This window comes from Sulfurovum sp. (assembly GCA_020525365.1).
Lineage (GTDB): Bacteria > Campylobacterota > Campylobacteria > Campylobacterales > Sulfurovaceae > Sulfurovum.
Genome location: JAIZOF010000001.1, coordinates 389,395 through 447,065 on the forward strand (window position 1 = coordinate 389,395; position 57,671 = coordinate 447,065).

The 57,671-nt window shown below is 35.8% G+C and carries 58 protein-coding genes (2 of these 58 only partly in view); 34 read left to right on the forward strand and 24 right to left on the reverse strand.

Translation table 11 applies throughout. The features are described 5' to 3' along the window. From rpsL to LGB01_02000, 4 genes are all read left to right on the forward strand, one after another. Positions 1-195, forward strand: the 3' portion of a protein-coding gene (gene rpsL, locus LGB01_01985) for a 30S ribosomal protein S12 (protein ID MCB4752983.1). 177 nt of this gene lie to the left of the window's left edge; 195 of the gene's 372 nt are visible here — the last part of the coding sequence; its start codon lies off the left edge, out of view; its stop codon occupies positions 193-195. Between the two features lie 154 nt (positions 196-349). Then, positions 350-817, forward strand: a complete 468-nt coding sequence (gene rpsG / locus LGB01_01990; protein MCB4752984.1) for a 30S ribosomal protein S7 — start codon at positions 350-352, stop codon at positions 815-817. Between the two features lie 11 nt (positions 818-828). Then, on the forward strand, positions 829-2,919 hold the full coding sequence (fusA, locus tag LGB01_01995) for an elongation factor G (protein MCB4752985.1): 2,091 nt from the start codon (positions 829-831) through the stop codon (positions 2,917-2,919). A 217-nt stretch (positions 2,920-3,136) separates the two neighbouring features. Continuing rightward, positions 3,137-4,696 (forward strand): DUF3373 domain-containing protein, encoded by a 1,560-nt coding sequence (locus tag LGB01_02000; protein MCB4752986.1) that lies wholly within the window; start codon positions 3,137-3,139, stop codon positions 4,694-4,696. A 195-nt stretch (positions 4,697-4,891) separates the two neighbouring features. Here LGB01_02000 and LGB01_02005 read toward each other — a convergent pair whose 3' ends face one another. After that, a complete protein-coding gene (locus LGB01_02005) occupies positions 4,892-5,335 on the reverse strand; it encodes an MOSC domain-containing protein (protein MCB4752987.1) in 444 nt (147 codons plus the stop codon). Between the two features lie 270 nt (positions 5,336-5,605). On the opposite strand from LGB01_02005, the gene soxC reads away from it, so the two are divergent. From soxC to soxZ, 4 genes are all read left to right on the forward strand, one after another. Then, a complete protein-coding gene (gene soxC, locus LGB01_02010) occupies positions 5,606-6,940 on the forward strand; it encodes a sulfite dehydrogenase (protein ID MCB4752988.1) in 1,335 nt (444 codons plus the stop codon). A 22-nt stretch (positions 6,941-6,962) separates the two neighbouring features. Beyond that, positions 6,963-8,069: a c-type cytochrome gene (locus LGB01_02015; GenBank protein ID MCB4752989.1), complete on the forward strand. Its 1,107-nt coding sequence runs from the start codon at positions 6,963-6,965 to the stop codon at positions 8,067-8,069. A gap of 91 nt (positions 8,070-8,160) precedes the next feature. After that, the gene (locus LGB01_02020; protein MCB4752990.1) at positions 8,161-8,634 is read left to right on the forward strand and encodes a thiosulfate oxidation carrier protein SoxY; all 474 of its coding nucleotides are present in this window, start codon (positions 8,161-8,163) and stop codon (positions 8,632-8,634) included. Positions 8,635-8,680: 46 nt separating this feature from the next. Continuing rightward, positions 8,681-8,983, forward strand: coding sequence for a thiosulfate oxidation carrier complex protein SoxZ (gene soxZ / locus LGB01_02025; protein MCB4752991.1), 303 nt, complete (start codon positions 8,681-8,683; stop codon positions 8,981-8,983). Positions 8,984-9,078: 95 nt separating this feature from the next. Here soxZ and LGB01_02030 read toward each other — a convergent pair whose 3' ends face one another. Genes LGB01_02030 through rpsT form a run of 3 tightly spaced genes read right to left on the reverse strand, consistent with a single transcriptional unit; the run spans position 9,079 to position 10,962 of the window. Beyond that, entirely contained in the window at positions 9,079-9,546 is a 468-nt protein-coding gene (locus LGB01_02030) for a hypothetical protein (protein MCB4752992.1), read from the reverse strand. Between the two features lie 19 nt (positions 9,547-9,565). Further along, positions 9,566-10,633: a peptide chain release factor 1 gene (gene prfA, locus LGB01_02035; GenBank protein ID MCB4752993.1), complete on the reverse strand. Its 1,068-nt coding sequence runs from the start codon at positions 10,631-10,633 to the stop codon at positions 9,566-9,568. A gap of 59 nt (positions 10,634-10,692) precedes the next feature. Beyond that, positions 10,693-10,962, reverse strand: coding sequence for a 30S ribosomal protein S20 (rpsT, locus tag LGB01_02040; protein MCB4752994.1), 270 nt, complete (start codon positions 10,960-10,962; stop codon positions 10,693-10,695). 172 nt (positions 10,963-11,134) lie between these two features. Between rpsT and glmM the strand changes: the two genes are divergently transcribed. The 3 genes from glmM (at position 11,135) to LGB01_02055 (ending at position 13,903) form a co-directional block, all read left to right on the forward strand. Continuing rightward, positions 11,135-12,472, forward strand: coding sequence for a phosphoglucosamine mutase (glmM, locus tag LGB01_02045; protein ID MCB4752995.1), 1,338 nt, complete (start codon positions 11,135-11,137; stop codon positions 12,470-12,472). Next, positions 12,472-12,921 carry a signal peptidase II gene (lspA, locus tag LGB01_02050; GenBank protein ID MCB4752996.1) on the forward strand — a complete coding sequence of 150 codons (450 nt, stop codon included), beginning with the start codon at positions 12,472-12,474 and terminating at the stop codon, positions 12,919-12,921. The genes glmM and lspA overlap by 1 nt, the downstream gene beginning before the upstream one ends. Before the next feature lie 160 nt (positions 12,922-13,081). Next, positions 13,082-13,903 (forward strand): paraquat-inducible protein A, encoded by an 822-nt coding sequence (locus tag LGB01_02055; protein MCB4752997.1) that lies wholly within the window; start codon positions 13,082-13,084, stop codon positions 13,901-13,903. Here LGB01_02055 and LGB01_02060 read toward each other — a convergent pair. Both LGB01_02060 and moaC read right to left on the reverse strand, forming a co-directional pair. Continuing rightward, positions 13,900-14,169: a DUF493 domain-containing protein gene (locus LGB01_02060; protein ID MCB4752998.1), complete on the reverse strand. Its 270-nt coding sequence runs from the start codon at positions 14,167-14,169 to the stop codon at positions 13,900-13,902. The two genes, LGB01_02055 and LGB01_02060, sit on opposite strands and share 4 nt — an antisense overlap. Before the next feature lie 121 nt (positions 14,170-14,290). Continuing rightward, positions 14,291-14,770 carry a cyclic pyranopterin monophosphate synthase MoaC gene (gene moaC, locus LGB01_02065; protein MCB4752999.1) on the reverse strand — a complete coding sequence of 160 codons (480 nt, stop codon included), beginning with the start codon at positions 14,768-14,770 and terminating at the stop codon, positions 14,291-14,293. 164 nt (positions 14,771-14,934) lie between these two features. Between moaC and LGB01_02070 the strand changes: the two genes are divergently transcribed. From LGB01_02070 to LGB01_02095, 6 genes are all read left to right on the forward strand, one after another. Then, positions 14,935-15,636 (forward strand): recombinase family protein, encoded by a 702-nt coding sequence (locus tag LGB01_02070; protein ID MCB4753000.1) that lies wholly within the window; start codon positions 14,935-14,937, stop codon positions 15,634-15,636. Next, positions 15,624-17,093, forward strand: coding sequence for a cytochrome c oxidase accessory protein CcoG (gene ccoG, locus LGB01_02075; protein ID MCB4753001.1), 1,470 nt, complete (start codon positions 15,624-15,626; stop codon positions 17,091-17,093). Before LGB01_02070 ends, ccoG begins: the two co-directional genes overlap by 13 nt. 170 nt (positions 17,094-17,263) lie before the next feature. Continuing rightward, the gene (tpx, locus tag LGB01_02080; GenBank protein ID MCB4753002.1) at positions 17,264-17,785 is read left to right on the forward strand and encodes a thiol peroxidase; all 522 of its coding nucleotides are present in this window, start codon (positions 17,264-17,266) and stop codon (positions 17,783-17,785) included. 194 nt (positions 17,786-17,979) lie between these two features. Next, positions 17,980-18,393 carry a hypothetical protein gene (locus tag LGB01_02085; protein ID MCB4753003.1) on the forward strand — a complete coding sequence of 138 codons (414 nt, stop codon included), beginning with the start codon at positions 17,980-17,982 and terminating at the stop codon, positions 18,391-18,393. Positions 18,394-18,422: 29 nt separating this feature from the next. After that, the gene (locus LGB01_02090; protein MCB4753004.1) at positions 18,423-19,142 is read left to right on the forward strand and encodes a L,D-transpeptidase family protein; all 720 of its coding nucleotides are present in this window, start codon (positions 18,423-18,425) and stop codon (positions 19,140-19,142) included. 84 nt (positions 19,143-19,226) lie between these two features. Next, positions 19,227-19,727, forward strand: a complete 501-nt coding sequence (locus tag LGB01_02095) for a DUF1566 domain-containing protein (protein MCB4753005.1) — start codon at positions 19,227-19,229, stop codon at positions 19,725-19,727. 6 nt (positions 19,728-19,733) lie between these two features. Here the strand turns inward: LGB01_02095 and LGB01_02100 are convergent, their stop codons facing one another. Together LGB01_02100 and LGB01_02105 are read right to left on the reverse strand one after the other, a co-directional pair. Next, on the reverse strand, positions 19,734-20,510 hold the full coding sequence (locus tag LGB01_02100) for a UDP-N-acetylmuramate dehydrogenase (protein ID MCB4753006.1): 777 nt from the start codon (positions 20,508-20,510) through the stop codon (positions 19,734-19,736). A 3-nt stretch (positions 20,511-20,513) separates the two neighbouring features. Further along, positions 20,514-21,380, reverse strand: a complete 867-nt coding sequence (locus LGB01_02105) for a succinate--CoA ligase (protein MCB4753007.1) — start codon at positions 21,378-21,380, stop codon at positions 20,514-20,516. Positions 21,381-21,609: 229 nt separating this feature from the next. Here LGB01_02105 and recA point away from each other — a divergent pair, with 229 nt between their 5' ends. The 4 genes from recA to LGB01_02125 all read left to right on the forward strand — a co-directional run bounded on the left by recA (position 21,610) and on the right by LGB01_02125 (position 24,772). Beyond that, positions 21,610-22,650 carry a recombinase RecA gene (gene recA / locus LGB01_02110; protein ID MCB4753008.1) on the forward strand — a complete coding sequence of 347 codons (1,041 nt, stop codon included), beginning with the start codon at positions 21,610-21,612 and terminating at the stop codon, positions 22,648-22,650. A gap of 184 nt (positions 22,651-22,834) precedes the next feature. Continuing rightward, positions 22,835-24,109, forward strand: a complete 1,275-nt coding sequence (gene eno, locus LGB01_02115) for a phosphopyruvate hydratase (GenBank protein ID MCB4753009.1) — start codon at positions 22,835-22,837, stop codon at positions 24,107-24,109. Between the two features lie 12 nt (positions 24,110-24,121). After that, on the forward strand, positions 24,122-24,373 hold the full coding sequence (locus tag LGB01_02120; GenBank protein ID MCB4753010.1) for a hypothetical protein: 252 nt from the start codon (positions 24,122-24,124) through the stop codon (positions 24,371-24,373). Between the two features lie 3 nt (positions 24,374-24,376). Beyond that, complete coding sequence (locus tag LGB01_02125; GenBank protein ID MCB4753011.1) at positions 24,377-24,772, forward strand: hypothetical protein; 396 nt, start codon at positions 24,377-24,379, stop codon at positions 24,770-24,772. Between the two features lie 5 nt (positions 24,773-24,777). Here the strand turns inward: LGB01_02125 and LGB01_02130 are convergent, their stop codons facing one another. From LGB01_02130 to LGB01_02150, 5 genes are all read right to left on the reverse strand, one after another. After that, entirely contained in the window at positions 24,778-25,935 is a 1,158-nt protein-coding gene (locus tag LGB01_02130; protein ID MCB4753012.1) for a cation:proton antiporter, read from the reverse strand. Continuing rightward, positions 25,922-26,770 (reverse strand): biotin synthase, encoded by an 849-nt coding sequence (locus tag LGB01_02135; protein ID MCB4753013.1) that lies wholly within the window; start codon positions 26,768-26,770, stop codon positions 25,922-25,924. Before LGB01_02135 ends, LGB01_02130 begins: the two co-directional genes overlap by 14 nt. Further along, positions 26,771-28,969, reverse strand: coding sequence for a type I DNA topoisomerase (gene topA, locus LGB01_02140; GenBank protein ID MCB4753014.1), 2,199 nt, complete (start codon positions 28,967-28,969; stop codon positions 26,771-26,773). It lies immediately after the preceding gene. A 139-nt stretch (positions 28,970-29,108) separates the two neighbouring features. Then, a complete protein-coding gene (gene dcd, locus LGB01_02145) occupies positions 29,109-29,675 on the reverse strand; it encodes a dCTP deaminase (GenBank protein ID MCB4753015.1) in 567 nt (188 codons plus the stop codon). Between the two features lie 9 nt (positions 29,676-29,684). Then, on the reverse strand, positions 29,685-30,503 hold the full coding sequence (locus LGB01_02150) for a peptidyl-prolyl cis-trans isomerase (protein MCB4753016.1): 819 nt from the start codon (positions 30,501-30,503) through the stop codon (positions 29,685-29,687). A 234-nt stretch (positions 30,504-30,737) separates the two neighbouring features. On the opposite strand from LGB01_02150, the gene LGB01_02155 reads away from it, so the two are divergent. The 8 genes from LGB01_02155 to LGB01_02190 all read left to right on the forward strand — a co-directional run bounded on the left by LGB01_02155 (position 30,738) and on the right by LGB01_02190 (position 41,152). Beyond that, entirely contained in the window at positions 30,738-32,999 is a 2,262-nt protein-coding gene (locus LGB01_02155; GenBank protein MCB4753017.1) for a cytochrome C, read from the forward strand. A 64-nt stretch (positions 33,000-33,063) separates the two neighbouring features. Then, positions 33,064-34,428: a bifunctional cytidylyltransferase/SDR family oxidoreductase gene (locus LGB01_02160; GenBank protein MCB4753018.1), complete on the forward strand. Its 1,365-nt coding sequence runs from the start codon at positions 33,064-33,066 to the stop codon at positions 34,426-34,428. Continuing rightward, positions 34,425-35,153 (forward strand): LicD family protein, encoded by a 729-nt coding sequence (locus tag LGB01_02165; protein MCB4753019.1) that lies wholly within the window; start codon positions 34,425-34,427, stop codon positions 35,151-35,153. Before LGB01_02160 ends, LGB01_02165 begins: the two co-directional genes overlap by 4 nt. Next, positions 35,150-36,514, forward strand: a complete 1,365-nt coding sequence (locus LGB01_02170; protein MCB4753020.1) for a hypothetical protein — start codon at positions 35,150-35,152, stop codon at positions 36,512-36,514. The genes LGB01_02165 and LGB01_02170 overlap by 4 nt, the downstream gene beginning before the upstream one ends. Next, positions 36,514-37,227 (forward strand): LicD family protein, encoded by a 714-nt coding sequence (locus LGB01_02175; protein MCB4753021.1) that lies wholly within the window; start codon positions 36,514-36,516, stop codon positions 37,225-37,227. The genes LGB01_02170 and LGB01_02175 overlap by 1 nt, the downstream gene beginning before the upstream one ends. Before the next feature lie 22 nt (positions 37,228-37,249). Next, positions 37,250-38,212, forward strand: coding sequence for a glycosyltransferase (locus LGB01_02180; protein ID MCB4753022.1), 963 nt, complete (start codon positions 37,250-37,252; stop codon positions 38,210-38,212). After that, positions 38,209-39,021 carry a glycosyltransferase gene (locus tag LGB01_02185; GenBank protein ID MCB4753023.1) on the forward strand — a complete coding sequence of 271 codons (813 nt, stop codon included), beginning with the start codon at positions 38,209-38,211 and terminating at the stop codon, positions 39,019-39,021. The genes LGB01_02180 and LGB01_02185 overlap by 4 nt, the downstream gene beginning before the upstream one ends. 16 nt (positions 39,022-39,037) lie before the next feature. After that, positions 39,038-41,152, forward strand: a complete 2,115-nt coding sequence (locus tag LGB01_02190) for a peptide-binding protein (GenBank protein ID MCB4753024.1) — start codon at positions 39,038-39,040, stop codon at positions 41,150-41,152. Positions 41,153-41,155: 3 nt separating this feature from the next. Here the strand turns inward: LGB01_02190 and LGB01_02195 are convergent, their stop codons facing one another. Continuing rightward, positions 41,156-42,154 carry an undecaprenyl/decaprenyl-phosphate alpha-N-acetylglucosaminyl 1-phosphate transferase gene (locus tag LGB01_02195; GenBank protein ID MCB4753025.1) on the reverse strand — a complete coding sequence of 333 codons (999 nt, stop codon included), beginning with the start codon at positions 42,152-42,154 and terminating at the stop codon, positions 41,156-41,158. Between the two features lie 170 nt (positions 42,155-42,324). Between LGB01_02195 and waaC the strand changes: the two genes are divergently transcribed. Both waaC and LGB01_02205 read left to right on the forward strand, forming a co-directional pair. Further along, positions 42,325-43,320, forward strand: coding sequence for a lipopolysaccharide heptosyltransferase I (gene waaC, locus LGB01_02200; GenBank protein ID MCB4753026.1), 996 nt, complete (start codon positions 42,325-42,327; stop codon positions 43,318-43,320). Continuing rightward, positions 43,317-44,210 (forward strand): lipid A biosynthesis acyltransferase, encoded by an 894-nt coding sequence (locus LGB01_02205; GenBank protein ID MCB4753027.1) that lies wholly within the window; start codon positions 43,317-43,319, stop codon positions 44,208-44,210. The genes waaC and LGB01_02205 overlap by 4 nt, the downstream gene beginning before the upstream one ends. A gap of 54 nt (positions 44,211-44,264) precedes the next feature. Here LGB01_02205 and gmhA read toward each other — a convergent pair whose 3' ends face one another. Next, the gene (gene gmhA / locus LGB01_02210) at positions 44,265-44,831 is read right to left on the reverse strand and encodes a D-sedoheptulose 7-phosphate isomerase (protein ID MCB4753028.1); all 567 of its coding nucleotides are present in this window, start codon (positions 44,829-44,831) and stop codon (positions 44,265-44,267) included. A 76-nt stretch (positions 44,832-44,907) separates the two neighbouring features. Between gmhA and LGB01_02215 the strand changes: the two genes are divergently transcribed. Further along, positions 44,908-46,617, forward strand: coding sequence for an ABC transporter ATP-binding protein/permease (locus LGB01_02215; GenBank protein ID MCB4753029.1), 1,710 nt, complete (start codon positions 44,908-44,910; stop codon positions 46,615-46,617). On the opposite strand, the gene rfaE1 is transcribed toward LGB01_02215, so the two are convergent. The 9 genes from rfaE1 to LGB01_02260 all read right to left on the reverse strand — a co-directional run bounded on the left by rfaE1 (position 46,614) and on the right by LGB01_02260 (position 56,581). After that, positions 46,614-48,035, reverse strand: coding sequence for a D-glycero-beta-D-manno-heptose-7-phosphate kinase (rfaE1, locus tag LGB01_02220; GenBank protein MCB4753030.1), 1,422 nt, complete (start codon positions 48,033-48,035; stop codon positions 46,614-46,616). The genes LGB01_02215 and rfaE1 overlap by 4 nt on opposite strands. Before the next feature lie 14 nt (positions 48,036-48,049). After that, entirely contained in the window at positions 48,050-48,628 is a 579-nt protein-coding gene (gene gmhB, locus LGB01_02225; protein ID MCB4753031.1) for a D-glycero-beta-D-manno-heptose 1,7-bisphosphate 7-phosphatase, read from the reverse strand. Positions 48,629-48,839: 211 nt separating this feature from the next. Then, entirely contained in the window at positions 48,840-49,118 is a 279-nt protein-coding gene (locus LGB01_02230) for a DUF655 domain-containing protein (protein ID MCB4753032.1), read from the reverse strand. A 198-nt stretch (positions 49,119-49,316) separates the two neighbouring features. Continuing rightward, entirely contained in the window at positions 49,317-50,156 is an 840-nt protein-coding gene (galU, locus tag LGB01_02235) for a UTP--glucose-1-phosphate uridylyltransferase GalU (protein ID MCB4753033.1), read from the reverse strand. A gap of 61 nt (positions 50,157-50,217) precedes the next feature. Further along, positions 50,218-51,435 carry a glucose-6-phosphate isomerase gene (locus LGB01_02240; protein MCB4753034.1) on the reverse strand — a complete coding sequence of 406 codons (1,218 nt, stop codon included), beginning with the start codon at positions 51,433-51,435 and terminating at the stop codon, positions 50,218-50,220. Between the two features lie 12 nt (positions 51,436-51,447). Further along, complete coding sequence (locus LGB01_02245) at positions 51,448-52,905, reverse strand: phosphomannomutase/phosphoglucomutase (GenBank protein MCB4753035.1); 1,458 nt, start codon at positions 52,903-52,905, stop codon at positions 51,448-51,450. A gap of 82 nt (positions 52,906-52,987) precedes the next feature. After that, positions 52,988-53,692, reverse strand: coding sequence for a hypothetical protein (locus LGB01_02250; GenBank protein MCB4753036.1), 705 nt, complete (start codon positions 53,690-53,692; stop codon positions 52,988-52,990). 114 nt (positions 53,693-53,806) lie between these two features. Further along, the gene (ccoS, locus tag LGB01_02255; protein MCB4753037.1) at positions 53,807-54,049 is read right to left on the reverse strand and encodes a cbb3-type cytochrome oxidase assembly protein CcoS; all 243 of its coding nucleotides are present in this window, start codon (positions 54,047-54,049) and stop codon (positions 53,807-53,809) included. A 114-nt stretch (positions 54,050-54,163) separates the two neighbouring features. Next, the gene (locus tag LGB01_02260; GenBank protein ID MCB4753038.1) at positions 54,164-56,581 is read right to left on the reverse strand and encodes a heavy metal translocating P-type ATPase; all 2,418 of its coding nucleotides are present in this window, start codon (positions 56,579-56,581) and stop codon (positions 54,164-54,166) included. Positions 56,582-56,670: 89 nt separating this feature from the next. On the opposite strand from LGB01_02260, the gene LGB01_02265 reads away from it, so the two are divergent. Together LGB01_02265 and rho are read left to right on the forward strand one after the other, a co-directional pair. Then, positions 56,671-57,060 carry a hypothetical protein gene (locus LGB01_02265; protein MCB4753039.1) on the forward strand — a complete coding sequence of 130 codons (390 nt, stop codon included), beginning with the start codon at positions 56,671-56,673 and terminating at the stop codon, positions 57,058-57,060. 212 nt (positions 57,061-57,272) lie between these two features. After that, a protein-coding gene (rho, locus tag LGB01_02270; protein MCB4753040.1) for a transcription termination factor Rho crosses the window boundary here: on the forward strand, positions 57,273-57,671 show its beginning. It continues 921 nt past the right edge of the window; only the first 399 of its 1,320 coding nucleotides appear in the window; it begins with the start codon at positions 57,273-57,275; its stop codon lies beyond the right edge, outside the window.

Here is a 57,671-nt window from a genome sequence, read left to right on the forward strand (position 1 = left end):
GGATATGAGGTAATTTCATATATTGGTGGTGAGGGTCACAACCTTCAGGAGCACTCTATTGTCCTTGTACGTGGTGGTAGGGTTAAAGACCTTCCAGGGGTAAAATATCACATTGTTCGTGGTGCACTTGATGCCTCAGGTGTTGCAAATAGAAAAGTTGCAAGATCCAAATACGGTACCAAAAGACCTAAGTAATCTGACTTTACAAGTTGGGTGAAGTGTCATTTGTGTGAAGTATAGATAGGTTGAGTTTAGCTTAGCAATGAGCTTTAGCAGGTAATCATCAATAAAACCTTTGGGGATGATACTTGAGTAAATCAATTTAGATTGAAGTTATAAAGGAAATAATATGAGAAGAAGAAAAGCTCCCGTCAGACCAGTATTGCCAGATCCAGTATATGGCTCCAAGGTATTGACAAAGTTTATTAATACCATTATGCTTGATGGTAAAAAAAGTGTTGCGCAAAAGGTTGTCTATTCTGCGCTTGAGAGAATTGAATCAAAAACAGGTGAAAAAGCAATTGATGTGTTTAATAAAGCAATGGACAATGTTAAGCCTGTTATGGAAGTTAAAAGTAGACGGGTTGGTGGTGCAACCTATCAAGTGCCTATTGAAGTTAGACCTGTCAGGCAACAATCTTTAGGAATTAGATGGATTGTTGATGCCGCAAGAAAGAGAAACGAGAGAACCATGATGGAGCGTCTTTCAAGTGAGCTCATGGATGCAGCAACAGAAAAAGGTGCAGCATTCAAGAAGAAAGAGGATACATATAAAATGGCAGAAGCAAATAAAGCATTTGCTCATTATAGATGGTAAGGAAGTAGAGTATGTCGAGAAGTCATAAACTTGAAGATGTAAGAAATATTGGTATTGCTGCACATATTGATGCAGGTAAGACAACAACAACAGAGAGAATCCTTTTCTATACAGGCGTTGAGCACAAAATTGGTGAAGTTCACGATGGTGCAGCAACAATGGATTGGATGGAGCAGGAGCAAGAACGTGGTATTACCATTACTTCTGCAGCAACTACATGTGAGTGGAGAAGTAAACAGATTAATATTATTGATACTCCAGGTCACGTTGACTTTACTATTGAAGTTGAGCGTTCCATGAGAGTTCTTGATGGTGCTGTTTCTGTATTTTGTGCAGTAGGTGGGGTTCAGCCACAGTCTGAAACAGTTTGGAGACAGAGAAACCGTTATGGTGTTCCCTCCATTGTCTTTGTTAATAAAATGGATAGAACTGGTGCAGATTTCTTTGAAGTAGAAAGACAAATTCGTGATAGGCTCAAAGGAAATCCAGTACCATTTCAACTTCCTATTGGTGCGGAAGAGAATTTTGAAGGTGTCATTGACCTCGTTAAAATGAAAGAGGTTGTATGGGATGCTGATGCCGAAATGGGTTCAGCGTATCATGAGCAGGATATTCGTGAAGCACTTCAAGAGATTTCTGAAGAGTATAGAGAGAAGATGATCGAAGAGATTTCTTCTGTCGATGGCAACGAAGAGCTAATGGAAAAGTATATGGAAGGCGAAGAGCTGACTTCAGAAGAGATTATGAAGGGCCTTAAAGATGCAACTATCAACATGCATATTGTTCCAATGACATGTGGTACAGCATTTAAGAATAAAGGTGTTCAAACACTGCTTGATGCAGTCGTTGATTATCTACCATCTCCTGTAGAGGCACCACCAATCAAAGGTACACTAATGGATGATCCTGATACAGAGGTAACTGTTGAGTCTGTTGATAATGGTGAGTTCGCATCGTTAGCATTTAAGATTATGACTGACCCATTTGTTGGACAACTGACATTTATTCGTGTCTATAGGGGATCTTTGAAGTCTGGCTCTTATGTACTTAACTCTACAAAAGAGAAGAAAGAGCGTGTTGGTCGTATTATGAAGATGCATGCGATCAAAAGAGAAGAGGTTTCTGAGATTTATGCGGGTGAAATTGGTGCGGTTGTTGGTCTAAAAAATACAACTACCGGTGATACACTTTGTTCAGAAAAAGATAAAGTAGTACTTGAGAGAATGGATTTTCCAGATCCGGTTATTTCTGTTGCAGTTGAGCCTAAAACGAAAGCAGATCAAGAAAAAATGGGTATTGCTTTAGGAAAATTAGCTGCAGAGGATCCTTCTTTCCGTGTTTCTACAGATGAAGAGTCTGGTCAGACAATTATCTCTGGTATGGGCGAACTTCATCTTGAAATTATTGTTGATCGTATGAAGCGTGAATTTAAAGTGGAAGCAGAAGTGGGTGCACCACAAGTTGCTTATCGTGAAACAATCCGCAAAGCAGTTAATAAAGAATATAAATACGCCAAGCAGTCTGGCGGTCGTGGACAATATGGTCATGTTTTCCTTAAAATTGAGCCACTTGAGCCCGGTAGTGGGTATGAATTTGTTGATGAGATTAAAGGTGGGGTTATTCCTAAAGAATTCATTAATCCAGTTGGAAAGGGTGTTCAAGAAGCAATGCAAAGAGGTATTCAAGCCGGTTACCCTGTAGAAGATGTCAAAGTAACACTTTACGATGGCTCTTATCACGATGTTGACTCTTCAGAGATGGCATTTAAGCTTGCAGGCTCTATGGGATTCCGTGAAGGTGCAAGAGAGGCCAATCCAGTTATCCTTGAACCTATGATGAAAGTTGAAGTTGAAGTACCTGAAGAGTTTATGGGTGATGTTATTGGTGATGTAGCAAAGCGTAGAGGGAATGTAACCGGTATGGATGAGAGAGCAGGAAATAAGATTGTTAATGCGTTTGTGCCTCTTTCTGAAATGTTTGGATACTCTACAGACCTACGTTCTATGACCCAAGGACGCGCAACATATGCAATGGAGTTTGACCATTATGAAGAGGTTCCGGCAAATGTTGCTAAAGAAATTATTGAAAAGAGAAATAGCTAATTTTTATAGCATTTTATTATATATCTTCAAGGGAGTGATTTGGTTATTTCCCAACCTCTTCACTCTCTTATCACAACCTTCAAATCTATGGTAGTTATATATTCTATAGATTAATCTTTTTTATTAATATTTGCACTACTTTAAGTTTAAAATCAGGTTAAGAACTCTAAAATTATTATTCATATTTTTTAATGAATTCAACTTTAAGGAGTAAAATATGAAGAAAATTATTGGGCTATCTCTTATTGCAGCAACAACAATAGCTTTTGCATCTACTGCGAATGATATTGCAAGTCTCAAAAAAGAGATTGTAAAACTTAAAAAGAAAGTGAGCAAGGTAAATGCTCAGACAGCAAATGATAATATTAAGTGGGGCGCTGACTTTAGAACCTCTATTGACAGTATTAACTACAAGATGGCAAATGGACAGGAGCGTAGTAAAAATGACCTTATGTCTTCAAGACTTTGGCTTAATATGGCGTATACCCCTGATAATCACAGTATTTTTAAGGGGCAGCTCTCTACAAACAAGGCATTTGGTGCAAATTTCTATAATAGCTCACCTACAAATCAGTTTGGTTTTAATGGAGGGATGTCTAGCTTTGATTGGATTGGCAATGAAGCACTTGGAGATACAGCTGTTAGAGTAAGACAAGCTTATTGGCTATATTTGGGAGATAAAGCTTTTGGTCTCAATATGCCGTGGACCTTTTCAGTGGGTAGAAGACCCTCCACAAATGGTTTCCTTGCAAATCTTAGAGATGATGATATGGCACAATCTCCACTTGGACACAATATCAATGTTGAATTTGATGGTTTGAGCTCAAAACTTGATCTTTCAAGTGTTACTGGTATTCCCGGTATGAGTATAAAGTTGTGTATGGGGCAGGGATCAACAAACATTACCCCAATGTTTAATAATACGGGTACTTGGAACAATAATGATAATCAAGGCCTAAAAGATATTAAACTGGGTGGGTTTATTTTTGAACCATACAATGATGGGCAAATTGTTACAAAAGCTACATGGTTTAGGGCTTATGATCTTCCAGAGGCTAATATTGGTTATATTTCACCTTTTCAACTTGAAACTAATATAGCAAAGCCATATGGTGCTACAAGTATGACACAAGTGGGCGATATGACGGGTGCAGCATTTTCTGTAATGGTTGATGGCTTGACTGAAGATGGTTACTTCTCGGATACAAAAGTATTTGCATCAGTTGCATGCTCTAAAACCCTTCCAAATGGAGCATCTGCTACACAACAGGGCGTTAGCACTAACACATATAACCAAGTACCTGGAATGCTAGGATCTACAGAATCAAAAACTGGTACTTCATGGTGGATTGGTACACAGTTACCTGTAATGGAAAGAGGGAAATTTGGATTTGAGTATAACCATGGCTCACAGTATTGGAGACCATTTACGTATGGTGAAGATACTATGATTGGTTCTAAGCTGGCGGCACGTGGTAACGCATGGGAGACATATTTTACATATCAAATCACAGATGCACTTTCTGCTCAAATGAGATATACAAAAATAGATTATGACTATACTGGCAGTAATGGATTCTTTGGTAGCAATACAGGAAATGCTATGAAAATTAGTGACCTAAAAGCATACGCAGCCAGATTTAAACAAGCGCTTAGAGCAGGATCATTAAGACCTGGTACTGCTCAATATGATCAAGCAATGGGGCTTATTGGTCTTGAACAGACAACTGTTTCATCTGCAAGTGACTTTAGATTTTATATTCGCTATAGATTTTAAAAAAGACTTACCTTTTACGATTACTTATCAGTGTATTGGTGGTCGAGAGAAATCTCGTCTACCAAATACCAAGACTAATATACTTCGTGGGTATGGATAAATTAGATTTTCTTCTTGCCCTAACTTCTATTAAAAAATAAGGTTATGATCATAAGGATTGTCCAAGAGAAGTGTCTAAAAGGACAGATTGATACTTCAACAATCTTTTAAGTAGACCTTGTCTCCTATTTTTATACTCCCTTCTTCTACTACTTTGGCAAAAATACCTCGGTCTTTTTTCAATAGTTTTGGAATACGCTTGTCTAATGCTGCCAGATGGTTGCATAGGGTACAATTTTTAGAAATCTCTAAAACAACTGTTCCAATATGAAGTTGTGTTCCAGAAAGAAGGTGATAAGGATTGTAATCTATAAGAATATTTTCTCCAAGGTAGCCATGAGTCATCTCTATGCCTGTTTTATTTTTTACTATCTTGTAACTCTCAAGTGAAGCAATAAGTACAGTACGTTCGGGTATACTACCATAGTGCTTGTCTTCGAGGATACCTTGTTTTTTAAGAAGTATATCTGCTTTTGTTATAGGCTTAGAAAGTCCTTCTTGTGAAACAAATAGTGCATATATAGTACCTACTTCTTGCATGGCTTATCCTCTAAGAGTGTATTAAGTGTATTTTATCATAAACAGAATAATGTACCCCCCTCTTTTTATTCAATATTTCTTATTTAATTAAAGTATTTTATTGATAATTGTATTAGTATTTCTAATCTTATGTATCTGATTAATGAATATTTAAAAATAGTGGAAAATATATTTTTTTGCTTGGCATTTTAATTTTATTTCTATTATAATAAAAGGTAATAGCGTCTCTGATCGAAATGAGATGGGAGTGCTACAAAAAAAGGAGGTAATATGACTAAAATAAGTAAAGCTTCTGAAGCTGAAATAGTAGAGTCAGGCAGAAGAGACTTTTTTAAAAAGTCAGCAGCATTTTCAGTTAGTGCAATGGCTGCAGCAAGTGTTATGGCACCTGTTAAGATTAATGCAGGAGGTCATATGGAGAAATTCAAGGGTGATCCCGCAATCCTCGAGGAAAAACCATGGGGAACAAAATTTGGCTACCCCGTTACACATAATCTATATGGTCAGCCGTCACCTTATGAGCATAATGTAACAAGAAGAAATACCAAGCTTCTCTCTTCAGGAAACTGGTATGCCTCTATTGCAATGTGCCCACTTCAGGATTTAGAAGGAATCATTACGCCTAATGGACTCTTTTTTAGCCGTTGTCATGGTGGTGTAGCAGAGATTGATCCAAATGAACACAGATTGATGATTCATGGACTTGTTGAAAAGACACTAGTATTGACTATGGACGAGCTAAAGCGTTATCCAAGCGTAAGTCGTATTCATTTTATTGAGTGTCCTGCTAATGGAGGACCAGAGTGGAGAGGACCACAATTCCCATCATTACAATTTGCTAAAGGGATGATGAGTTGTGCAGAGTGGACCGGTGTATACATTAAAGATATTCTTAAAGATCTTGGTCTTAAGCCAAATGCAAGATGGATGCTTGCTGAAGGCGCTGATAATGCACATATGGGAAGAACCGTACCTATTGATAAAGTCCTTGATGATGCAATGATTGTGTGGGCACAGAATGGTGAGGCACTTCGACCTGAACAGGGGTATCCAATTAGACTGCTTGTTCCAGGCTGGGAAGGAAACCTTTGTGTCAAATGGCTCTGTCGTCTTGAGTTTGCATCTGAGCCATACTATGCAAAAGAAGAGACAGCAAAATATACAGCACTTACATCAAGTGGTAAAGCAATTCACCACTTCTATGCAAATGAGGTTAACTCCATCATTACCTCTCCTTGTCCTGAAAAACCTTGGACAGACCTTAAAAAAGGTGATATTGTAGAGATAGAAGGTCTTGCATGGTCTGGTATGGGTACAGTTGAAGGTGTAGATATTACCTTTGATGGAGGTAAGAATTGGGTCGAAGCAAGCCTTAAAGGTTTGGTATTGCCAAAAGCATGGACGAGATTTAGCTTTGTGTATAAGTGGAATGGAAAACCTATCATTCTTGGAAGTCGTGCAAGAGATGATGCAGGACATATTCAGCCAACCGTTAAACATGAAAGAGAAGTTGTAGGGGTTGAATCAGTATATCATAGAAATGGTATTCATACATGGGAAGTAACAGGAAAAGGGGAGGTGAACAATGTTCAGGTTTTATCGTAATTTTATATTATTGGTAGCGATAATGGCTACATCGGTAACTTTATTTGCTAAAAGCAGTACAGCAACAATTTATACAGATTCTTCTCGAGTTTATTCAAATGGCAAAAAGGTTATTGATGGTGGTACGACGTATCCTATCCAAAATAAAAAGACTTCCGCATATTTTGTAAATGAGAAAGCACACAAAACCTCTTTTAAACTTGGAAGAGCAGCAACTGCTGATGAGATTGAAGCATGGGATATTGATGTAATGCCTGATGGTACTGGTCTTCCAGAAGGAAAAGGTACAGTTGAAGAGGGTGATGCACTCTACGAGACGAAGTGTGCGTCATGCCACTTTGACTTTGGTACAGGTGGTTCAGGTTATCCCGCACTTCAGAAAGGGAATGCCTATGAAGGGCATAAGTCTATGCTCTTTCAGCGTGTAGGTGGCAATGATGAAGGTCCTATTCGTGTCTTCGGTACATATTGGCCATATGCGAGTACACTTTGGTGGTATATCAAAACAGGTATGCCACATCCTGCACCACTTTCGCTGACAGATGATGAGGTTTATGCAATTTGTGCCTATATTCTTTCAGTTAACGAAATAAAAATTGATGATGAAGAACTTGATGACGAGTATGAACTTAATAGAGAGAAGTTCCTTAAGATAAAAATGCCAAATGTTGATGGATTTATTCCTGAGATACGTGGTAAAAATGGTTTAGAAAATACACGTAAATTCTATAATAATTTTGCAAACTATGGTAACGGTACCCGCTGTATGAAGAACTGTTTTAAAGGGAAACCTAAATTAGCAAGAATTTCAGGCTCAGGGATTAGTGATTATCAGCCCCCTCTTTCAAACAAGAAAGACCTCCCTAAGAAAAAAGCAGGGTCTGGTAGTGAGCATCCAGGCAAGAAGGCCTATGAGGCATCATGCTCTGTATGTCATGCAACAGATGCAATGGGTGCACCGATGGTAGGTGATAAGAAGGCATGGAAAACTGTTTTGAAAAAAGGAATAGATAAAGTGCAGCATAACGCTATTCAAGGTATTAATGGTATGCCTCCTAAAGGAGGAACATCTTTACCTGATGAGGAGATTAAGCAGATTATAGACTATATGATAAAAAAGTCGAAGTAATTTATAATTATTTCATAATAAAAAGTGTTATAATAATACAAAGGGTAAATGCCTTTTGTATGCAAAAATTAATTTAAGTAAAGGACAAAGTATGAACAGAAGAAACTTTATCGGTTTTGGTGTATTAGCAATGGCGACATTGCCTGTAGCAGCCAGTGCAGCTACCAGTATCGATTTTAGAAAAGTGAAGCCTGATACATGGACAGCAAAAACAGTTGAAGATGCAATTAAGGCACTTTATGGTGAGATTAAACCTAAAGAGAGTGGTGTCAAAGTAAAAGCACCAAAAGTTGCAAGTAATGGTGGAGCCGTGCCTATTACTATCAAAACAGATATTCCTGCAAAAACAGTGGCACTTTTCCAAAATATGGATCCTGAAAGTACAGTTGCTGTATGGAATATCCCTGAAAATGCAGTAATTAACTACAGTGTTAAGATCAAGCTCAAGGCAACTGATGAGAATGGTGGTAATGGTGTGGTTACAGTAATTGTAGAAGGCAAAGACGGTAAGTTTTACAAGGGTACGGTTGCACTCAAGGTTGCAAAAGGTGGGTGTGAAGGCTAATGCTTCATACTATGATCTATAGAGAAAAAGATAGAAAGGATGATAAATGGGTAATATGAAAATTAAAGCAAAGCTTAAAAATGACGTAATCAACGTTAAAGCGATTGCAAAGCATGATATGTTGACATATGATCAAGCAAAAAAGAAGGGGAAGGAGGCAAATTTTATCACACATATTACTGCAAAAGTTGGTGATACAATTGTTTATGATGTTTCTACAAGCCAATTCCTCGCCAAGAACCCACTGTTTAAGTTTAAGTTCAAGGGTGCCAAGAAGGGCGATAAACTTACTATTACTTGGGTTGACTTGTCAGGAAATACTATTTCTGGAACTAAAAAAATTAAGTAAAAAAATGTCACTCTGTTGACCTTTGACAGGGTGACAACAATTCATTTTATATGAGTACTTCTCTTAGTATTTCTATAAAATGATTTCTTTGCATTTTAGATAATATGGCTTACTTCAAACCAGTGAGGCTCTATACGAATTAGTGTCATCTCTTTTCTTTGCTGAAAATGTGATACTATATCAAAGCTTTCCTCTCCATACCCCTCTTTGTATTCATCAATAAAAGTTGCATAAATATCCTCTTTTATCGCACTGATTTCATAGATAACTTTATGATAAGTTTTCTTCTCTTTTTGCCATATTTCTCTCTTTTTTTCGTTGAGATTGATGCTACCGTAGCGCTCTTCTTTGGGTAGTGTTATATTCATTTCAAGATAAGTACGCATAGATGCTATCATGTGTTGTAATTGATGAAGAGGAGTATTTTCTAAGCCAGTATTGATAATTGTGGCAAGTGCTTGTGTGTATCCCCATCTTCCAGAGATAGGGAGATCTACATCAAAAGTAGCTTTGATAAGAGAGGATATAGGTTCTTTGGAAGAAAATTGTTTAAAGGTTGGCATATTAGGCTACTCCTTATTTTTAGAGTCCTGCCTCTTTAATTGCTTCTGTTTTGGCATGTGCAATAAGTGGATCAATCACAAGGTCAAGATTGCCATTATTGACAATATCATCAAGGGCATAGAGGGTTAGACTAATTCGGTGATCTGTCAAACGATTCTGTGGATAGTTGTAGGTACGAATCTTTTCTGATCGGTCTCCTGAGCCAACCTGAAGTTTGCGTTGTCCTGCAGTTTCGTTGAGTTGCTTTTGAAGCTCTGCTTCATAGACACGTGCTTTGAGTACTTTCATTGCCTTGTCTTTATTCTTATGTTGAGATTTTTCATCTTGAATTGCAACAACAATACCAGTAGGAATGTGTGTTAAACGAACGGCAGAGTCGGTAGTGTTAACTGACTGTCCTCCACAACCACTAGAGCGATAAACATCCATCTTAATCTCATTTGGCTTGATATCAATTTCTATATCATCAACTTCAGGAATAATGGCAACGGTAATAGCAGAAGTATGTACTCGTCCTTGTGTTTCAGTATCAGGCACACGTTGGACACGATGGGTACCTGCTTCGTACTTAAGCCTAGAATATACACCTTTACCCTTAATTTGAGCAATGAGTTCCTTGTATCCACCGGCTGTACCATCGCTAGTGCTAACAATTTCGACTTTCCAGTATTTTTGTTCTGCATAACGCGAGTACATACGGAATATATCAGCAACAAAAAGAGCACTTTCATCTCCACCAGCACCAGCACGAAGCTCAAGAAAGATATTTTTTTCATCATTCTTGTCTTTTGGGATCATAAGAATTTTAATTTCCTCTTCAAGTTTAGGCAGTAAAGGTTCAAGTTCACACAACTCTTCTTTTGCCAAATCTCCAAGATCAGGGTCTCCTTGTAGCTCTTTATTCTCTTCAATGGTTTTGGCAGTTTCAAGATAGTATTTTGCCTTTTCAACTAGTTCATTTAGTCCAGACTGTTCTTTGTTGAGTTCTGTCATTTTACCAATATCTGAACCAATATCTGGTGAACTAAGCAGTTTGCTAATCTCGTTATATCTGTCTATAAAAGGTTGAAGTTTTTCTTTAAACATAGGCTTTTGTATTAATTAAAGGTATATAAAAGTTAAAAAGAGGAGAGGTCAAAAACTGCTTATGCAGCCTCAAGTTTATTGACCATTTTGTGAAGACGACTTACTTTTCTTGCAGCAGTTTGCTTTTTAATAAATCCTTTGCTGACAAGTGCATGGATTTTCTTATTGGCAAGCTTAAATGCTTCTGTTGCTACTGATTTGTTGCCAACTTCTACTGCTTCATGAACAGCTTTGATAATATTTTTAAAACGTGTTCTATAGTATCTATTTCTTTCTGTTCTCTTTGCTGTTTGCAAAATACGTTTTTTTGCTGACTTATGGTGTGCCATTAGAATTCCTTTGGATAAATAATTGTGCCCACTCCAAACAATATAGAGTGAAAATAGTTCGCGAATGATATCGCAAACAAGATTAAAGATAAATTAAAATGGAGTGCTAAACGAAGTTAATGAAATTTAGATAGAATAAAACCAATGATTTAAAAACACAAGGAATTTTATAGTGGCACTTTTTGGAACAGATGGTGTACGAGGGAAAGCAGGAAAAAAAGTTAGTGCGATTAACACAATGCGCCTCGCAATGGCAACAGGGATATGTTTTAAACAATTTGTAAAAACAAAAAAGATACTGGTAGGAAAAGATACCCGCAGAAGTGGTTATATGATTGAGAATGCATTGGTTTCTGGTTTGACGGCAGTGGGATTTGATGTGATTCAAGTAGGCCCTATGCCTACACCAGCAATAGCCTTTCTCACAGAGAATATGCGCTGTGATGCAGGAATTATGATCTCGGCAAGTCATAACCCCTACTACGATAACGGTATCAAGTTTTTTGATACAAAGGGCAACAAGATTAGCCGTACCAAAGAGGAGATGATTGAGACAATCTTTAAAGATGATGTAGCCATAGAAGAGGCTCAAGTGACAGGCAAGAGTATTGGGAAATCTAAGCGTATTGATGATGTAATTGGGCGCTATATTGTTCATATTAAAAATTCCTTTCCTAAACCATTGACTCTTGCAGGTTTGCGTATCGTAATAGATTGTGCCAATGGTGCAGGGTATATTGTTGGACCAACAATTCTTCAGGAACTTGGCGCAGAAGTTATTGTTATTGGTAATAGCCCAAATGGATTTAATATCAATGAAGGGTGTGGTGCAATGCATCCTGAGAAACTTGCCAATACTGTTTTGGAAAATCGGGCAGATATTGGCATTGCTCTTGATGGTGATGCTGACAGAGTAGTACTTGTAGATGAAAAAGGTGAAGTTGTTGATGGAGATAAATTAATAGGGGTGTTGGCCGCCTATTTAAAAGAGCGTGGTATGCTACAAGGAGATGGCGTAGTGGCAACAGTTATGAGTAATCAGGGACTGGATGAATATCTATCTTCTTGTGATCTGCATCTTTATCGTTCTGCCGTAGGAGATAAGAATGTTGTAGAACTCATGCAACATAAAGGGATTAATTTTGGTGGAGAACAGAGTGGGCACATTATCTTTTCTGATTATGCAAAAACAGGAGATGGAATCTCTAGCGCACTTCAGGCACTGGCATATCTTGTCACTACCAGCAAAAAGGCAAGTGAAGCTTTTAATCCTTATGACTCTTATCCGCAGATGCTAGTAAGCCTTTTAGTGAAAGAAAAATACCCTTTTGAGGAGATAGAAGGTCTCAAGATACTTCAGCAGGAAGTTGAAGCAAAAGGAATACGCCATCTCTTCCGTTATTCTGGTACCGAGAATAAGATCAGACTGTTACTTGAGGGCAAAGAAGAAAAAATACTTGATGAGATGATGAAGAAATGTATTTCTTTTTTTAAGGGTGTATTGGTCTAATGCGCTATTTTACTATTTTTCTACTGGCTGCAGTTGGTACATTTGTGATTGATCAGGAGATTAAAGCACTATTTCTAGAAGGGTTTTATAAAGAGGGGGCATGTATTGATTTAGAATTACATTTTAATCAAGGCATTGCATTTTCAATGTTTACTTTTATTGGTCCATATTTAAAGTGGATACAAATATTTATTGTAGTGACAATTCTTTACTCTGTACTCAAAGAGAATTATCTGTATCGATATGCTTTTCCTGTTGGGTTGTTTATTGGTGGAGCATTGGGGAATATCTATGATCGTTTTGTACATAAAGGGGTAGTGGATTATGTGGCATGGCATTGTGGTTTTAACTTTGCTGTCTTTAATTTTGCCGATGTAGCAATTGATATAGCGGCAGTATGGGTACTTATTGCAACCTATTTTTTCTCTAAAGATAAAGTAGACAGATAAGAATATTACTATGAGACTAGCATGTATGGATATATTTCTTTTATTGGCAGAAGCAATAATCAAAGAAAAGGGGTTGTATGCTCTCGATCAGAAGTATTGAACTGTACCCTCCAATAATACAAAAGAAATTCTCTAAATTAATCTATTTTGAGGTGACAGAATGAAACAAATAATTATACATAGTATTGCAGGAGTGTTGTTGGTAAGTATACTTTTTTTTAGTTTTCATGCCTATAGAAGTGCAAAAAAATATGAAGAAAAAACTGCATTACTAGTAGCACAGATGAGTGCTAAATCATTGGTAACCTATCGGGCACAGGAGCTGGTAGAGGAGCTATCGTTTGGTTTCTATAAGAATAAAAAACATGAAATGCTTCAAGAGATAGAAGAGAAACAGCATTTTTATAAAACACAGAGTAGAAGCTATACTCTTTATGCGATTAGTGCATTATTAATACTGCTTTTGGGATATTTTGTTATTTCTTTACGTATGTTTACCTTTTTTGGTGCTATTACGGCAGGAGTGATGCTCTTTTTTGGTTTTGTTAGCCCTATGCTGATGATTACTATCCATAAAAAAGTGGAGTATCTTGGGGATGTAGTGTTGTCATTTGAATCAAAAAGTATTATTGGCTCCATTGCCAAACTCTTTGAAAATGGTGATATTGCTGTTGCCATAGTTATTTTATTCTTCTCTATACTTATTCCTATTGTTAAAGTATTGTCAATATTATTTATTTCCCTCTTTACAGAAAACCGTTTTGCACACAGTATTATAGAGTTCTTTAAGGTAATTGGAAAATGGTCCATGATTGATGTCTTTGTAGTGGCAACTTTTTTGGCTTATTTGACAGTTGATAAAGGCGATGTCAGTCGTGCTGAAATTGAAGTAGGATTCTACTTCTTTTTGGTATATGTAATTGTTTCAATGTTGGTGAGTTTGGGCGCGAATAGAATGCTACATCAAGTTAAAGATAGTTAGATTACCATCTTCACATCCTTATGGCTTTGAAAAGACTCAAAAAGTCTGTCTCTCTCTTCTTTACTTTCTACAATACATGATGTATTGTAGGTGGTGAACTTTCCTGTTTGTGATGTATTTCCTAAGCTATTACAATGCTCTCTTCCGCCCATCACTTCCTCAATACAAGCTTCGAGTTTTTTCTTATCTCTTCCAATGATTTTGAATCTCCAGTTGGTAGGGTATGTAATAACTGGTTTATCCTGAGTATCATTGTCAAATATCATAGCACACTCCTTTGAAATAGGTTTGATAATTTAAGTAAGCTCAATAGCCACAGTATAGCATAAAGAATTAGCCTTAATATACCTAATATGTAAAATACTATTTAAAGGTAATATATCTATCTTAAGTGTTAATTCTATGATAGTCCCCTGATTTCCCACCACTCTTATGTTCAAGCTGTATATTGCGAATAGTCATGCTTTTATCGATAGCTTTGAGCATATCATAAATTGTGAGAAGTCCAATACTAACGCCGGTAAGCGCTTCCATCTCTACCCCAGTTTTTCCTGTAAGTTTTGTTGTGATGGTGAGTTTGAATCCAGGAAGTTCTGGTATCTCTTTAATATTTGTTTTGATAGAGGAGAGCATGAGTGGGTGGCACATAGGAATAAGCGTACTAGTTTGTTTGGATCCCTGAATGGCTGCAATGACTGCAGTTTGCAAGACAGGACCCTTTTTTGTGGTATTGGCAATAACGGCATCAAAGGCCGCTTGTCCTACCTCTATGATGCCACTGGCTATGGCAATACGTGTAGTATTGTCTTTATCGGAGATATCAACCATTTTAGGTTTATTGTGTTCATCTAAATGAGTAAGGTTCACATGAAGTCCTAATTTGAGTATTTTTTTGAGTATTTTAACATAAAAATATGACGAAAATAAATTTTTATTGATGGTTAAAATAAATAGTTGACGTTTTTTATTAAAGAATTATGTATTTTTAACATCAAATATTGTACAATATTTTAAATTGGAAAAGGAGGGTTATGACGTACGCATATTTAAGACAGATGCCAGGTTGCAGTCACTTGTCACAGCAACAACGTTCTATTCTCTCTTTTGCATTGACACAAAGAATACAGATAGATAAAGAGGTAATTGAGTATAGTGCCAAGAGCCGTCCAATTGAAGAACGTGAGGAGTTTGAAAAATTCCTTCAGTCACTTCAGGAGAATGGTGACAGAATCATTATTGCTCATTTATCAATTTTGAGTCATGTGGTTGAAGAACTTGTGAAGGTGATTAACTGTATGCTAAGTCGCAAAATTATACTCTATATTGCCAATACCAAAACAGTGGTGACAGAAGAGACGCTACTGACCGAAGTTCTCCCTCTTCTTGGCGATACAAAGGAGATAAAGAGAGTCAAAACAGGACAGATTGGTCGCCCAAAAGGTAGCAAATCATCCTCTAAATTTGATATCTATCAGACACAAATCGTCTCACTTCTTAAAAAAGAGATGAGCGTTAGTGCCATTGCAAGAGAGTTGAGGGTGAGTCGTAGTTCCCTAAAAGACTATATTGAATCTAGAGGTATTAGAGAACTAGTAGAAGGATCGTGGATGGAGATAGCTACACCACAGAAAATATCGGAGGCAGATAACACTGTGTTGATTTGTCCTTTTGAGCAAGAAGAGAATGAATTTAAAATAAATAAAATAGAAAGGAAGCAGTCATGGAGCAAGTAGTAGGAGTAGAGAAAGTCGATCAAAGCAGTAAATCCAAGAAGAACAAAGCAAAAGAGTATCTAAAGGGGTGGATATCTTATCGTATCAAGAGGTATTGGGCTTATATGATAGCAACAGTAGTAGCACTTGGAATGCCATGGATTACGATCAATGAAAACCATTTATTTCTTTTGAGTTTTGATCATAAGAAACTACACCTTGCTGGAGTAGCATTTGATATGCAAGAGCTCTACTTGATGCCATTTCTACTGATGTTACTCTTTCTTGGTATTTTTGCTGTGACGGCAGTAGGCGGTCGGGCATGGTGTGGCTGGGCATGTCCTCAGACTATTTTCCGTGTCGTCTACAGAGATTTTATTGAGACAAAGTTGCTTGGATTGCGAAAGCGTATTAAAAATAAGCAACAAGAACCAGATATGAGTAAGTTAGAAAATAAAATTAAAAAAATAATTGCAATAGTGCTCTGGTCATCACTTTCTATTATTGCAGCAGCTGATTTTATGTGGTACTTTGTGCCACCTGAAGAGTTTTTTACATATTTACAGTATCCTGCCGACCACATGGTAATGATAGGGTTTGTATTGGGGGTTGCACTCTTTTTGGTTGTAGATATTGTGTTTATTAAAGAGGATTTTTGTATTTATATCTGCCCCTATAGCCGTGTACAGTCAGTACTATATGATGATGATACACTGATGGCAATCTATGACCCAATTCGTGGTGGTGGGATATATGAGGGACATGGAAACGATAGACATAAGGCTTTCAATAAACAAAAAGAGCTCAAAGCTATTCACTCTCAGGCAGAATGTACAACCTGCGAGAGCTGTGTAACGGTCTGTCCGACACACATAGATATTCGTAAAGGGCTTCAGCTTGAGTGTATCAACTGTCTTGAGTGTGTTGATGCTTGTACGCAGGTCATGGGAGCACTTGGAAAACCAAGCTTGGTACAGTGGTCAAGTGTGGTTGAAACAGAGAAGCATGAGCGAAAAACGAAAATATTTAGACCAAAGGTTATTGCCTACTTCACGATACTGACAATTGTTCTTGTAGCACTGTTTGCAATGGGAAGCAAAAAAGAGCATATGTTGCTTAATATTAATAAAACAACCAGACTTTATAAGATTCTTGATGGCGGTGTCGTTGAAAATGATTATATATTCCTCTTTGCCAATACAGATAGCAAGCGCCATACCTACTATTTTGAAATTGAAGAACCATTAAAAAAGAAAATCCATATTGTGAGACCTAAAAATTCATTTAGTATTGCTTCAGGTAAAAAGCGTAAGAAGGTCGTTGTACTTAGAACAAATATTGAACTAGCCGATAGTACACGTAAAGATGTGCCGATACCAATTACAATCAAAGCATATGCTATTGATGATAAAGAGAAGGTTGTAGTAACAAGACATACTGTTTTTGTTTATCCTCGTGCAGATCTTTTGAAAAAATAGGAGTTTGTATAAAATAGATATTTCTAAATTTTATTTGGCTTAGGATGTGAATTTATGTAACACCTTAATACTAAATTTTTAGAAAAAAATTATATAGACTTAATTAAGATAAAATTTATCCTAATTAAGTCATAATCCATTTATCTAAAACTAAATCAAAAGGATATTAAATGGCAACAGTAACATTTAAAAGTGACATTGTATGTAACCTAGCAGGTACAGAATTAAACATAGGCGACACAGCACCAGTGGTAACAGTAGTAAACTGTAACCCAATGCTTCAGGATGAGCAGATAGGTGGAGAAGGTAAAGTTCAACTTATAATTGCAGTACCATCATTAGACACAGGTGTATGTGATGCTGAAACTAGAAGATTTAATACAGAAGCAGCATCTTTAGATGGTGTAGAAGTTATGACAGTTTCTATGGATTTACCATTTGCTGCTGCTAGATGGTGTGGAGCTGCTGGAATCGAAAACATCAAAGTATGTTCAGATTTTAGAAACAAAGATTTTGCAAATGCTTACGGTGTTCTTTTGGCTGACGGTCCTTTAGCTGGTGTAACTGCAAGAGTTATCTTTGTAGTTGGTAAAGATGGAAAAGTTGCTTATAAGCAGGTTGTTCCTGAAATTACGGAGGAGCCTAACTATAACGAAGCAATTGAAGCAGCTAAATCTGCAGCAAATGCGTAATTATACTATAGCATGATAACACGACAAAGTCCTTTGGCTTTGTCTCTTCTTTTTCTTCATAGCCCCATAACTATTATTTTGTTACAATCACTCTATGTTACATTTAAGATATATTATAGTCACCACTATGCTTTTTCGAACATATGACTCTTTGCATCGTATCTTCTATTCTATATCAATAAAATATAGGGATAATGAGAAGACAAGGAGATGTTATTATTAGTCGTTACACACAGAAACAAATAGATAAATTCAATCGCCAAAAATATATTACTGAACTTGAAAAGGTTGGTAAAAATATTTTTCGTATGTTGCGTGATACAATGGTTACTTCTCAGGATTTTTCTGTAAAATTTAAAAAACTTAAAGTGAAACTAGATTGGAGAGAAACTATACATTTGGATTCGGAGTATCATCAAGAATTAAAACAATATATTGGTCATCTTTATGCAAAAACATGTGAAAATAAAGCCTTTGATAATGTACTATTTAATGATATGCGAGATACAGAGATGAGTAATTTAAATCGTTTACAGAAAATAAAGAATGCCAGCTCTTACAAAAAAGATAAACACAAAGCAAAACAGGAAAATGAAGACTGGGGCTAAGGTTTTAATAGGGTACCATAGGGAGAATTATGAAATTCAATACAGTATTGGTAATAGTAGTTATTGAAATAATTTTTTTTATCAGTGGGTGTAGCTATAAATATAAGATAAACAAAATACAACATGATACCAATGTAAGCAAAATACAACATGATACCAATGTAAGCAAAATACAACATGATACCAATGTAAGCAAAATACAACATGGTATTAAGGTGAGCAAAAAACGACATAGTATTAAAGTGAATAAAATACCATATAATATCAAAGTGTGTCGAAAAGAACTATCATATGGTTTAGAGATTAGGAAAGATCAGATTATTGATAGGCTGATTGCATATAAGTCGAAGCGGAAAATAGAGGGATATAGAGATGGTAAAAAAGTTTTTGAATCTCGTATATCTTTGGGTAAAAATGCAGATAAAGGGGATAAGATACAAGAAGGTGATTATCGTACACCTGAAGGCAATTATACGATTATTCGTAAAAAATGTCACCCAAGGCTCTACCGATCATTATTGATTTCTTACCCAGATGCACAAGATATTGTGGAGGCAAAATCTAAAGGAGTTAAACCTGGAGGATATATTACAATTCATGGACAGCCCAGATGGAATGCAGATGACAAGTATGATTTTTATACACTTTCGCACGACTGGACACAAGGATGTATAGCAATACCCAATAAAAAAATAGTACAGTTATGGGTTGGAATTAGAAATGGTGTACCAATTACAATTTACCCTTGAGTATATTTTAGCTATATTCGAGAAAAATTATATTATTATGTTAAATCTGGTATATTATTATGTTAAATCTAGAAGGAGAATAAAATGAAAAAGTATATCGTTTTTCTTTGGAGTTTTTTTGCTATAACATTTGGATTTTCGGGTGGAGATATGGGAAGAGAAGATATAATAGTCCCAAATTTAGGTGCTATAACACAGATTGAGAAGCCATACTATCCAAAGAAAATCTATATTGATGAAGAGACTAATTTAATGTGGCAGGATGCATCTTATACTGATGCAGAGGATGGTGCTTATGCCAATAATTACTCAGTAGGCAAAGTTGGTGTGTTTCAACATGCGGTGCGTTATTGTCACAACCTTGATTATGCAGGCTACCAAGATTGGCGACTTCCTACTGCAAATGAGCTCATGGCAGTTCATCATCAGATTGGACAGAACTTTGTTTATTTTAGAAGCAAGGACTTTTGGACATCAACACCAACAACAGCAGGAAAGCATTATGTAGTCTATCCTGCAGATGCTTATAGATACAAAAGAAGCAAGAAGCAATCAAACTATATCCGCTGTGTGCGCCATACTTAAGCCTCTTTAAAGGAGTTTAATTTCTTCTTGAAGTGTAATATTAAAGTCCTTTAAAACCCTTTCTTTTGCTAGCTCAAGTAGTAAAATAGCATCTTTATAGGTTCCTTTTCCAGTATTGATTAAAAAATTAGCATGGACACTGCTCCATGCCATGCCTCCTTGACGATACCCCTTTAGTCCTACTGCTTCAATAAGTCTGCCTGCATAATCTTGAGGAGGATTCTTAAAAACTGAACCTGCACTAGGGTCACGAGGCTGATTGTTTCTGAGTACGAGTAGCTTATTTAATAGTATCTTATTAAACTTCTGTTTTATTTCAAATCGTGCAGCTGTGGCTACACCTTTTAGTTTAGCAAAGCGGTAACCGTATTCAATCTTAGTTTTTTCTATCCACTTTCCATCTATTTTGATACTATGAAGTATATTGAAAACTTCGTAATCCTTTACCCCTGCATTCATTGCTAGCATGCCACCTAGTGTTCCTGGAAGTTTACTACAAAACTCAAATCCACCAATATCCTTATTTTTACAATAGGAGATAATGCGCCCCGTAGCCATAGCAGCACCAATTTCAAGAAGTCCGTTTGACTCTTTAATGTATGAAAAGTCTTTGCTTAGCATCATTAGTGGCGGAGGATTAGATGAGATGAGTAGGTTATTGGCACCACCGATGAGGTAATGATTAGAAGGGATAAGGTCATCTTTTTCAATCATAAGTACTTTGGTGGGCTGACCAATTTTAATACTGGAATATTGGGAGAAATCGATAATTTTGGTATACACCTTCTATCTCGCTCGAAGTTTGTTATACTCTTTAGGTATTAGGTAGTCTTCTGTTTTAATAGGGTACTCCCATATCCCATGCTCAGAACCAATGTTATATAGTTTATCTAATGCTTTTATTTGAAGTGTAGAAAGTTCAACTGATTCATTAGAGGCATACATATCAAGGTATTTTGTGAGCATCTTGTCTGAAATTCGCACTAGACTATCGGTTTCAAGTTTTGCACAAAGCTCATCTTTTCTTTCATTGGCAATTTTAACACCATCGATAAGAATATTTTCAATGTCAATGGCACGATTTAAAGGCAAACTTCTTCGTAATGCCATACCACCTAGTGGCAGAGGCAACCGTTCTCCCGCCAATTCTATCCAAATATCCCATATCTCTTTTTCGACTTCCAAACTTTTATCAAAGTTAAGAATTGATTCATGTATGAGTATGCCTGCATCAACGTCACCATCTATAACAGCTTGTTCAATTTCAAGAAAATTCATATAGACGGGATGTGCATCAGGATAGTAGATGCGAAAGAGCATAGCATTGGTGGTATAATGACCCGAGAGTGCCACCTTGAAGTGACGCTTGAGCTTTTTCCCTTTGTGTTTGATGAGTTTTGGACCATAGCCTTCGCCAAAGCTGACTGCTGTACGAAGGAGGGCATACTCCTCTTTAATAAGTGGATACATTCCAAAAGAGATGGCAGAGACATCATAAGTACCTTTGATTGCTTCTGTATTTAGTGTCTCGATATCAAGTCCAATATTCTCGAATATTAAACCTTTAGTATCGACCCATCCAAATTTAATAGCATAATACATGAATATATCGTCCGCATCAGGAGAGTGTGCAAGTTGAATGGTATTTGGCATGCATGAAACCTTTATGAATCAATGAAAGTATTTTAGCATAAGGAGGCACAAAAAGAAGAGGTATTAAGATTACCATGTATAGTTGTATTGCAGTAAAGTATTAAAAAATATGACAATATGACATATTTTTATCTTTTTTGTATCACTTAATTTACAATAGTACCATGACTAAATAGCTAATGTTTATTTAGATAAAATGACTTCAATAATAAAGGATAAGGATATGACAATGGCGATGGATGCACAAAAACAAAAAGCACTCGATATGGCGATTAGACAAATTGATAAAACGTTTGGAAAAGGAACCTTGATGCGACTGGGCGACAAGGAGTTTGAGCCGATTGAAGCAATTTCTACTGGCTCACTTGGATTAGATATGGCTTTAGGAATTGGTGGTATTCCTCAGGGACGTATTGTTGAGATTTATGGTCCAGAGTCTTCGGGAAAGACTACATTAGCGCTACAGACTATTGCGTCAGCACAAAAACAAGATATGATATGTGCTTTTATTGATGCAGAACATGCACTTGATGTAGTATATGCAAAGAATCTTGGGGTTGATACAGATAATCTACTAATTTCACAACCTGATTTTGGAGAACAAGCATTGGATGTGCTTGAAACCCTAGCACGTTCTGGAGCGGTTGATTTGATTGTAATTGACTCGGTTGCAGCATTAACACCCAAGAGTGAAATTGAAGGAGATATGGGTGATCAGCATGTGGGGTTACAGGCACGCTTGATGTCTCAGGCACTTAGAAAACTGACAGGATTACTACATAAGACAAATACAACTGTCATTTTTATTAATCAAATTCGTATGAAAATTGGTACAATGGGGTATGGTTCACCTGAAACAACAACAGGTGGTAATGCATTAAAATTCTACTGTTCTGTGCGTATTGATGTTAGGCGTATTGCTACATTAAAGCATGGGGAATCTCAGATAGGAAACCGAGTTAAGGCAAAAGTAGTCAAAAATAAAGTAGCACCACCATTCAGACAAGCAGAATTTGATATTATGTTTGGTGAAGGTATTTCTTATGAAGGAGAGTTGGTAGATTACGGTGTCAAACTCGATATTATCGATAAGTCCGGTGCATGGTTTAGTTATGGAGCAGAAAAGCTTGGGCAAGGAAAAGAGAATGCAAAATTAATTCTCAAAGAGAACCCTAAACTTCGGATTGAAATTGAAGAAAAAATTAAAGAAGCACTTGGTTTTGGGGAAGGGCTAACTATGAATACAAAAGAGATTAAGGAGGGTGAATAGTAAAAATATTTTTTTACTATTGTAGTTCTAAAAATCTAAATTTAATATCTACAATAAAATTTCTCTTATTGCATGTATAATTATGATACGGGGTAGAGCGGGTACCAGGCAAGTATGCTCATTTAAGTATAGGGTAATTTTTGCTAGAATAAATAATAATTACATGATTAAGAAAAGGAATAGAATGATCTTTATTGATGATATAGTGGCAACAGAGGTGATGGATAGTCGAGGAAATCCAACAGTTCGTGCAACAGTTAGTCTCAGCGATGGAACCGTAACAAGTGCAATTGTTCCAAGTGGAGCAAGTACAGGAAAGCGTGAAGCGTTAGAGCTACGTGATGGCGGTAACCGTTATATGGGTAAAGGGGTACTTCAGGCATGTGAAAATGTTAATGGACCAATTAATGATGCACTAGTAGGTCTCAGCCCTTTTAATCAAGCAGAGATTGATTTGATAATGAAAGAGGCTGATGGTACACACAACTATGGAAACCTTGGTGCCAATGCAGTATTAGGGGTCTCCATGGCAGTAGCACGTGCAGCGGCACAATCATTGAAAATGCCTCTCTATCGTTATCTTGGTGGAGCTAATGCAGTTGTGATGCCCGTACCGATGCTTAATATTATCAATGGTGGTGAGCATGCAAATAATTCGGTTGATTTTCAGGAGTATATGATAGTACCAGTTGGATTTGATCAATTTTCTGAAGGACTTCGTGCTGCAACTGAGGTATATCATAACCTCAAAAAGATTATTGACAGCATGAATGAGAGTACGGCCGTGGGTGATGAGGGTGGTTTTGCTCCAAACTTAAAGAGTAATGAAGAACCTATTCAGATCATTATGAAGGCAATTAAAGAAGCTGGATATAATCCAAGAGAGCAGATTGCCATAGCACTCGATGTTGCTGCCTCTGAACTTGTGAATGATGAGGGAAAATATGTTCTAAAATCTGAGAATAGAGAATTAACAAGTGAGGAAATGGTCTCTTACTATACTGAAATGGTTGAGAAATATCCCATTATTTCCATCGAAGATGGTTTAAGTGAAGATGACTGGAGTGGCTGGAAAGTGCTGACAGAAAAACTAGGTGATAAGATTCAACTTGTTGGAGATGATCTATTTGTGACTAACGTCTCTATTCTTGAAGAGGGCATCAAGAAAGGTGTTGGGAACTCTATTTTGATTAAACCTAATCAGATTGGTACGGTTAGCGAAACAATGCAGACAGTACGTCTTGCTCAGCGCTCAGGCTATACCTGTGTAATGAGTCACCGTTCTGGGGAGAGTGAAGATACTTTTATTGCAGATTTTGCTGTAGCACTTAATACAGGCGAGATCAAAACAGGATCCACAGCAAGAAGTGACAGGATTTCCAAATATAATAGACTACTCGAGATAGAGGCTGAGCTTGGCCAGTTCGAGTATCTTGGTACTTCTATTTTTAATCGATAGAGGAGAAAAACTTTGGTAGATACAAAAGAGGTTATATTGATGACAGGACTTCCTCCTAAAACCCTTTTTTTAATAACTATTGCCATCTTGCTTTTTGGTATTTATGTGGGTGTTTTGATTTATGGGGAGAATTCATTGACTGTATTGCAACACCTTAGAGAGAAAAAAGCAGTATTAAAACAAGAGATACAGATTTTGAAAATAAAGAATCAAAGACTTCAAAAAGAATATTTTGAGCTGAAGCAATTAGAACCCAAGGAGTAGTAGATGACAAGACAATATGTATGGATGATGGTTCTACTGGTAACAACGATAGGTATGGGCGCTACAGTGAATCCTTTTGAGTTGAATGAGAATTTTCAGAAGCTGCAACAGGATCAGGATACTTTTCTTAAAGAATTTAAGAATTCTTCTAAAAAACTTAGAGCAATTCAAAAAATAAAAGATAGTATTAAGGATAGCAAAGGTTTTCCAGAAAAAATGCTGACAGCAGAAACTCCTATAAAACCAGAAAATATTTCCAATAAAAATGAGATACCCGAGAAGGTTGTTGGGACTAAAGAGGAACCAACTAAGATTGATATTAATATTACAAGAGAGAAAATAGAGAAAGCAAAGAGAGCAGATGAGGAATTTAAAAAAGCAATTCAGGAGGTTAGCTAGGAAGATTAATCTGATTTCTTCTCTTGTAACTGTAAAGTTTTAATAATCACCATAACAATAAGAATCTCAAAAATACTTGCAAGAATGAGCTGATAGTAACTAAGAAGATCTAGCAATGTTGTCTCATATCCTATGGTCGCAACTGCAACAAGGAGGGTCAAAGGCATTGACAGTGAAAGTCCCACTAAAAGAGCCTCTTTTGAACCATAGATATGTTTAAGTGCAACAGCCGCCAACACTCTTGAAAGTATCATAAGAAATGTGATAAGTATCGCACCCGTTAAAACCCCTTCAAAAGCTAAAGATCGTATATCAAATGATGCACCTACATGGATAAAAAAAAGTGGTACAAGAAATCCAAATCCAAGGCTTGACATTTTTTTCTCTAGCTCCTTTTCGTGATGAAAAAATGCCGAGATAGCAACTCCAGCGATAAACGACCCTAGTGCCAATTCCAAATCAAGCGAGAGCATAACCGCAATTAAAATAAAAAAGAGTGCCATAGCAAGGCGGATATCCTGATCAGAAGTATTAAATTTGGGAACTAGAGTACGTTTAAATTCTGGGAACCACCAGAAGAATAGGTGTAATACTTTGTAGAGTAGATAGACTGAAACCATAAATGTTGCGAGATAGGCTATTTTTTCAAGAAGTTCAAGGGTTAGACCAGTTGTGCTGGCAGCATCAAAAATGGTTAGTACAGCAATAGAGAGTATCTCTCCGAGTACTCCTGTAATAAATGCTAGTTTAATCCATAATTGTTCTTTGCCATAGGTTTTTGAGAGAGAGGCAAGCAGACCAATGGAAATTAGAGGCATAGAGATAATAATGATTGTATTAAGATTAAACAATAGCCCTGATCCAACAGAGAAAAGTGTTATTAAAAATAAAAAAAGTATACTTTTATGAAGAATATCTTTGGGGCTACGTGTGATCTGTTTGAGATCTACTTCCATCCCGGCAAGAAACATTAGATAAAGAAAGCCTACCTCGGCGATTAGGTCAAAATAGGAGTTTTCTTCAATCATTCCTAAAAAAGCAAATAGTGATCCCAAAATAATTTCGATAGCAGGAATGGGCATTCTTAGAAATTTAGACATAAAGGGGCTACTCCAGATTAACAGTGAAAGAGTAAGAATGAGTGTAATGTTAGTGTGTATCACAATTAGTGCCTATCTCAAGTCCAAGAGATTCTAGCATTTCTCTATCTTTACTAGGTACTTGTCCTGGAGTGGTCAGATAGTTTCCAATGACAATAGCATTAGCGCCTGCCTCAAAGATTTTTGCTTCATCACCCTCAAAAAGAAGTTCTCGTCCACCAGCAATCATTAAAATATGATCCTTACCCAAAAGTACTCTTGCTTTCCGTATGATATGTAGTGCTTCACCTTGATTGATATTACGTGTTTTGATAGGCAAGGCAGGGTTTGGATGATAAAAGTTAAGTGGACTAGATTCGGGTTGGAGTGAAGCAATAGCTTCAAGTAGGTCGTCTCTGTCTTGGGCTGTTTCTCCCATACCAAAAATACCTCCACTACAAAGTTTGAGCCCAACTGACTTGATATTCTCGCAGGTTTGATAACGTTCGTGCCATCCATGTGTTTGGCAAATATTGGGATAGTAGTGCTCTGATGTTTCAAGATTGTGATTATAGCTGTCGATGCCATGCTTTTTTAAGTAAGATAATTGTTCTTTATTTGCAGTACCATTACACGCAATAAGATTAAGCCCCTCTACTTCTGCTTTGATTGCCTCTGCAGCACGTGCAACAAAATCAACCTTTTTATCATCAAGTCCTTTTCCTGCAGTAACAAGACAGTATCCCAATGCACCATATTCTTTGGCTTGTTTTGCTTCACTAACAATCTGTTCAATTGGCTTAAAGCTGTACCGCTTAATATCAGCATGATAGCGGATACTTTGTGTACAAAACTTACAATCTTCCAAGCAGGTACCACTGAGAATGTTATTAATGGCACAGAGAAATACCTGTTTCATCTATTTGGCTTCTTCTTTGTGTTTACATTTAAAGCACTCATAAACCTCTTTATTTTTGAGTATTTTTTTACCCATTAGATAGTCACATTTTGGACATTTTTGATCTACTGGTTCAAAATTAGTAATAAATTTACATTTGGGGTAGTTGCCACAACCGTAGAATTTTCCCCGTCTTCCTTCACGCTCTTGTAGCTTACCACCACATTTTGGACAAGGGACTTTAAGCTCTTTGGGTGGCGTAAGTGACTTAGCATTTTTACACTTGGGATAGGCCGAACAGGCGAGAAATTTTCCCCGTCTAGAGTTTTTGATGATCATAGCAGAACCACATTTTTCACACTTCTCATCAGTCTCTTCAGGTTGTTCGGATTCTGTACCATCTGTATTTTTAGTATATTTACATTTAGGGAAGTTTGAACAGGCAATGAATTCACCATAACGCCCTTTACGCAATAGTAACTCTGAATTGCATTTGGGGCATATTTCACCTGTAGGTGTTGCAACCTTAAGGCTTTTGATATTCTTTTTTCCTTCTTCTATCTTTTGCATAAAAGGGGTATAGAATTCTTTGAGAATATTTTGCCAGTTCTCTTCACCAGTTGCAATTTTGTCAAGCGTCTCTTCCATTGTTGCTGTGAAACTACTATCAACAATTTCAGAGAAGTACTTTTCAAGCATCTCAATAACTGTAAAGGCAATCTCTGTAGGATGGATACGTTTTTTTTCTATCTCAATATAGTTACGCTGTTGCAAAATAGTAATGGTTGGTGCATAGGTGCTTGGACGACCAATACCAAGTGATTCAAGCTTCTTAATGAGACTTGCTTCATTGTAGCGTGGCGGTGGCTCAGTAAAGTGTTGTTCAGATTTAATTTCATTGAGTGAAATAGGCTGCCCTTTTTTGAGATCGGGTAGAAGCTTATCCTTCTCATTATAACCAATAACTTTATAAAAACCATCAAAAAGTAGTTTTCGTCCACTTGCCTTGAAGGTACACTGATTACCCTTGAAGAGAATTGTTTGTGATTCAAGCGTTGCTTCGGTCATTTGGCAGGCAAGAAAACGATTATAGATAAGGCGGTAAAGCTTGAGTTCATCAGCAGTAAGATACTTTGCTGCAACAGTACCGTCAAAGTCAATACGGGTTGGGCGTATTGCCTCATGCGCCTCTTGAGCCCCTTTGGACTTGGTGGTATAATTCTTTGCTTTTGGAGGTAAATATTTATCCCCATAGGTTTTTTCAATAAAGTTGCGTACCTCACTTACTGCTTCTTTGGAAAGATTGAGTGAGTCGGTACGCATATAGGTAATGACCCCCATAGTACCTTTGTCTGTTTTGACTCCTTCATAGAGTTTCTGTGCTACCATCATGGTTTTTTTTGGAGAGAATCCTAACTGGGTTGAGGCTGTCTGCTGGAGTGTTGAGGTCATAAATGGTGGAGGTGTTTTGGTTTTCCGTTTTGTCTTCTCGATAGAAGAGACAGTAAATGATTCTTCTTTGGCCACTGCAACAATCTCTTGTGCATCAGCTTCTGTTTTGATGGTCATCTTCTCAATCTTTAATCCACTATAGTTATAGATAACGGCCTCGATACTTTTTTCAAATAGTGTTCCAATAGTCCAAAACTCTTCTGGTTTGAAGACTTTGATCTCACGTTCACGCTCAATGACTAGTTTGAGTGTAGCACTCTGTACCCGTCCCGCACTAAGTCCCTTTTGTATTTTATTGGCAAGCAATGGAGAGAGTTTATACCCTACAATACGATCAAGTAGTCTTCGTGTTTGCTGAGCATCGACAGAGTCCATATTGACTGTACGTGGATGCTCCAGCGCATATTTTATGGCACTTTTGGTAATCTCGTGAAAAACAATACGTGGTAGTTCGGTTGGCTCTTTTCCAATTGCCTTGGCAATATGATAACCAATGGCTTCCCCTTCACGATCCTCATCGGTCGCGATATAGATAGTTTGAGCTTCTTTGGCAAGTTTTTTTAACTCTTTGACGGTTGGATTAGCATCTTTAGGAATAGAGTATTTAGGAACAAGATCACCCGTTTTGTCGTCAACTGTAATACCAAAGGTACTTTTAGGTAGATCCCTGATGTGCCCTTTAGAGGCAATAACTTTATATTCCTTGCTTAAAAAATTGGTAATAGTACGAGCTTTTGCTGGTGATTCAACGATAATGAGATTTTTCATATATTATTTACTTTATTATAGAGAAATTTTCTGGCATTGTAACACAAATAAGTTAGGAATTGGGAAATGAGCATCCTAAGGACAGGCAGAAACAATGTGTAGGTGAACTCAAGTAGCTAAATAGATTGCAATGATTAACTTAAGACTTTTTCAAAATTCTCGGTAGAGTGATACCTGTTTGGCTTTGGTATTTACCATTACGGTTAGCATAAGTTGTTTCACACTGCTCATCACCTTGCAAAAAAAGTACCTGTGCAATCCCTTCTTTGGCATAGATTTTTGCTGGTAATGGAGTAGTGTTGCTTATCTCAATAGTGATATGCCCTTCAAATCCTGGTTCAAAAGGGGTGACATTGACAATGATACCACAGCGCGCGTAGGTACTTTTTCCTAAGCAGATTGCTAGTGTATCTTTGGGCATCTTGAAGTACTCAATAGTACGTGCAAGTGCAAAAGAATTAGGCGGAACAATACAAACATCACCCTTGAAGTCAACAACATTGTTTTCATTAAAATCTTTTGGATCAACTACTTCAGCATTGATATTTGTAAAGATTTTAAACTCATCTGATACCCTAATATCATACCCATAAGAGCTTAGTCCGTAGCTAACAACTCCCTCTCCAATGAGTCCTTCTTCAAAAGGAGATATCATTGTTTCATTGAGTGATTTTTCACGTATCCATTTATCTGATTTTAATCCCATGATCCCTCTTTATGTTCTAAGATATTGAATATTGGCTTCAGTTTTCATTTTTTTAAAGTAGTCTTTAAGTACTTGTTCTTGTTGCTGTTGTTGCCAACGTGCTGCTACAGCACCACGTGCAGCATCAAATGGCATTTGTGTTATTCCACTTTTGGTGTGTACTTGATAAACAACCCATTTGTCACCAGCATTAATAGGGTTAGTGTAGTCACCGTTAGAAGTTTGAAGCAATATACCAAGTATAGCATTGTTTATTTCTTTAGTCTTTTTTATCACCTGTTTACTGCTAATTCCTTTACTATTTTTGGTTTTAAGAAATATTTTGATTTCCTTTTCTGTAGCCGCAATATATTCTGTGACACTGATGAGAGAGGGGATAGCAAACTCTTCTTTATGGTTTCTATAGAAGAGTCTGAGTTCATTCTCTGTTGGTGTGGGAATACTACTTGCTGCAATTTCACGAAAGAACCTTTTTTGTTTGAGTGCATTACGAATACTCTTTCTGTATTGGCTCCATGCCATACCCTGTTGCTTGAGTAGCTGTTGCATCTTTTGGATGCTTATCTCGTTTTGTTTGACAATACGTGAGATTTCCCTATCAATATCTGCTTCCGGAATAGAGATATCCTTCATTGCCACTCGTTGTAGCCTGTCTTGAATGAGCAAATCAATTGCCTGTTGTTTTGTTATGTGACCACGTGTCTGAATGGCATGTATTTCAGATGTTGTAACAGGCTCACCTTCTACAATAAGTGCAATCGCATCAATTGTTTCTGCATAGAGTGAAATGGTTGTCAAGATTGTAAAAATAGATAATATTTCTTTCATGGGTTGAATCAACTTGTGGTATAAATTTCAAAAATTATAGCACAAGGATGAATAGAGTAAGGTTTCATGGATATAATATTTTTCTAAGATTTTTATATTCATAAGGTTATTTGAATGTCTTCAAACCTATTTATTGTTTTTTTATTATTCCTAAGTACTGTGTTTGCACAGTCGCAGAACAGCTGTTTGGTGTGCCATAAAGGGATTGAGCCTATTCGAGACCATCAGTCCAAAATGATGCAAAAGATTTTTAAGGTTGCCAAAAAAGCAGGTGCTGAGGGAAATGACTGTGTGGTTTGTCATGGAGGAAACCCAAATGCATCCAATAAAGATATGGCACATAAGGGTACCTTGCCTTATTTTCAAAGCCATAAGGGACCTAAAGCGTTCTACCCGTACCCAGGAAGCCCATGGATCAATCAGCATACTTGTGGCATGTGTCATGAAAAACAAGTGGCAGCACAAGAGAATAATTTAATGGCAACAGAACAAGGGAAGATACACGGAGCACTATGGGGTTTTGGTGCCAAGGATGGTTACAAGCATACTTTTACTAACTTTGGTGGAAAATCTCCATCGTTACATGAGAGACTTGGAAGTGAAACTTACAAAAAGTATATGGAAAAACTTGCTAAGCTTGAACCACAAGGTTTTTTAGCTAAAACCAAAGAACTTCCACCTGCACCAACAGCCGAGGAAGTAGAGCAAGACCCTTCGCTTTCAGTTTATACTTATCTTCGACAGGAGTGTCTGCGTTGCCATACTGGCGGAAAGGGGCGCTACAGAAGAGGAGATTATCGTGGCATAGGATGTGCTGCTTGCCATGTACCTTATTCTAATGAGGGATACTACGAAGGGGAAGACTCGAGTATTCCTAAGGGAAAATCTGGTCATATGCTAGTGCATAGCATCCAGTCATCAAGCAAAGTACATGTGCGAGTACATGATATCAATTATAGTGGGATTCCTGTAGAGACTTGTACAACCTGTCACAATCGAGGAAAGCGTATTGGGGTAAGCTATCAGGGGCTTATGGAGACAGAATATAAAGCAACTTTTGATCAAGAAGGGAATGGGCAGCCAAAACTTCACACAAAACGTTACCTACATCTAACTGAAGATATTCACTACACTAAGGGGATGCTTTGCCAAGACTGCCATACCTCCAATGATATGCATGGTGATGGTTTCTTTAGGGGCGCAAATCTTGGTGCAGTCGAGATTGAGTGTCAAGACTGTCATGGAACGACTACAAAGTATCCATGGGAGCTACCCCTTGGCTATTCAGATGAATTTAATACCAAACCTAAAGTGGGTAACCCTAGAGGAACGACCAAAACACTTGCAGCATATCTGAAACAAGGAAATATTCCCAAAGATACAGGAGATGGTTTTCTGCTTTCTGCTAGAGGCAATCCGTTGACCAAAGCAGTTAAAAAAGGTAACAAGGTTGTGATGCATCTGGCTTCTGGTAAGACCATAGAACTTAAACCATTAAAGTTACTCAAAGCAGAGAAGAAAATATCTAAAGAGGGGCTTATTGCTATGGATCAAATATCGGCACATACGGATCGTATGGAGTGCTATACATGCCATGCAACTTGGGCGCCACAATGCTACGGTTGCCATGTGAAGATAGACTACTCTGGCGGCAAGAAAAATCCTGATTTTCTTGCCGCCTCAAAGCATCATGTTAATGGGAAAACAGGTGATGTTGATAGTTTGAAATCATATTTGGTTGATGGAAAAGTAACAGAGACTAGAAGTTACCTTCGCTGGGAAAATCCAGCACTAAGTCAAAATGGTGAAGGGCGTATTTCTCCGACTATACCAGGATGCCAAGTGACACTAACAGTAATAGGGAAAGAGGGAAAGGCATTGCTTCAAAACCATATTTGGAAGCTTAAAGGTGTAGAAAAAGGCAAAGGCGTTAAAACACCTAAAGAGGGTGTTAATTCTATTACGATGAGCCCTGTACATCCGCATACAGTCAGTAAACGTTCTCGTACTTGTGAAAGTTGCCATAATGATCCTAAGGCAATGGGGTATGGTATAGGAGAGGGAAAATATTTTACAGATCAGACTAAAACAACCATTGTTGACCTTATGACTGCTTCTAAAAAACTACTACCCAAAAAGGTAGATGAGCAGATTCCTGCTATACCAAATCTCAATCATGACTACTCTAGCATGCTTGATGAAAATGGAACCCAGTTACAGACAGTTGGAAACCACTGGAAGCTCTCACAGGCACTTGGTAGTGAAACTCGAAGCAAACTTGACCGTCGTGGTGCTTGTCTTGCCTGTCATAAAGAGATGCCAAGCGAAGATTTGGCAGTCTCTTTGCTGGTGCATGCAGCCAAGTATGCCAATGTAAAAATAAACAATGAAATGCACCACACACTGCTCCATAAGTCACTTTTGATGACAGCATGGGTACAGATACTTTTAGGTGTGTTGATCATTTTTGGATTATTGCTTTGGTGGAAGAGATAGAGGTTCACCATAAATATATGAATCATCTCTAAATTAAAAAGATTAAGAACGGAAGTAAGAAAATATGAAAAATATTGCTGTCATTTTAGCAGGTGGTATTGGGTCACGTCTTGGCTACAGTAAGCCTAAACAGTTTATAAAAGTAGCTGGAAAAATGATTATAGAGCATACTGTTGAAATATTTCAGAAATATAATGAAATAGATGAAATTGCTATTGTTTGCCATAAAGATTATATCGATACTGTAGAAAGCATAGTAATCTCAAATCATTTTAATAAAGTAAAAAAAATACTCAATGGGGGATCTGAGCGCCATGAGTCCTCTCTTGCAGCAATTGATGCATACGACGAAGAGTGTAATTTAATTTTTCATGATGCAGTTAGACCACTGGTTAGCAATATGATAATTGGTGATACAGTAAAGGCATTATCTCAGTACAATGCAATAGATGTTGTGGTGCCAGCAACTGATACGATTATTCAAACAGATGGAGAGTTAATTACAGACATTCCAAACAGAGATGTACTAAGAAGAGGACAAACGCCTCAAGGTTTCAAAAGAAGCATTATTAAAAAAGCATATGATATTGCCTTAAAAGATGATCATTTTAAAGCAACAGATGATTGTGGAATTGTTAAGACATATCTACCAAATGAGCCTATATTTTTAGTGAGAGGCGAAGAGTCGAATATGAAACTCACATATGAAGAGGATCTCTTTTTACTCGATAAATTTTTTCAGCTTAAAAGCATGGAGATTGTTGATAATGACAAACAGGCACTTCACCTGCTTGACGGTAAAACTATAGTGGTATTTGGAGGAAGTTATGGTATTGGTAGAGAAATAGTCAAAATAGCCAAACAGTATAATGCAAAAGTATATAGTTTTAGTCGTAGTGAGACAAAAACGGATATATCAGATATAGAAAATGTAAACAAAGCACTACAAATTGTTGTAGAGGAGTGTGGAAATATTGATTATATTATCAATACCGCAGGCGTATTGGACAAAGAACCACTTCTTAATATGAATTATGAAACGATAGAAAAGGCCGTTTCTATTAATTATATGGGTAATATTATTATTGCCAAAGAGTCTTTTGACTATCTTAAAAAGAGTAAAGGAAAACTACTCTTTTTTACTTCAAGCTCCTATACAAGAGGTAGAGCCATGTATAGCACATACTCATCACTGAAGGCGGCAACGGTTAATTTTGTACAAGCTATAGCAAGTGAGTGGGGCAATTTTGGAATACAAATAAACTGTATCAATCCAGAACGCACCTTGACACCCATGAGGATTAAAAGTTTTGGCAAAGAAGACCCTAAAACGCTTTTGAGTGCCAAAGAGGTAGCCATATCATCTCTTAAGACACTTTTGATGGATATTTCAGGGCAAGTTATTGATGTCAAGAAGGGTGCTGAGTGATAAAAAAACTATTGAGACCAGTCAAATATTTTCTGTTTGCAATAGAAGCACTTTTTGTATCAAAATATAATAGTATATTTCATAAGAATTTTACATGCAATAAGAACTCTAAAAGATGCGAGTCTAATAGAAAAAGTCCAAATTTTAGATTTGATTTATTGGGAAAAAATGCACCTAAATGCTGCGTTACTAACCTATATCATCTTTTAAAAGATATTACTGAATTATTTGATAAACATAATATTGAATACCAACTATGTTGTGGGACCCTTTTGGGTGCATTTAGACACAAGGGGTTTATCCCTTGGGATACGGATGTTGATTTGCTGGTACCAGAAAGTAAAAAAAAAGAAATATTAAATATTTTATCGGATAAATTTAATCGTCAGTATTATGTAGAAGAGGAGAGGGACGATAGTATTGTGGGCAGCTTAATAAAAGTACATATAAGCAAAATAAACTCTTTACATGTTGATTTGTATACGTATATTCAAAAAAATGATGAGTTCATTTATGCACATAATAGAAAATTTAAAGTAGAAAATGTATACCCCCTTCAAAAAATAACATTTTATAACCTTAAACTATCTGCCCCTAAAAATATAGAAGAGCAATTGATTGTATTGTATGGGAAAGATTACATGAAATATGCCTATAAACAGTGGGCCTTAAATAAACAAAAATTTAAATTAATAAAATTTATGCCTGCAAAAATAAATTTATGAAAAAAGAACTATTTAACTCATTTTCATTTACTGCTCTTTCATCTGGACTATTTTTTGTATTTAACTTCTTTATTGCAAAAATGCTTGGGGCAAATGAGTATGGACAAATAGTCTACTACTTGTCATTTATTAATATATTTGCTTTAATGATTAGTTTAAACTATTCGGCATTATATATGGGAAATAGAATAATTGACAATGATAGTAATACATTTTCACTATTTATCTCTTGGCAAAGCCTCTTTTTTGTTATAGCTTTTATTCCTGCTTTTTTGATATTAAGTTACTTTTTTAGCTCTGTTAGAGAGATTATTGCAATAGCTTTAATTGCATATTTATTAACTGTTGTATCAACCATTGGCTTAGAGTTTAATGCCAAAAAAGAGGTTGCTAAATCTATTTTAATCTCAGTTTTAATTCCAAGAGTTTTACTTATTTTTATATTTATAAACTTATTCATATTTGGTATTGCCAATTCTCAAAATTATCTATACGTCTATTCAGTTGTTTTATTGCTTGTGGCACTATATTTTACCTTACAGCTAAAACCAAAAATATATTTGAAAAAAGAGATACTTAGTAGGGCTTGGAAGTTTTATCTGCTTGGAGTTATTGGATCAAGCTTTACCTATTTGGCTCAGATTTTACAAAAAAAATATGGCAATTATGAGATACTAGCAACACTTGCAATTGTATTACTTATTTTTGCAGGTTTAAGCTTGGTTGGTACAGTTTTAGTTAAGTTTGTATTACCAAAAATTCATGAATATTATAGAGAACAAAATATTAAAGCAATAGAAAAACTCTACTCCAATAATACAAAAATAGTATTGATGGTCGTAGTACCATTGCTTATATTTTTTTATTTTAATTTAGATTTAGCTACAAAGATGCTAGGTGATGGTTACAGCCATTTGCCTATGATGTTTTCTATACTTCTAATAGGCTATACAGCAGATTTGTTAACAGGCATAACAGGTTATCTGCTTAGAGCTACTAAAAATGAGAAGTATGAAATTTATAATGAAATCGTAAGGTTAGCTGTAGGACTTGGATTAATATATGCATTAAAAGAGAATCAATATGGAGTGGCTATTGCCATAACCATATCTATGCTTATTTATAATATATTAAAGTTTTTAGAAGTGTACTATCTATTTAAATTTATTCCATTAAATTTAAAAGAGATGACATCTGCCTTGGTTTTGGTAGGCATATTGATTATCCTTTTTTTTGGTATAAGCAAGATAGATATGATAAATCTAAGGGTTATTTTAAATATAGTTCTTTTAGTGGCAAGTTATACGATAGTTTTTAATTACATAAAAAGAGATAAAAATCTTTTAAAAGGGTACAGATAGTGTTAAGTAGAGTTAAATATTTTTTAGAAAAAAATAGATTTATAGCAACCATTGCAAGGTTTGCATATAGAAGAACAATTTTAAAATACAAACATTACAGACAAAATAGAAACTTTTTAAAAAATGCCAAAGAGGCATTATTGCAAATTAGTTTTGTATTTGATGAATTAAAAAATGATTATTGGCTGGAGTTTGGAACACTATTAGGGGCAATTAGAGAAAAAGGTTTTATTTCCCATGATATAGATATAGATCTAGGCTTATGGTTAAAAGATTACAACCCTAATCATGATTTAGTTTTTAAAAAATATGGCTTTAAAAGGGTTAGAAAAATAGAAATAGATAACAGGAAATATGGTTTAGAGGAAACATATATCTATAACGGCATAACGATAGATCTATTTTATTTTAGACGAGAGAATGATATTCTTATTTCTCATAATTTTATTAATGAAAATGGTAAAAGTTGGGAAAAAACTATTCATGATAGAGGAGGATTAATAGTAAGAGAGAAATATATACCATACTCAAAACTTATAAAAATAAACTTCTTAGATATTTCTACTTATATCCCAAAAGATTATGACATACATTTAAAAGCAATTTATGGCAATACCTATATGATACCAAACCCAAAATGGAATCCATATACTATGGAAAAAAATGTAAAAATACTAGAAGATAAAATTGGTAAAGTATATAATTATAACTAGTAAAACTACTTAAAGGTACTTGATGAAAAATAATCTTATTTCGGTGATTATGAGTGTTTACAATGAAGATCCAAGGTGGTTAAGAGAGGCTGTAGAATCCATATTGAACCAAACATACAAAGAACTAGAATTTATCATCATTATGGATAACCCAAATAACTTAGCATTAATAGAGATATTGGAGGAATATGCAAAAAATGATAGTAGAATAAAACTATTTATTAATCAAAAAAATATGGGATTGGTATATAGTTTAAATAGAGCATTAAAATATGCTAGTGGAGCATATATTGCAAGAATGGATGCTGATGATATATCTTACCAAGAAAGGCTCAAGAAGCAACTAAATTATTTGCAAACAAAAAATTTAGATCTAATAGGTACAAATATTCGTTTATTTAGAAATGGGAATGACTACTTTTATGAAAGCGATAAGCTGTTAACGCATAAATATCTTAAAAAAATGTTGCAATATGGTGCCATAGGTATTGTGCATCCTACTTTTTTTGGTAAAAAAGAGATGTTTGAAAATTTAAATGGATATAAAAATGTTTTGTATGCTGAAGATATGGAATTTTTATCTCGTGCACTGTGTAGGGGGTATAAAGTTGGCAATATGCAAGAGATACTTCTTGATTGCCGATATCGTAATGATAGTATCACAAAAACATATGCATATGTTATGCATGAAAACACGCAATATATAACTAATATTTTTAAGCGATGTCTCAAAACAGAAAACTACGATCTCTATCCTAGGGAGTACGAAACTGCAGCAGACAAAGAAAAGAATTTTAATACAAAACAAATACTTTTAGCAGAAGCAAGAGCAGCTTTGGGCGATAAAAAATATATAAAAGCAATATTTAAAATTTTAATTGCTATTTATTATTCACGAAGTACATTGTATGCACTAAAAATAAATCTTGCACTTAAGATATTAAAAATATTAGAAACTAGAAATCAAAAAAGAGAAAAAAAATGAATTTTTCAGTTTTACTATCTGTGTACCATAAAGAAGATCCTCTATTTTTGGCACAAGCCTTAAATAGTATTGAGATTCAGACACTAAAGCCAAACGAGATTGTTATTGTTAAGGATGGTCCCTTAACTTCTGAACTTGATCAGGTGATAACCCAATATGCACAAAATACACATATTGCATACAAGGTGATACCCATTCAGAAAAATGTTGGTCTTGGACAAGCACTAAATGAAGGACTTAGGCATTGCCATTATGAATGGGTAGCGCGTATGGATACAGATGACATAGCTTTGCCTGATCGTTTCAAAAAGCAAATTGCTTACCTGAGACAGTATCCTAAAATAGATATTCTTGGTAGCTGGATATGTGAGTTTGAAAATGAACCTTCACATTGTAACAGGAAACGCCGTGTACCTTCAGCACATCATGAAATTATCTCTTATGCTAAATATCGAAATCCAATGAATCATATGACGGTGATATTTAAGAAAAGTGCTGTTGAGGAGGCAGGTGGCTATCTTCCTTTGAATAGCTTTGAGGATTACTATCTATGGATGCGTATGCTGAAAAAAGGTAAAATATTTGCTAATCTTTCTGAGGTAACTGTGCATGCTCGAGCAGGAAGAGAGATGATAAAGCGAAGACAGGGGTGGCGCTATGCAAAAGATGAGATGGCACTTGGAAGGAAAGCCTATAGTTTGGGTTTTTGGTCTTTAGTAGACATTGTGAGAAATAGCTTTATACGAATATTGCCGAGACTTTTACCGGTTATTGTAGTAGAAAAAGTGTATAATTCACTGAGAAAATAAAAAGGTTATTACATAGATGGAAAACAAACAAGTATTTGGAACAAGAGAAGCACTTCTTTTGATGATGATGGCATATATTTTTAGTTTTGCTATACGTATGATATGGGTATATCAATTTCATGGTAACCCCAATTTTTTCTGGAATGAGCAGTTGATGATTAATACCAATGATGGGTACTGCTTTGCCTCTGGTGTACAAAAAGTACTCTTTGATATGCATGCAGATAATCCTCGCATCCCTTCTGTGTGGTCTTATGGAGTGGTGGCATTAACTGTATTGCTTACTAAACTAACGCCATTTACCATGGAAACGATTATACTTTATATGCCTGCAATTATTTCAAGTTTGGTTGTGGTGCCCATTATACTTATTACGAGACTCTACAAAGAGTCAGCATGGGGATTTTTTGCAGCATTGGTGGGTTCCATTACGTGGAGTTACTATAACCGTACGATGATAGGGTATTATGATACTGATATGTTTTCGGCAATGGCACCGATGTTTATTCTATACTTCCTAATGAAGAGTACTGTAGATTTTAGTTTAAAATCAGCACTGTATGCGGCATTAGCAATTGCAATATATCCATTTCTCTATAATTCGGGAGCCTCTATTGTCTATGCAATGGGTATAATATATGCACTATATCTCATTGTGTATCATCGCAATCAAGAGACTACTTATTACTCAATCATACTTGTTTTTCTAGCATTGATTCCCTTTCCTTTTGATGATCCATTTTCCTATATTTTAAAAATTGCTGTACTTGTGATACTTTATATATTTTTGTATCAGAGAAAGATATTGGCACAAAAACAGGCAATGGTTATGGCAGGCACACTGTTTATACTTTTTATGTATTATGGAAATGTTTTTGGCTTGATTCTTTCAAAGATTGTTTTTTATACAACAACTGGGACTACAGGTAAAGGTTTACACTTCTACTCGGTATCTCAGACAATCCGAGAAGCAGGAAAGATTCCTTTTGAAATATTTGCAAATCGTATTTCGGGCTCTATACCGAGTTTAATAGTGGCGATAGCAGGATATATTATGCTTGTGATACGTTATCGACCCTTTTTGTTGGCATTACCATTGGTGGCAATAGGCGCCTTTGCAATATGGGGAGGGTTGCGGTTTACTGTATATGCTGTACCCATTGCTGCAATATCTTCAGTCTATCTCTCTCATTTTCTAATTAGTAAAATATCTAAGAGAAGAGGCTCCTATATCTTTGGTATGATGATGCTAGTAGTAGCAATACTCTCTCCAAACATTAAACATATTATTGGGTATAGGGTGCCAACGGTTATGAAGAGTATAGAGGTGCGGGATCTTGATAGGCTTAAGCAGATCTCTTCTTCAAAGGATTATACGATTGCATGGTGGGACTATGGATATCCTATTTGGTTTTATTCTAATACGAATACCATTATTGATGGCGCTAAACATCAAAATGATAACTTTATTGTTTCTAAGATTATGCAGACAGACTCTCCTGAGCTTGCAGCCAATTTAAGCCGGTTAGCAGTAGAGACTTATGTCTCTTCTGGTTATAAAAATATTACTGATACACTTTTTAAAAATGGTCAAAAAGATCAGATAGATCCAAATCTACTTTTGACAGAACTTGAGAGTCGTTCATATAAGCTTCCTAAGAAGAGTAGAGAAGTTTATTTATATTTTCCCTCCAAAATGTATAGTATCTTTCCGGTAGTAGCACGGTTTGGAAATATTGACCTAACAACTGGGGAGCCTGAGCGAAATATTGCATTTTATCCTACACGGAAAATAAAGAGCAAAAAAGATTTTTTAAAATTTTCAAATGGTATTGTTTTTGATATTTCTAGGGGTGAACTAATTCTCAGAAAGAGACGAGTGCCTCTAAAGTATTTTGTAACTACAGGGTTTTCCAATGATGGAAAGCAGCGGACTCGTGCACAGATGTATCATTCTGATGGTAGATATGCAGTCATCTATATGCAAAGTTATGGACAGTTCATTGTAATGGATGCAGAGACATTTAACTCTATGTATGTGCAGATGTCTATTTTAGGAAAATATGACAAAACACTTTTTGAATTGGTTGTCTCTTCTCCATATTCGAAGATATATCGCGTAAAAAGATAATTTCTAAAGAGAATATTTCTCTTTTTGCAATAGATAACGGTATAAGATTAGATAAGAAGAAATAAAAGTAAAGGCAATGAGGATATTGCTTATAGACTTGCTAGAATAGACTGTAGAGAGTACCATAAATGGAAGAGTAGACATTACGATAAAAAGTGCAGTTAATGGATTGTTTTTTGTGAGTTGCCTATAGATAAGCATATGTAGGTGTTTATTATCGGGTTTCAGGGGAGATAGTCCGAGACTAAGTTTGCGAATAATGGAAAAGATAACCTCCCAAACAGGATAGATAAATACAGTTAAAATATACCAAGGACTAACACTTTCATACCTACTTGCTAGAAAAATACCTATAATTGAGACTATAAAACCAAGCAAATAGGCACCTCCATCTCCAAGAAATATCTTACCTTTGGGAAAATTGAGTACCATAAAACCTAGTATTGCGCCCATAATAATTTCAATGATTTGTACCATTTCGCTACTATTATTTTGATGGGCAGTGATATCAAAAGAAAGCAGGATAAAAAAAATCACACCAGCAGCAAGACCATTGAACCCATCAATAATATTAATAGCATTCATCATGCCTACAATGGCAAAAGCACTAAAAAGCATACCAAGCCAATAGGGCATATTGATACCTAGTCCAAGATAGGTAACAACAGAATGTGTAAGCCAAATTGCACTTATTGCAGCAAAAACCTGAAGAATAAGTCGGAAATGGGGACTTAGAGTGTTATGGTAATCCTCTAAAATACCGCTGAGAAAGGCAAGTAGCAAAGGAAGCATCAGTTGTACACCTAAAGGAGAAAAAAGAAGTAAAATTATACCAAGAAAAATACCGATACCTCCTCCACGTGATGTTGTAGAAGTATGAAAATGTTGAGGTTTTGTACTATGTTCTGGATCTAAGAAGAACTGGTATTTTCGACTAAGGAGGATAATCAATATTAAGCTAAGCAAAGAGATAACAAAGGAGTAAAGTGATATAAAATTCATTATAGGTACTTTTTATAAAATTATACAGTAGTGTAGATTATGGTAGGCTATAGTCTTTGAGTCTCTTTCTGTTTTTTCAGTAGGCACCGTAGTGGCAAACTCTTCACTTCATATCATCTCTCACTTTAGGATATTTTGATAAAATTAGAGAAATTTTAAAGAGACAGTAAATGAAAATTGCAATTGTTAAACTATCAGCCATGGGCGATATTATACATGCCATGACGGCACTTCAATATCTCAAAGCAGTTAACCCTCATATACAAATAGATTGGATTACCGAAGAGGTGTTTGCACCTATATTGGAATATAATCCTGATATTGACACGATCCTTCCTGTAAACTTAAAAGGTTTAAAAAAAAGAAGATCCCAGTTTTTTATAGAGGTAAAAAAAATACGTACATATGCTAAAAATAATTATGATTTGGTCGTAGACGTACAAGGACTTTTAAAATCATCAGTTGTCTCTCGTATAATTGGTAAAACAGTAGGATTTGATGCGCAATCATCAAGAGAACCTATAGCCTCTTTATTTTATTCGAAATGCTTTCAAATACCATATGAGATGAATGTTATTGAACGTAATATAAAATTAATACTTCAAGCTATTGGAAGTTCCGATAAAGGGATTGATCTTATGACCAAAAAACCTTTTTTATTTTTTGCAGAATCAGAGAGAAAAAATATACTTCATTTTCTTAAGAAGAGAGGAGCACATATTGTTCATTTTTTAGGTTCAAGTTGGGAGAGTAAGGTATACCCCAAAGAGAAATTTCTTCAGGTGATTCAAGGATTGGAGGGAAATCACCTTTTGGTATGGGGGTCAGAAGAGGAGAAGAAAAGTGCAGAGTATATTGCCTCAAGAAGCAATGCAGAGGTAGTTCCTAGGTTGACATTAGGAGAGCTTAAGGCATTGATTTCATCTGCTGATTTGGTCATTGGGGGAGATAGTGGTCCTACCCATATGGCTTGGGCTTTAAATCGTCCAAGTATTATGCTCTTTGGACCAACATTGGCGACAAGAAGTACATTACAAACAACAATCAATAGAGTAGTTGATTGTGGAAAAGAGATAGATCCTAAAAACATAGATAAAAAAGATTTCTGTATTGGCAATATTCCTGCAGAAAAAGTTATTTCACTGGCTAAGGAGCTTGGAGTATGAAAGATTTTTTTTCTGTAATACTTTTTTATACCTTTAAAGTTTTTATATCATTATTGCCTGATCGTTTTATGTATACAATAATGAAAAGTATTTCTTATATGATATATCGTTTTGATCATAAGCATAGAAAGATTGTGGAGACTAATCTAAACCTTGCTTATGGAGAAGAGATTTCAAAAGAGAAGAAAAAAGAAATTGCAAGGAAAACGTATTTAAATATTTTACTTTTACTAGTCGATTTTATTCGAAACCATGGTATTTCTCACCAATCATTACTAAAAAAAGTAACATTTCAAAATGAGCATATTTTGACCAATGCCCTTAAAAACAAGAAGAGGGTTATTTTGATTGGGGCTCACTACGGAAATTGGGAATTACTACTTCTTTCTATTGCAGCAAGATTTGGGTTATTTACGGGAGTTGGAAGAAAATTAAATTCTCCTATGATGGATAGAATATTGAAGAAAAATCGTCAACAGTTTAATATGGAAATGCTTGATAAAAAAGGAGCAATGAAATCAATGATTCAGACATTGAAAAATAATCGCATATTGGGTTTACTGGTTGATCAAAATACTAGCGATAATGAAGGAATATTGATTGACTTTTTTGGCAAACAAGCAAGACATACACCATCAGCAGCTATTTTGGCACGACGTTGTGATGCATTAATTGTTCCAGTATTTATTACTATGGATTCCTATCCTCATCATACGGTTACTTTTTATGATCCAATTGTGGTAGACAAAACAGATGATAAAGATTTGGATATACGCCTTTCTGTACAAAAACAAGCTGCATTAACAGAACAGATTATTCGACAAAAACCAGAAGAGTGGTTTTGGTTACACCGCCGATGGAAAAACCAGTATAAAGAATATTATCAATAAAAATATGATAATGGAAAGATATGTGAGTTTTGACTGAAATTAGGGGTGTGTGTATCAATTAGGCATATTATCTACAGCCTGACACAGTATATGACCAATGAGAATATGCATCTCTTGTATGCGAGGAGTATCGTTAGAAGGAATAACAATATTAAGATCACACGCTTCATTCATTTTTCCACCATCTCTGCCTGAAAAACCAAGACATAGGCAACCTATTTTTTTAGCCATTTTAAAAGCAGAGATAATATTTTGAGAGTTTCCGCTAGTAGAAATACCTACTAGAAGATCACCTTTTTGTGCCAATGCCTCAACTTGCCTACTGAAGATTTTATCATAGCCATAGTCATTTCCTATAGCCGTTAATGCTGAAGTGTCTGTAGTAAGGGCGATACCAGGAAGTCCACACCTTTCTGTTTTGTATCGTCCAGTTAATTCTGCTGCAATATGCTGTGCATCGGCCGCCGAACCACCATTACCACAAAGTAGAATTTTATTCCCACATTTGAGGGTTTCAGTCACTATTATGGAGGCCTTTTCAATAGTTGGGATAAGCTGTAAAATAGTAGCTTCAAGAGTTGTTTTGTGCGACTCAAGCTCAGACAATATCATAGAATGCATGACCCCTCCTTTTGTGTTATGGTAGCCAAACTTCACATAATCCGAGATAATGGAAATTTAATGTATAATCGCACTAATGAAACAGCTGATTAAATACTTTCTTCCTTATATGCTTGATGGCTACAAGAGAGAATTTTTTCTCTCGATACTTGGTATGATCGCAGTAGCATTAGGCACAACACTTTCGGCACATCTACTAAAACCGGTACTTGATGATATCTTTATCAACAAAGATCAACAGATGTTGAAATTGATACCAATTGCGATTGTTGGTGTTTTTATGTTGAAATCGATTGGTCGGTTTGTGCAAACTTATTACACTGTTTATATTGGGGATGATATTGTAAGAAAACTTCGTAATAAACTTGCTAAACATCTTATGTATCAAGATATTGGATATCTCAACCGTATGCGTAGTGGTGAATTACTTAGTCGTGTTACAAATGATATTAACCGTATTCAATTGGTAGTCTCTTCTATGATTCCAACGATGATGGTTAAATTATTACTTATTGTAACGCTAATAAGCTATATTATCTATCAAAGTCCTAAGCTTGCATTCTATTTTTTGGTTATTATGCCACTTGCGTTGTTACCGCTTCAGATATTGGCAAAAAAAATGAAGAGATACTCTATGCGTGCGCAGGAGAGTAACTCTGATTTAACCTCTCGCCTAACAGAGATTTTTAATAATATTGAAGTGATTAAGTCAAACTCTTCACAGAATTTTGAGTATGAGCGTTTTGCTAAGGAAAATATGAATTTTTTTCAACTTGCAATTAAGCAGATGAAAATAAATGCACTTGTTGGCCCCTCTTTAGAGGTTTTTGGTTCTATGGCAATTGCCGTTGCTATTTATGTAGGCGCACTTCAAGTTATCCATGATGAGATTACTGTGGGAACTTTTTTTGCCTTTGTAACAGCACTTTTTATGCTGTATGATCCTATCAAAGTACTTTCCAATATACACAATTCTATTCAAGATGCTGTTGCTGCAATGGAGCGTATGAATGAATTGTTTGAACATAAGCCTACTATAATATCAGGAAAGAGTGAGTTGCCTTTTGTTCAAAATGTTTATTTTGAAAATGTCTCCTTGACATATGGAAGTAAGATAGCACTTACACATATTAATCTTGAAGCTCAAAAAGGTAGGGTTTATGCTTTGGTTGGCGATAGTGGGGCAGGAAAGAGTAGTTTTGTTAATCTATTGGTACGTTTCTATGACCCAACTTCAGGCATTATAAAGATTAACAAGAAGAGTATTTCTGAGTACACACTTACATCTTTACATAGCAAGATTGCTTATGTTACTCAGCGTGTCTATATTTTTCAAGATACCATTCTTGCCAATGTTGCTTACGGTGAAGTACCAAACGAAGAGAAAGTAATCAATGCACTTAAGCGAGCATATGCATGGGAGTTCGTAAAGAAGATGGCTGAGGGTATCCATACATCATTAGATGAGTTTGGTGTAAATCTTAGTGGTGGACAACGTCAGCGTATTGCACTCGCAAGAGCACTCTATAAAGATCCAGATATCCTTATTCTCGATGAAGCAACTTCCGCATTGGACAATAAAAGTGAAAAGGCAATACAAAAAGCCCTCGAAAATATTAAAAGTGAAATGATTACCTTTATTGTAGCTCATAGACTTACTACTATAGAAAAAGCAGATACTGTTTTACTTTTTGAATCTGGTAAAATTATTGAACAAGGCAACTATCAAGCATTACTCCATGATTCCGAATCTTTTCGAAAGCTTGCTAATAAGCAAGAGCCCTAACATTTGATCTTGTCAATCATTGCTGACGTGCTCTTTCCTTCAATAAAATCAATTAATCTTATCTCAGGTACAATATCACTTCCTGCAACTTTTTTTCCTCTGTAGTCAGCACCCTTGACAAGTATGTTTGGCATCACTTGCTTAATAAGATTATAGGGAGTATCTTCATTAAAAGAAACAACATAATCTACACTTTCTAATGCTGCAAGCAAATAAGCACGGTCTTCAAGTAAGTTGACCGGTCGTGTTTCTCCCTTAAGTCTTTTGATGCTCTCATCACTATTGAGTCCTACAATAAGCACATCACCAAGTTCTTTTGCTTGTTGTAAGTAGCTAGCATGACCTCGATGAAGTATGTCAAAGCATCCATTAGTAAAAATAACCCTTTTTCCTTGTGCTTTAAGACGTTTAGCAATCCACTTAATCTGTTCGAAATTTTTTATTTTACTCTCTGCTTGACCCTTATTGAGGGAATGCTCATACTCCTCTATTTCATTAAGAGTTGCGGTGGCTGAACCAACCTTTGCTACGACAACAGCAGCAGCTTTATTGGCAAACTCACAAGAAGATCGAATATTTAGACCACTTGCAATAGCAACACCTAGTGAAGCAAGGACTGTATCACCGGCACCAGTGACATCATATATTTCTCGCGCAACTGTAGGGATAATCTCCATATCTTTGTCAAAAATAGCAATTCCTTCTTCACTTAGTGTAATCATGCCATAGGTTAAATTTAGTTCATTTTTAAGTTTAAAACCAGCCTCTTTAAGAAGGGCATTACTATCGAGAAAAAGACCCGTTGCCTCTGAAGCCTCTTTTTTGTTTGGGGTTATTAGCATAGCTCCATAATATTTACTATAGTCCTTTCCTTTAGGATCAACAAGTACAGGTATTTTTGCTTTTTTTGCCAATGTAATAATTTTTTGGGTCAGGGTAGGAGTGAGAACACCTTTGTCATAATCGGAGAGAAGAATAGCGTCATACCGCTCAATCTTTTGAGTAAAATATTTTAAAATTTCTATTTCTGAAGCAGGAGTAATTTTTTGTTTACTTTCGTCATCGAAACGGATAATCTGCTGATTGGAGGCGATGATACGACTCTTTTTTGTGGTAATACGTTCTATCTCATGAGTAAAAATAGATTCAACAATACCAGATTTTTGAAGCATTGAGATAATGGTTTTGGCATTATTGTCTTCACCAAGCACTGTGAAAACATCTACACGACTTTCCATGGCAATAAGGTTACTAATAACATTTCCTGCACCACCTAGAACACTATTCTCTTTCTCAACTTCGAGTACTTGTACTGGTGCTTCTGGTGAGATACGTTCGCATTTACCCCAAATGTAATGATCTACCATGAGATCACCGACTACTGCAATATGTGGTTTCTTTTGCCTTATTTTGTCCATATATAATTTTTGTTTCATAAGGATATTATACCTTGTTGGGTTTTAGTCCTAGTTACCGAAGTAGTAGGTATTAGGGATGAGTTGGATTTTATATATACAAGAAGATCAGCAAGGGAAGCAAAGTGGTACTTTGTATTTAAAAAATTACCTTCTCCAATGGCAATAGTATAGCCAATTTTGGCATTTTGAGCGAGATCTATATCACTCTGTTTGTCACCAATCACCCATGAATTTCCAAGATCAATGTTATATGCGAGACACGCTTGCTCTACCATTCCCGTATTTGGTTTGCGGCAATGGCAATTTGTGTCAGGTGTATGTGGACAGTGGTAGACACCATTTATAGCAATACCATACTTGCTAAACTGTTTTACCATCCATGCTGTTACTGTTAAAAAGTCATCTTCGGTGTAATACCCTCGGCAAATTCCTGACTGGTTTGTAATCACAAAGATCAAATATCCTGCGTTTGAAAAATATTTTGTTAATTCAAAGATACCATCAATAAATTTAAAACTATCTATACTATGTACATAGCCATAGTCAATGTTGATAATGCCATCACGGTCAAGAAAAAGGGCTTTGTGTTTCATATGTACATTGTATTATTCATGGGCTTAGAGAGAGAAATTACTTTTTAAAATTAATGGAGAATTCACAGAAAATAAATAAAAAATATAGATTTACTCTAAAACGTTAAACATATAGCCAAAGTTGTTTCCCTGAAAATAGCAGGGAAACAAGTATTCCATTCTTTGTCTGTAGGGATTATGGAAATTTATTTTTAGAGTAAATTGTTTATATCTATTTTTCTTTGTTCTTTTTAACTCCCTGACTATTTTTAATATCACCTTTAATATTGGCTATAACTCTCTTGCCGATACCTTTTACACGTTTTGCCAAATCTTCATATGACTTAAATTCTCCCTTATGCCGCTCTTCAATAATGGTATCTGCTCTCTTTTCGCCAATGCCATTAAACTGCATCAACTCCTCTTTGCTTGCACTATTAAGCTTTTCAAGGCTCATGCCAAAACCTGTACTTACTAATACCATAAGTACTAAAATAATTTTTTTAAGCATTGCTGTCCTTTATTGTTTTTTATTGCGCTATTGTTCAAAAGCACAATAATGATTATACATAAAATTTATTATTTATATGATAAAGATAGTATATTTAATAGAAAAGTATAGAAAGATATTTAAGTACCCTTGTATAATTTTTAGGATTTTTATCAATAAAAGACTCGTTAGCTAGTTAGTATGTAAGTTGAAAATTTGTCATAGTCTGTCCGTACATAACTTTTTATAAAAATAGTTCATTGCCTCAACAAACCCATCAACAGAACCACAATCAAAACGCTGACCTTTGAATTTGTAGGCAATAACTCTTCCCTGTTTTGCTTGCTCAAGTAGTGCATCGGTGATTTGAATCTCTCCACCCTTTCCTGGACTAGTATTTCTAAGAATATCAAAGATATCAGGTGTCAAAATATAGCGTCCTATGATTGCCATGTTTGTTGGGGCATCTTTTGGATTTGGTTTTTCAATCATATTGGTGACACGGTAGATATCATCAGTACCATCTATAAGGTTACCCAAAACAATACCGTATTTATTGGTCTCTTCCCAAGGTATCTCTTCAATGGCAATGACAGAGCACTGGTATTTTCTATAAACCTTTACCATTTGTTGTAAAACTGTTTCACTACCATTATTATCACAAAGGTCATCAACAAGGATTGTGGCAAAAGGCTCATTGCCAATGAGAGTCTCACCAGAGAGAATAGCATGACCAAGTCCATTTATTTCTGTCTGTCTGGTGTAAGAGAAGGTACATTTTTTTGTGAGTGTACGAATTTCATCAAGAAGAAATTCCTTGGAAGTACCTTTGATTTGTTGCTCTAGTTCATAGGAAATATCAAAATAATCTTCAATAGCACGTTTGCCTCGACCAGTGACAATGGCCATAGAGCCTATACCTGCTTTAAGTGCTTCTTCTACACCATATTGCATGAGAGGCTTGGTAAGTATGGGAAGCATCTCTTTAGGGGTAGTTTTGGTAGCAGGCAGAAAGCGTGTACCATAGCCAGCAACAGGAAATAGGCACTTTCGAATCATAAGGAGCTCCAATTCAAGGTAGTTATTGGTATATTTATTATGATGTATTATAACAAATTAGTTATTGGTTATGGTATTCTGTAAAACTTTTTAACTTTTGTTTTAAAATATTCTTTCCTATTTCAACTCCAGGTTGATTATAGGTATTAATCTGAAGAAAGGCACCAATAATGGAAGTAAGGAGTTCGTAGCTATACATTAGTTCAGCAATATTATATTCGTCAACCTTGTCAATAGTAATAACATCATAAGGAATATCTTCTTTGGTGGCAATTGCCTCTATAGTTGCATCTGCTTGAAGGTCAATAAGTTTAGAAAAACTAACCTTTTCAAGATATTCTAATTCTGGGATAGTTGTATGAGAGGGAATAATAATTTTCTCTTCAAAGTCAGCTACCTTAATGAATGTAACGGTTTTGTCTCGAACCCCCTCCATAATAAGTTGCAAAAAGGAGTGCTGATCAACAGGTCCAATAAGGCCAATAGGGGTGAGCCCTTGCTTGGTACCATTAATATTATATTTGCCAAGACTCTCTGCCCAAAGTTGGACATACCATTTATTAAAATCTTTTAATGAAGATGAATAGCTAAAGAGTACATTGATTTTGAACCGATTTTTATTTTCTACAAAAAAGCGTGCTTTTTCCATGAGTATTTGATAGAATTGTTCATGATTAAAAAAGCTATGATAAACTTTTTGTGCACCTTTAAGCATGTTGTCAATGTCAACTCCAATGATAGCAAGAGGAAGCAGTCCAACAACAGAGAAGACTGAAAAACGTCCCCCTATATTCTGTGCCAAATTAAAAAAAGGGATAGTATTCTCTTTGGCATAACGATATAAAGGGGTATCACTTTTGCTAATAATAGCAGTATTGTTAGTATGAAAACTGATATAGGCTGAGAGATATTTAAAGATACTGATTGTTTCAACGGTAGTACCACTTTTGCTGATGATGATAAAAAAAGTATTATCTGGGTCGATGCGGTCAAGTTTATCTTTGATATCGATAGGGTCGGTTGTCTCAAAGAAAAATAGATCTTTTTTGAAATGGTACTTACGTTTAAGAAAATTGTAAATAGCACTACTTCCTAGACTGCTGCCACCTACACCAAGTATTGCAACAGAGCACTGTGTAACCTTTTGAGCAAAAGTTTTGATATTGGATGTATCAGCAAATGGAAGATCGTAATACCCTATCTTCTCCCGTTCTTTTTTTAGCTGTGAGAGAATATGTTCATTGGAGCGAATTTGGTAGAAGTTTTTACTATAGTTCATGAGAAATCCTTTTCAGCTTTTCAATATATTTTTAGCCGTATCAATGAGTGCATTGACCTTCTTTTCATATTCTTTTACTAATATATTATCTGTTGACTCAAATCGTGTTACAAGTACAGGTGTAGTATTTGAAGCACGAACTAGTCCCCACCCATATTCAAAGTTGATACGTAAACCATCGACTTCGATAATACTTTTAATGACAGGAAAGTCTTTTGGTGGATTTTGGAGCAATATCTTAACTTGATTAATGATGGCAAATTTTTCCTCTTCGGTAGTTTCAATTTTAATCTCTTCTGTGGAAAAAACTTGGGGAAGTGAATCTATTTCAGTATCGATATCAATACCTCTTTGGATCAGTTCAAGCATACGGAGGGTAGCATAGATAGCATCGTCGTATCCAAAGTAGCGGTGCTTAAAAAAGATGTGTCCACTCATTTCGCAGGCAAGATCTGCATTTGTCTCTTTCATCTTTATTTTGAGGTTGGAGTGACCAGTTTTATACATAATAGTGGTTGCTCCACGGCGTTTGAGTTCATTGTACATTACTTGTGAACATTTAACTTCTCCTATGACTGTAGGATTTTTCATTCCCAAAGTATAGAGTAGTGCCATTTGATCACCTTTAATATTATGCTTGTGTGTTAGAACAGCAATACGATCGGCATCTCCATCATAGGCAAAAGCAATATCTCCATCCTCTACTAATAGTGCTTTGACATCAACAAGGTTCTTCTCTTCAGATGGATCAGGATGATGGTTGGGAAAGGCACCATCAGGCTCACAGTAGAGACCTTCGTAGTCAAATGACAGAGCATCAAAAATCTTTGTCAGCACTGTATCTGCAACACCATTACCACAATCAATAATAATTTTTTGCTTCATCTCTTTAAGGTGTACAAACTCCTTAATCATAAAATTAATGTAGGGGGTTTTGACATTGATCTCTATTTTTGTGGTATCATCAGGCACTATTTTATCAGCATTGGTAATAATTTCATTACCAAGTGCATAGATACATTCACCAAAAAATGGTGTACAATCAATAGTAATTTTAAAACCATTATATTCAGGCGGGTTGTGTGAGCCAGTAATCATAATGGAAGCATCAGGGGATGTTTCTAGGCGAGAAGTAAGGAGTAGGGGGTGGGGTATTTTGGGCTTAAGATCTTTGATTTTCTGATAATTAGAAAAGTAGTTGACTGGAGTAGCAACCATGCCCATATCAAGTACAGTGCAACCTGAAGCATTTAGTCCAGAGGTGAGCCAGTCCCTTAAGGTAGGTGAATGGAAGCGTGCGTCATAACCAATGGAGACAATTTTTTCTCTACCAATTTTTTGTCCAAGATAGTAACCAATAAGTTTAACACTTTGTTCATGAAGCTCTTTGCCATAGATACCACGAATGTCATATTCACGAAAGATTGAAGACCTTATGGGTGGAGTGGATAGCCCATCATTTCTTTTCATAATAATGGTACCATTTAACCTTTTGTATGTCGTTTTTTATATTTTTAACAAATATATTTGATTTATATATTATGTTTTATCCTTAGAATGTTATCCTGATTCCTCCATACCAATCATTGACAAGGTTGTAAGTATATGTCAGGTAGATAGTATTATCAATTGTCTTATAGGTAGTATCGATATTTTTGTGTCCACCATAAACATGAACATCGGGAATCACTTCCATATCCGCCTCAAAACGGTATTCAAGGTATTGTTTTGCATTAAAAAATGAGAGCACAGAAGGTGCATATGATATTTTTGTTGAGAGAGTTAAGGGGGGAATGGAACCATCAAAAGGCAGGTGAAGAGTTACTTTTCCAGAGACTGGTGTGGCTATATATTTTCTTGTAAATCTTCTTTCAAATACAGCTCCAATTCCAAAAGTTAAAACAACTCCACTTGCTGATGATAGTTTATTTGAAGCATTAAAACTAATTGAACCAAAATTATCATGAACAAGCAATAAGGTCTTCGTTAAGTCATCAACTACCTGACTACCTAAACCTATCTTTCTGTGAATTAAATCATCAAGATAATCACCAACTTTAGAATCATCGATATCTTCATAATTAAGGGAACGAGTAGTACGAAGGTAAATAGCATTGATAGAATACTTTGTACTACCTTTATACCCCATATCAATATTTCCTTCAAATTCAAGATCTTTATTGTTTATATTAAATCCCAAACCACTTGCCTGTAGCATCCCCATCAACATTAGCAATAAAGCAATACTTTTTTTCATGAATGTTCTCCAGTTATTTTTTAATATCTAGTTGCCATTATAGCAAGGAGATGATTATTGATATATTAGTTATTGGTCTATTTGGGAAGATATTTTGAAAAACTAACTGTTAATTTAGTCTACTGGCATATAATATTTTTTCTTTCTCTCCTCTTTTTTCTTTCTTATGGCTTTTTTCTTTTTCTCCATCATAATAGCATCTTTGAGCTCTTCTTCATTGTCAAAACGTGCTGCATCAATAAATTTGGATTTATCATCAAATTGTCCGGTTTTAACTCCCCATAAAAGTGCAAACAGCCCAGAGGCTCCCAATAGTGTTGATATACCAAGCATTACAATAACAATACTGTCAGACATAGAATACCCCATAGAAATAAGCAGATAAGTTTATTGTAAGATGCATGGTCAAATATCTCTTTTCTAAAAAGTTAAGGTATTTTAACAGATTTTCTTGACAAAAAAGCAAATATATTATTTACTACCTTTTTTAAACTTCATTATTTTAATTCGTATAGAGTTTCCAACAACAACCAATGAACTTAAGCTCATTGAAAGTGCAGCAATGAGTGGATTAATGAAGCCTGCTATAGCAAGAGGGATGGCAATGATGTTGTAAAACAAGGAAAAACCAAGGTTCTCCTTGACTGCACGATAAGTGCGTCTAGAGATGCGGTATGCTTCGTAAATACTCTGCGGTTTTTCATCCAATAGTACAATATCACTAACTGAGATAGCAACATCGGCTCCTTGACCCATAGCAATAGCAATGTTAGATTTAGCAAGGGCAATAGTATCATTGATACCATCACCAGCCATCACTACAGTATGTCCTGTTTTATGAAAGTGGTCTATCAGGCTTGCTTTATCTTGGGGTAGTAGTTTGGCATATACTTTATCGATACCTACAATATCAGCGACATGTTTGGCACTCTGTTCGTTATCACCAGTGAGCATCACAACTTGAATACCAAGTTTTCTAATAGAATCGATTGCTTCTTTTGCCCCTTCTCTAATAGTGTCTGCTAATTCAAACATGGCAACAAGTTTTCCATCCACAGCAAAGTAGAAAAGCATATGTTCAGACTTTTCTTGAGGCTCAATATTGTACTGTTGCATAAATGTACTATTGCCACCAATAAGTTGTTGACCACAATAATAGGCCTCAATCCCTTTTGCCTGAATGGTTTTAATTTGCTTAAGGGGAAGATCTGTATATTCAATTTGCTCTTTTAGATAGGCAGCGATACCACAAGAGACAGGATGGTTAGAGGTAGAGACAAGTGCATAAAGTAGTTTTTTATCGTAGTCTGCGTACTCTTTTTCAGTAATGACAGAAGGGCTACCTTCGGTAATGGTGCCAGTCTTATCTAGGGCGAGTAGGTTGCTTTTTGCCATTGTTTCTAAAAAACCTGCCTCTTTAAAGAGAATATTGCGTTTGGCAGCAACGGAAATTCCTACTAGTGTTGCCATAGGAGTGGCAAGACCAAGTGCACAAGGACAAGCAATAACAACAACAGAGATACTGATAATGAGAGCCTGTTCCAATGTACCACCAATGTACCACCATCCTAAAAAGGTTATGATGGCGACAAGAAAGATAATGGTAGAGAAGTGACCTGATATTTGATCAGCAAGGCGTTCGATATGTGGTTTTTTGGTAATAGACTCTTCTAAAAGAGAAACAATGGAGTGGAGTAAAGAAGAAGAGACATTTTTGGTTGCTTCATAACAGACAACAGAGTCTAAACAGATAGAACCACTAAGAATGGTACTACCTTTATATTTGTGAGTTGGTTTGCTTTCTCCTGTCAATGAACTTTCATCAAATGAACCCTCTCCGTAGGTAACAATGCCATCAATAACTACTTTTTCTCCAGGCTTGAGTTCAATAGTGTCACCCAATGTGATATTTTCTACTGAAATCAGTACCTTTGTACCATTTTGTACAACAGTTACTTCTGTAGGGGTACTACCCATAATAGAATCAAGTGTATCAACTGCATGTTTTTTGCTGAGAACCTCAAGGTATTTTCCCACAAGTATAAAGGTAACAATCATTGCTACGGAGTCAAAGTATACTTCCCCTTGTTGTGTAACCATAGCATAGATAGAATAAAGATAGGCAGAGAGTGCACCAGAGGTAACCAATGTGTCCATATTGATAATATTGTTTTTATAACCATAATAGGCACCTCTAAAGAAAACCCAACCACTGTAAAAGAGTACAGGTGTTGCCAAAATAAATTCTGCAACATTAAGAATATCTTTGAAGCGTTGCTCCATACCACTGAAGTAACCAGCATAGTGGGCAATGGCAATCCACATAATATTCATAGAGCCAAATATTGCAACGAGAATACGTGAGTAATACTCTTTACGTGTTTTGATTGCATGTTCTTCTTGGAGAGTTGGGTCATAAGGGTAGGCATTGTATCCAATGGAGCGAATAGTCTCTATAATCTTGGAGAGAGCAATCTCGTCTGGATCCCAAATTACTTTAGCTTTATTATTGGTATAATTAATGGTCGCTTCAATGATTCCGTCTGTTTTGTGAAGTACCTTTTCATTTAACCAAATACAGGCAGAACAATGGATGCCTTCAATGATGAGGTTAATTTCAAGCAGACCATTCTCATCCTCTTTGATATACTTTTTCTTAAATCCTTCTAGGTCAAATTTTTTCAAGTCTTCATTTTTGTGTATGGTAGGCTGGAGTTTAGTGTTACCCAATTTGATATAGAAGCTACTAAGTCCTTCCTCTTCGAGTAAGTGGTAGACTCCTTGGCACCCTTTGCAACAGAAATAGAGCTTTTTGTCAGAATGTTCTTCTGTAATCATGACTGATTTATCAAAAATGAGGTTGCAGTGGGTACAAGGGACTTGGGCCAAATAACTATCCTTATAATATCTTATTTTTTGATTGATACCCACCAAATTATAGCTTAGTTTATTTTATCCAAAAGTGGGTAAAATCCCGCATGGAAAATATATTCTTATTGACAACAGTCCTTATTATTCTAGAACTTTTTGAAGCAATAGTGCAGCGTGCACACATATTTGGTGATATTATAAAACGTCTCTATGTTTGGTATCACAAGAGTATTTTTCTTTTTTTTCTAGCCCATCCAACATTTTATTTTACTCTTTTTGTAGTGATAGCAACAGATATATTGAACTTCTCTATGGTTATGATTATTGCAATGAAGGTATTTGATATTTTTTATAAACTTGAATTGATTAAAGTAATCTATATTCACCAAAAAGTACCTGATGAGCTATCGGCTATACTCCAGTGGCATATACCTTCATGGTTCTTTTTTACAGGCGTGATACTCTATCCATCACTACTTTTTTTAGCATTAGCATAGACACATACATACTAATTAATCTTACCTATGTTTTTGTACTTGATAAAATTAAGAAATAGTTTTTACCATATACATTAATAGCCTCAAAGCAAATTAACTTGACATTGACATTTCAGTCAAAAAGCATTATAATACCTACACTACATAGCAGTACTTATTACTACTATTTTAATCCCCATTCTAAATAATCATAAATTAAAATAAGAGGAATTATGAGCGATAGCAAGAAATCCAATAGTCATACAGGAAAAAAAAATAACAGGACCCACATACCCGTACAGGGATATAAAATAGAAGATCTCCAACAAAAACCCCTTGAAGAACTTGTTAGTATTGCCAAAGAGGTTAGTGTTGAAAATCCTAACGAGTATCAACGAAAAGATCTTATCTTTGAAATTCTAAAGTCGCAGGTGAGCCAAGGTGGCTTCATTCTCTATACGGGGATATTGGAGATTATGTCTGATGGATATGGATTTTTACGATCTATTGATGGTAATTTTGCGAACTCTAGTAACGATACCTATGTTAGTGGAACACAAGTCAAGCGGTTTGCGCTGCGTAATGGAGATATTGTTACTGGTCAGGTACGTCCACCTAAAGATCAGGAGAAA

Excerpts from the sequence above, each read along its gene's own strand:
- LGB01_02030 (MCB4752992.1), bottom strand. The coding sequence starts at position 9,546 with ATGCCAACCTTTAAACAATTTTCTTCCAAAGAACCTATATCCTCTCTT.
- LGB01_02150 (MCB4753016.1), bottom strand. The coding sequence starts at position 30,503 with ATGAAAGAAATATTATCTATTTTTACAATCTTGACAACCATTTCACTC.
- LGB01_02245 (MCB4753035.1), bottom strand. The coding sequence starts at position 52,905 with ATGAAAAGAAATGATGGGCTATCCACTCCACCCATAAGGTCTTCAATC.
- LGB01_02125 (MCB4753011.1), top strand. The coding sequence starts at position 24,377 with ATGACAAGACAATATGTATGGATGATGGTTCTACTGGTAACAACGATA.
- LGB01_02205 (MCB4753027.1), top strand. The coding sequence starts at position 43,317 with ATGAAAGATTTTTTTTCTGTAATACTTTTTTATACCTTTAAAGTTTTT.
- soxC (MCB4752988.1), top strand. The coding sequence starts at position 5,606 with ATGACTAAAATAAGTAAAGCTTCTGAAGCTGAAATAGTAGAGTCAGGC.
- LGB01_02190 (MCB4753024.1), top strand. The coding sequence starts at position 39,038 with ATGGAAAACAAACAAGTATTTGGAACAAGAGAAGCACTTCTTTTGATG.
- rpsG (MCB4752984.1), top strand. The coding sequence starts at position 350 with ATGAGAAGAAGAAAAGCTCCCGTCAGACCAGTATTGCCAGATCCAGTA.
- recA (MCB4753008.1), top strand. The coding sequence starts at position 21,610 with ATGGCGATGGATGCACAAAAACAAAAAGCACTCGATATGGCGATTAGA.
- LGB01_02265 (MCB4753039.1), top strand. The coding sequence starts at position 56,671 with ATGGAAAATATATTCTTATTGACAACAGTCCTTATTATTCTAGAACTT.
- fusA (MCB4752985.1), top strand. The coding sequence starts at position 829 with ATGTCGAGAAGTCATAAACTTGAAGATGTAAGAAATATTGGTATTGCT.
- dcd (MCB4753015.1), bottom strand. The coding sequence starts at position 29,675 with ATGGGATTAAAATCAGATAAATGGATACGTGAAAAATCACTCAATGAA.
- LGB01_02155 (MCB4753017.1), top strand. The coding sequence starts at position 30,738 with ATGATGCAAAAGATTTTTAAGGTTGCCAAAAAAGCAGGTGCTGAGGGA.
- LGB01_02185 (MCB4753023.1), top strand. The coding sequence starts at position 38,209 with ATGAATTTTTCAGTTTTACTATCTGTGTACCATAAAGAAGATCCTCTA.
- LGB01_02250 (MCB4753036.1), bottom strand. The coding sequence starts at position 53,692 with ATGAAAAAAAGTATTGCTTTATTGCTAATGTTGATGGGGATGCTACAG.
- LGB01_02170 (MCB4753020.1), top strand. The coding sequence starts at position 35,150 with ATGAAAAAAGAACTATTTAACTCATTTTCATTTACTGCTCTTTCATCT.
- LGB01_02015 (MCB4752989.1), top strand. The coding sequence starts at position 6,963 with ATGGCTACATCGGTAACTTTATTTGCTAAAAGCAGTACAGCAACAATT.
- ccoG (MCB4753001.1), top strand. The coding sequence starts at position 15,624 with ATGGAGCAAGTAGTAGGAGTAGAGAAAGTCGATCAAAGCAGTAAATCC.
- LGB01_02090 (MCB4753004.1), top strand. The coding sequence starts at position 18,423 with ATGAAATTCAATACAGTATTGGTAATAGTAGTTATTGAAATAATTTTT.
- gmhB (MCB4753031.1), bottom strand. The coding sequence starts at position 48,628 with ATGAAACACAAAGCCCTTTTTCTTGACCGTGATGGCATTATCAACATT.
- LGB01_02005 (MCB4752987.1), bottom strand. The coding sequence starts at position 5,335 with ATGCAAGAAGTAGGTACTATATATGCACTATTTGTTTCACAAGAAGGA.
- prfA (MCB4752993.1), bottom strand. The coding sequence starts at position 10,633 with ATGTTTAAAGAAAAACTTCAACCTTTTATAGACAGATATAACGAGATT.
- LGB01_02055 (MCB4752997.1), top strand. The coding sequence starts at position 13,082 with ATGAAACAAATAATTATACATAGTATTGCAGGAGTGTTGTTGGTAAGT.
- LGB01_02105 (MCB4753007.1), bottom strand. The coding sequence starts at position 21,380 with ATGCCAAATACCATTCAACTTGCACACTCTCCTGATGCGGACGATATA.
- soxZ (MCB4752991.1), top strand. The coding sequence starts at position 8,681 with ATGGGTAATATGAAAATTAAAGCAAAGCTTAAAAATGACGTAATCAAC.
- eno (MCB4753009.1), top strand. The coding sequence starts at position 22,835 with ATGATCTTTATTGATGATATAGTGGCAACAGAGGTGATGGATAGTCGA.
- LGB01_02060 (MCB4752998.1), bottom strand. The coding sequence starts at position 14,169 with ATGATATTTGACAATGATACTCAGGATAAACCAGTTATTACATACCCT.
- LGB01_02135 (MCB4753013.1), bottom strand. The coding sequence starts at position 26,770 with ATGAAACAGGTATTTCTCTGTGCCATTAATAACATTCTCAGTGGTACC.
- LGB01_02020 (MCB4752990.1), top strand. The coding sequence starts at position 8,161 with ATGAACAGAAGAAACTTTATCGGTTTTGGTGTATTAGCAATGGCGACA.
- LGB01_02000 (MCB4752986.1), top strand. The coding sequence starts at position 3,137 with ATGAAGAAAATTATTGGGCTATCTCTTATTGCAGCAACAACAATAGCT.
- LGB01_02195 (MCB4753025.1), bottom strand. The coding sequence starts at position 42,154 with ATGAATTTTATATCACTTTACTCCTTTGTTATCTCTTTGCTTAGCTTA.
- galU (MCB4753033.1), bottom strand. The coding sequence starts at position 50,156 with ATGATTCGAAAGTGCCTATTTCCTGTTGCTGGCTATGGTACACGCTTT.
- LGB01_02070 (MCB4753000.1), top strand. The coding sequence starts at position 14,935 with ATGACGTACGCATATTTAAGACAGATGCCAGGTTGCAGTCACTTGTCA.
- topA (MCB4753014.1), bottom strand. The coding sequence starts at position 28,969 with ATGAAAAATCTCATTATCGTTGAATCACCAGCAAAAGCTCGTACTATT.
- LGB01_02095 (MCB4753005.1), top strand. The coding sequence starts at position 19,227 with ATGAAAAAGTATATCGTTTTTCTTTGGAGTTTTTTTGCTATAACATTT.
- rpsT (MCB4752994.1), bottom strand. The coding sequence starts at position 10,962 with ATGGCACACCATAAGTCAGCAAAAAAACGTATTTTGCAAACAGCAAAG.
- gmhA (MCB4753028.1), bottom strand. The coding sequence starts at position 44,831 with ATGCATTCTATGATATTGTCTGAGCTTGAGTCGCACAAAACAACTCTT.
- LGB01_02180 (MCB4753022.1), top strand. The coding sequence starts at position 37,250 with ATGAAAAATAATCTTATTTCGGTGATTATGAGTGTTTACAATGAAGAT.
- LGB01_02230 (MCB4753032.1), bottom strand. The coding sequence starts at position 49,118 with ATGCTTAAAAAAATTATTTTAGTACTTATGGTATTAGTAAGTACAGGT.
- rfaE1 (MCB4753030.1), bottom strand. The coding sequence starts at position 48,035 with ATGGACAAAATAAGGCAAAAGAAACCACATATTGCAGTAGTCGGTGAT.
- lspA (MCB4752996.1), top strand. The coding sequence starts at position 12,472 with ATGCGCTATTTTACTATTTTTCTACTGGCTGCAGTTGGTACATTTGTG.
- ccoS (MCB4753037.1), bottom strand. The coding sequence starts at position 54,049 with ATGTCTGACAGTATTGTTATTGTAATGCTTGGTATATCAACACTATTG.
- LGB01_02240 (MCB4753034.1), bottom strand. The coding sequence starts at position 51,435 with ATGAACTATAGTAAAAACTTCTACCAAATTCGCTCCAATGAACATATT.
- waaC (MCB4753026.1), top strand. The coding sequence starts at position 42,325 with ATGAAAATTGCAATTGTTAAACTATCAGCCATGGGCGATATTATACAT.
- LGB01_02215 (MCB4753029.1), top strand. The coding sequence starts at position 44,908 with ATGAAACAGCTGATTAAATACTTTCTTCCTTATATGCTTGATGGCTAC.
- tpx (MCB4753002.1), top strand. The coding sequence starts at position 17,264 with ATGGCAACAGTAACATTTAAAAGTGACATTGTATGTAACCTAGCAGGT.
- LGB01_02160 (MCB4753018.1), top strand. The coding sequence starts at position 33,064 with ATGAAAAATATTGCTGTCATTTTAGCAGGTGGTATTGGGTCACGTCTT.
- LGB01_02085 (MCB4753003.1), top strand. The coding sequence starts at position 17,980 with ATGAGAAGACAAGGAGATGTTATTATTAGTCGTTACACACAGAAACAA.